The 41,028-nt window shown below is 71.5% G+C and carries 47 protein-coding genes and 1 pseudogene (1 of these 48 only partly in view); 18 read left to right on the top strand and 30 right to left on the bottom strand.

What is annotated here, in order from left to right; all coding sequences use genetic code 11:
* Positions 1-996 carry the 5' portion of a hypothetical protein gene (locus tag MJ604_RS13830; protein ID WP_243059040.1) on the bottom strand. The gene continues 819 nt to the left of window position 1, outside the view, so the window shows 996 of its 1,815 coding nt (coding positions 1-996); its start codon is at positions 994-996; its stop codon lies beyond the left edge, outside the window.
* 59 nt (positions 997-1,055) lie between these two features.
* Here MJ604_RS13830 and typA point away from each other — a divergent pair, with 59 nt between their 5' ends.
* The 3 genes from typA (at position 1,056) to MJ604_RS13845 (ending at position 4,374) form a co-directional block, all read left to right on the top strand.
* Positions 1,056-2,948, top strand: a complete 1,893-nt coding sequence (gene typA / locus MJ604_RS13835) for a translational GTPase TypA (RefSeq protein ID WP_243059041.1) — start codon at positions 1,056-1,058, stop codon at positions 2,946-2,948.
* Positions 2,949-3,040: 92 nt separating this feature from the next.
* Positions 3,041-3,433, top strand: coding sequence for a hypothetical protein (locus tag MJ604_RS13840; RefSeq protein ID WP_243059042.1), 393 nt, complete (start codon positions 3,041-3,043; stop codon positions 3,431-3,433).
* Positions 3,370-4,374, top strand: a complete 1,005-nt coding sequence (locus tag MJ604_RS13845) for a TIGR03617 family F420-dependent LLM class oxidoreductase (protein ID WP_243059043.1) — start codon at positions 3,370-3,372, stop codon at positions 4,372-4,374. Before MJ604_RS13840 ends, MJ604_RS13845 begins: the two co-directional genes overlap by 64 nt.
* Here MJ604_RS13845 and MJ604_RS13850 read toward each other — a convergent pair.
* From MJ604_RS13850 to MJ604_RS13885, 8 genes are all read right to left on the bottom strand, one after another.
* A complete protein-coding gene (locus MJ604_RS13850; RefSeq protein ID WP_243059044.1) occupies positions 4,367-4,996 on the bottom strand; it encodes a hypothetical protein in 630 nt (209 codons plus the stop codon). The genes MJ604_RS13845 and MJ604_RS13850 overlap by 8 nt on opposite strands.
* 16 nt (positions 4,997-5,012) lie before the next feature.
* Positions 5,013-5,897, bottom strand: coding sequence for an LLM class flavin-dependent oxidoreductase (locus MJ604_RS13855; protein ID WP_243059045.1), 885 nt, complete (start codon positions 5,895-5,897; stop codon positions 5,013-5,015).
* A 5-nt stretch (positions 5,898-5,902) separates the two neighbouring features.
* The gene (locus MJ604_RS13860; RefSeq protein WP_243059046.1) at positions 5,903-6,763 is read right to left on the bottom strand and encodes a M23 family metallopeptidase; all 861 of its coding nucleotides are present in this window, start codon (positions 6,761-6,763) and stop codon (positions 5,903-5,905) included.
* 98 nt (positions 6,764-6,861) lie between these two features.
* Positions 6,862-9,405, bottom strand: a complete 2,544-nt coding sequence (locus MJ604_RS13865) for a M12 family metallo-peptidase (protein WP_243059047.1) — start codon at positions 9,403-9,405, stop codon at positions 6,862-6,864.
* 9 nt (positions 9,406-9,414) lie between these two features.
* Positions 9,415-10,026, bottom strand: coding sequence for a dihydrofolate reductase family protein (locus MJ604_RS13870; RefSeq protein ID WP_243059048.1), 612 nt, complete (start codon positions 10,024-10,026; stop codon positions 9,415-9,417).
* The gene (locus tag MJ604_RS13875; RefSeq protein ID WP_243059049.1) at positions 10,023-10,502 is read right to left on the bottom strand and encodes a hypothetical protein; all 480 of its coding nucleotides are present in this window, start codon (positions 10,500-10,502) and stop codon (positions 10,023-10,025) included. The genes MJ604_RS13870 and MJ604_RS13875 overlap by 4 nt, the downstream gene beginning before the upstream one ends.
* Complete coding sequence (gene folP / locus MJ604_RS13880) at positions 10,499-11,362, bottom strand: dihydropteroate synthase (RefSeq protein ID WP_243059050.1); 864 nt, start codon at positions 11,360-11,362, stop codon at positions 10,499-10,501. Before folP ends, MJ604_RS13875 begins: the two co-directional genes overlap by 4 nt.
* Positions 11,359-12,201, bottom strand: coding sequence for a glucosyl-3-phosphoglycerate synthase (locus MJ604_RS13885; RefSeq protein WP_243059051.1), 843 nt, complete (start codon positions 12,199-12,201; stop codon positions 11,359-11,361). The genes folP and MJ604_RS13885 overlap by 4 nt, the downstream gene beginning before the upstream one ends.
* A gap of 79 nt (positions 12,202-12,280) precedes the next feature.
* Between MJ604_RS13885 and MJ604_RS13890 the strand changes: the two genes are divergently transcribed.
* Positions 12,281-12,898: a TetR/AcrR family transcriptional regulator gene (locus tag MJ604_RS13890; RefSeq protein WP_243059052.1), complete on the top strand. Its 618-nt coding sequence runs from the start codon at positions 12,281-12,283 to the stop codon at positions 12,896-12,898.
* Here the strand turns inward: MJ604_RS13890 and MJ604_RS13895 are convergent.
* Both MJ604_RS13895 and galE (MJ604_RS13900) read right to left on the bottom strand, forming a co-directional pair.
* The gene (locus MJ604_RS13895) at positions 12,895-13,653 is read right to left on the bottom strand and encodes an N-acetylmuramoyl-L-alanine amidase (protein WP_243059053.1); all 759 of its coding nucleotides are present in this window, start codon (positions 13,651-13,653) and stop codon (positions 12,895-12,897) included. The two genes, MJ604_RS13890 and MJ604_RS13895, sit on opposite strands and share 4 nt — an antisense overlap.
* The gene (galE, locus tag MJ604_RS13900) at positions 13,653-14,657 is read right to left on the bottom strand and encodes a UDP-glucose 4-epimerase GalE (protein ID WP_243059054.1); all 1,005 of its coding nucleotides are present in this window, start codon (positions 14,655-14,657) and stop codon (positions 13,653-13,655) included. Before galE (MJ604_RS13900) ends, MJ604_RS13895 begins: the two co-directional genes overlap by 1 nt.
* A 21-nt stretch (positions 14,658-14,678) precedes the next feature.
* Here galE (MJ604_RS13900) and galE (MJ604_RS13905) point away from each other — a divergent pair, with 21 nt between their 5' ends.
* The gene (galE, locus tag MJ604_RS13905; RefSeq protein WP_243059055.1) at positions 14,679-15,638 is read left to right on the top strand and encodes a UDP-glucose 4-epimerase GalE; all 960 of its coding nucleotides are present in this window, start codon (positions 14,679-14,681) and stop codon (positions 15,636-15,638) included.
* Here the strand turns inward: galE (MJ604_RS13905) and MJ604_RS13910 are convergent.
* Genes MJ604_RS13910 through MJ604_RS13920 form a run of 3 tightly spaced genes read right to left on the bottom strand, consistent with a single transcriptional unit; the run spans position 15,635 to position 17,036 of the window.
* Positions 15,635-16,192, bottom strand: coding sequence for a maleylpyruvate isomerase N-terminal domain-containing protein (locus MJ604_RS13910; protein ID WP_243059056.1), 558 nt, complete (start codon positions 16,190-16,192; stop codon positions 15,635-15,637). The genes galE (MJ604_RS13905) and MJ604_RS13910 overlap by 4 nt on opposite strands.
* Positions 16,189-16,680 (bottom strand): SRPBCC family protein, encoded by a 492-nt coding sequence (locus MJ604_RS13915; RefSeq protein WP_243059057.1) that lies wholly within the window; start codon positions 16,678-16,680, stop codon positions 16,189-16,191. The genes MJ604_RS13910 and MJ604_RS13915 overlap by 4 nt, the downstream gene beginning before the upstream one ends.
* On the bottom strand, positions 16,677-17,036 hold the full coding sequence (locus tag MJ604_RS13920) for a helix-turn-helix transcriptional regulator (protein WP_243059058.1): 360 nt from the start codon (positions 17,034-17,036) through the stop codon (positions 16,677-16,679). Before MJ604_RS13920 ends, MJ604_RS13915 begins: the two co-directional genes overlap by 4 nt.
* A gap of 188 nt (positions 17,037-17,224) precedes the next feature.
* On the opposite strand from MJ604_RS13920, the gene MJ604_RS13925 reads away from it, so the two are divergent.
* From MJ604_RS13925 to manA, 4 genes are all read left to right on the top strand, one after another.
* Positions 17,225-18,025 (top strand): siderophore-interacting protein, encoded by an 801-nt coding sequence (locus MJ604_RS13925; RefSeq protein WP_243059059.1) that lies wholly within the window; start codon positions 17,225-17,227, stop codon positions 18,023-18,025.
* A gap of 24 nt (positions 18,026-18,049) precedes the next feature.
* The gene (gene gmd, locus MJ604_RS13930) at positions 18,050-19,030 is read left to right on the top strand and encodes a GDP-mannose 4,6-dehydratase (protein WP_243059060.1); all 981 of its coding nucleotides are present in this window, start codon (positions 18,050-18,052) and stop codon (positions 19,028-19,030) included.
* Between the two features lies 1 nt (position 19,031).
* On the top strand, positions 19,032-20,000 hold the full coding sequence (locus tag MJ604_RS13935; protein WP_243059061.1) for a GDP-mannose 4,6-dehydratase: 969 nt from the start codon (positions 19,032-19,034) through the stop codon (positions 19,998-20,000).
* 102 nt (positions 20,001-20,102) lie between these two features.
* Positions 20,103-21,338 carry a mannose-6-phosphate isomerase, class I gene (gene manA, locus MJ604_RS13940; protein WP_243059062.1) on the top strand — a complete coding sequence of 412 codons (1,236 nt, stop codon included), beginning with the start codon at positions 20,103-20,105 and terminating at the stop codon, positions 21,336-21,338.
* Positions 21,339-21,350: 12 nt separating this feature from the next.
* Here the strand turns inward: manA and gmd (MJ604_RS13945) are convergent, their stop codons facing one another.
* The 5 genes from gmd (MJ604_RS13945) to MJ604_RS13965 all read right to left on the bottom strand — a co-directional run bounded on the left by gmd (MJ604_RS13945) (position 21,351) and on the right by MJ604_RS13965 (position 24,953).
* Entirely contained in the window at positions 21,351-22,376 is a 1,026-nt protein-coding gene (gene gmd, locus MJ604_RS13945) for a GDP-mannose 4,6-dehydratase (RefSeq protein WP_243059063.1), read from the bottom strand.
* A gap of 57 nt (positions 22,377-22,433) precedes the next feature.
* Complete coding sequence (locus MJ604_RS13950) at positions 22,434-22,721, bottom strand: DUF2516 family protein (protein ID WP_243059064.1); 288 nt, start codon at positions 22,719-22,721, stop codon at positions 22,434-22,436.
* A 116-nt stretch (positions 22,722-22,837) separates the two neighbouring features.
* Complete coding sequence (locus MJ604_RS13955) at positions 22,838-23,464, bottom strand: hypothetical protein (protein ID WP_243059065.1); 627 nt, start codon at positions 23,462-23,464, stop codon at positions 22,838-22,840.
* Between the two features lie 49 nt (positions 23,465-23,513).
* Entirely contained in the window at positions 23,514-23,876 is a 363-nt protein-coding gene (locus tag MJ604_RS13960) for a helix-turn-helix domain-containing protein (protein WP_243059066.1), read from the bottom strand.
* Between the two features lie 120 nt (positions 23,877-23,996).
* Positions 23,997-24,953, bottom strand: coding sequence for an asparaginase (locus tag MJ604_RS13965; protein WP_243059067.1), 957 nt, complete (start codon positions 24,951-24,953; stop codon positions 23,997-23,999).
* 46 nt (positions 24,954-24,999) lie between these two features.
* On the opposite strand from MJ604_RS13965, the gene cysC reads away from it, so the two are divergent.
* The 4 genes from cysC to cysN all read left to right on the top strand — a co-directional run bounded on the left by cysC (position 25,000) and on the right by cysN (position 29,524).
* Positions 25,000-26,223: an adenylyl-sulfate kinase gene (gene cysC, locus MJ604_RS13970; RefSeq protein ID WP_243059094.1), complete on the top strand. Its 1,224-nt coding sequence runs from the start codon at positions 25,000-25,002 to the stop codon at positions 26,221-26,223.
* A complete protein-coding gene (locus MJ604_RS13975) occupies positions 26,220-27,206 on the top strand; it encodes a sulfite exporter TauE/SafE family protein (protein WP_243059068.1) in 987 nt (328 codons plus the stop codon). The genes cysC and MJ604_RS13975 overlap by 4 nt, the downstream gene beginning before the upstream one ends.
* Positions 27,207-27,299: 93 nt before the next feature.
* Positions 27,300-28,214, top strand: coding sequence for a sulfate adenylyltransferase subunit CysD (cysD, locus tag MJ604_RS13980; protein ID WP_243059069.1), 915 nt, complete (start codon positions 27,300-27,302; stop codon positions 28,212-28,214).
* Positions 28,214-29,524 (top strand): sulfate adenylyltransferase subunit CysN, encoded by a 1,311-nt coding sequence (cysN, locus tag MJ604_RS13985; protein ID WP_243059070.1) that lies wholly within the window; start codon positions 28,214-28,216, stop codon positions 29,522-29,524. The genes cysD and cysN overlap by 1 nt, the downstream gene beginning before the upstream one ends.
* 61 nt (positions 29,525-29,585) lie before the next feature.
* Here cysN and MJ604_RS13990 read toward each other — a convergent pair whose 3' ends face one another.
* From MJ604_RS13990 to MJ604_RS14020, 7 genes are all read right to left on the bottom strand, one after another.
* The gene (locus tag MJ604_RS13990) at positions 29,586-30,359 is read right to left on the bottom strand and encodes a collagen-like protein (protein ID WP_243059071.1); all 774 of its coding nucleotides are present in this window, start codon (positions 30,357-30,359) and stop codon (positions 29,586-29,588) included.
* Between the two features lie 378 nt (positions 30,360-30,737).
* On the bottom strand, positions 30,738-31,706 hold the full coding sequence (locus tag MJ604_RS13995; protein WP_243059072.1) for a hypothetical protein: 969 nt from the start codon (positions 31,704-31,706) through the stop codon (positions 30,738-30,740).
* 461 nt (positions 31,707-32,167) lie between these two features.
* The gene (locus tag MJ604_RS14000) at positions 32,168-32,464 is read right to left on the bottom strand and encodes a DUF1416 domain-containing protein (RefSeq protein ID WP_243059073.1); all 297 of its coding nucleotides are present in this window, start codon (positions 32,462-32,464) and stop codon (positions 32,168-32,170) included.
* Complete coding sequence (locus MJ604_RS14005; RefSeq protein ID WP_243059074.1) at positions 32,464-33,312, bottom strand: sulfurtransferase; 849 nt, start codon at positions 33,310-33,312, stop codon at positions 32,464-32,466. Before MJ604_RS14005 ends, MJ604_RS14000 begins: the two co-directional genes overlap by 1 nt.
* Positions 33,313-33,347: 35 nt before the next feature.
* Entirely contained in the window at positions 33,348-33,800 is a 453-nt protein-coding gene (locus MJ604_RS14010) for a DUF4395 domain-containing protein (protein WP_243059075.1), read from the bottom strand.
* 242 nt (positions 33,801-34,042) lie between these two features.
* Positions 34,043-34,504, bottom strand: a complete 462-nt coding sequence (locus MJ604_RS14015; RefSeq protein WP_243059076.1) for a thioredoxin family protein — start codon at positions 34,502-34,504, stop codon at positions 34,043-34,045.
* A gap of 36 nt (positions 34,505-34,540) precedes the next feature.
* Positions 34,541-34,813: a MoaD/ThiS family protein gene (locus MJ604_RS14020; protein ID WP_243059077.1), complete on the bottom strand. Its 273-nt coding sequence runs from the start codon at positions 34,811-34,813 to the stop codon at positions 34,541-34,543.
* Between the two features lie 85 nt (positions 34,814-34,898).
* On the opposite strand from MJ604_RS14020, the gene MJ604_RS14025 reads away from it, so the two are divergent.
* On the top strand, positions 34,899-35,648 hold the full coding sequence (locus MJ604_RS14025) for a response regulator transcription factor (protein ID WP_243059078.1): 750 nt from the start codon (positions 34,899-34,901) through the stop codon (positions 35,646-35,648).
* On the opposite strand, the gene MJ604_RS14030 is transcribed toward MJ604_RS14025, so the two are convergent.
* Entirely contained in the window at positions 35,619-36,455 is an 837-nt protein-coding gene (locus MJ604_RS14030; protein WP_243059079.1) for a 3-keto-5-aminohexanoate cleavage protein, read from the bottom strand. The genes MJ604_RS14025 and MJ604_RS14030 overlap by 30 nt on opposite strands.
* Positions 36,456-36,484: 29 nt before the next feature.
* On the opposite strand from MJ604_RS14030, the gene dtd reads away from it, so the two are divergent.
* Both dtd and mshD read left to right on the top strand, forming a co-directional pair.
* On the top strand, positions 36,485-36,925 hold the full coding sequence (gene dtd, locus MJ604_RS14035; protein ID WP_243059080.1) for a D-aminoacyl-tRNA deacylase: 441 nt from the start codon (positions 36,485-36,487) through the stop codon (positions 36,923-36,925).
* A gap of 9 nt (positions 36,926-36,934) precedes the next feature.
* A complete protein-coding gene (mshD, locus tag MJ604_RS14040; RefSeq protein WP_243059081.1) occupies positions 36,935-37,729 on the top strand; it encodes a mycothiol synthase in 795 nt (264 codons plus the stop codon).
* Between the two features lie 100 nt (positions 37,730-37,829).
* On the opposite strand, the gene MJ604_RS14045 is transcribed toward mshD, so the two are convergent.
* Genes MJ604_RS14045 through MJ604_RS14055 form a run of 3 tightly spaced genes read right to left on the bottom strand, consistent with a single transcriptional unit; the run spans position 37,830 to position 39,659 of the window.
* Complete coding sequence (locus MJ604_RS14045) at positions 37,830-38,756, bottom strand: folate-binding protein YgfZ (RefSeq protein ID WP_243059082.1); 927 nt, start codon at positions 38,754-38,756, stop codon at positions 37,830-37,832.
* Positions 38,749-39,168: a Fur family transcriptional regulator gene (locus MJ604_RS14050; RefSeq protein WP_243059083.1), complete on the bottom strand. Its 420-nt coding sequence runs from the start codon at positions 39,166-39,168 to the stop codon at positions 38,749-38,751. Before MJ604_RS14050 ends, MJ604_RS14045 begins: the two co-directional genes overlap by 8 nt.
* Positions 39,165-39,659 carry an FABP family protein gene (locus MJ604_RS14055; protein WP_243059084.1) on the bottom strand — a complete coding sequence of 165 codons (495 nt, stop codon included), beginning with the start codon at positions 39,657-39,659 and terminating at the stop codon, positions 39,165-39,167. Before MJ604_RS14055 ends, MJ604_RS14050 begins: the two co-directional genes overlap by 4 nt.
* A 24-nt stretch (positions 39,660-39,683) precedes the next feature.
* Here MJ604_RS14055 and MJ604_RS14060 point away from each other — a divergent pair, with 24 nt between their 5' ends.
* Entirely contained in the window at positions 39,684-40,043 is a 360-nt protein-coding gene (locus MJ604_RS14060) for a DsrE family protein (RefSeq protein WP_243059085.1), read from the top strand.
* A 43-nt stretch (positions 40,044-40,086) separates the two neighbouring features.
* Positions 40,087-41,028 (top strand): annotated as a pseudogene (locus tag MJ604_RS14065) (hypothetical protein); the annotation flags it as partial.

A 41,028-nucleotide genomic window follows, 5' to 3' on the forward strand; every position in this document is an offset into this window, starting at 1 on the left:
GCCGTTGACCGGGGCGCCCGGGTCGCCGGGCGGCAGGGCGTCGGTCATCCAGTCGGTGGTGCCGATGTGGTCCCAGTGCTGGATCCGGCCGTTGCCGGAGTCGGCGATCCAGAGTCCCTGCTTGAAGCTCCCGTCGGCGTTGTCGACCGCGGTGACCCGGTCGACGAAACCGCGGTCGGACGCCGGATCCGGCCCGTGGCCGAGGGTCCGGTAGTACCAGTAGTTCTCGGGGCCGTTGTAGAAGTGCAGCGCGTTGTTCTCGATGTCCATGACACCGAGCTGGCCCTTCTCGTCGGCGGTCAGCGCGCCGGGCTCGGGGTCGCGGAAGCCCGGGAACCGCTTGATCACCAGCGTCTTGGCCGGCTGCGGGTCGGAGAGCAGCGACGCGGCGTTGTAGGCGTAGACCTTGCCGGCGTCCGGCATCGACACGTACATCCGCGCCGACAGGCCCTTGACGGCCGGAGCCAGGGCGACGTCACGCGGGAGCGACGTGCCCGGCAGGTCGATGCTGGCCCGGTGCTCGCCGTCGAGGCTGTAGATGCCGACGGTGGCGACGCAGCGGCCGGCGACGTAGACCGCATCCCGGGTGACCTCGATGCCGCCGTAGCGCGTCGGGTCGTGCGCCTCGTTGACCGGGCAGGTGCCACCGCGGAGCGGGAACTGGGCGAGCACCGTGCCGTCGGGCTTCAGGCGGGACACGCTGGCGCCGTAGTCCACCCAGATGCTGCCGTCGGTGCCCACGTCGAGGGCGGTGACCGGCTGGTCGTCACGGTCGAGCGGCACCGATCCCGTGACCGCGCCGTCGCGGTCGAGCCGGAGCAGGCGACCGCCGGACGCGTAGCCGACGTACGACGCCCCGTTGTCGGTCGCGGCGACCGCGATCGGGCGGCCGGTGGTGACCGCGGTGGCGGGTCCGGAGGGCAGCGCGACGAGGCCTCCGACGACCAAGGTCGTCGCGAAGCCCCCCATCAGCGCAGCACGCAGCGCTCCCCCCACGTTTCGAGGGTAAACGGCGATGCGGGTCGCAGGGGCTGAAACAACTAGACTCGATCCTCGTGCCTACCACTGCCCGCAGCGATCTGCGTAACGTCGCCATCGTCGCCCACGTCGACCACGGCAAGACCACCCTCGTCGACGCGATGCTCCGGCAGGCCGGCGCTTTCACCGAGCACCAGGCCGAGAGCGTGGCCGAGCGGGTCATGGACTCCGGTGACCTCGAGCGCGAGAAGGGCATCACGATCCTCGCGAAGAACACCGCGGTGCACTACGCCGGTCCGGCCGGCGGCGGCCAGCCGATGGTCATCAACATCATCGACACCCCGGGCCACGCCGACTTCGGCGGCGAGGTCGAGCGCGGCCTGTCGATGGTCGACGGCATCGTGCTGCTGGTCGACGCGTCCGAGGGCCCGCTCCCGCAGACCCGCTTCGTGCTGCGCAAGGCGCTGAACGCCGACATGCCGGTCATCCTGGTCGTCAACAAGACCGACCGCAGCGACGCCCGGATCGCCGAGGTCGTCGACGAGACCTACGAGCTGTTCATGGACCTGCTCGACGAGCACCACAGCCAGGACGCGCTCGACTTCCCGGTCGTCTACGCCTCCGGTCGCGCGGGCGTGGCCGCCCTCGAGGCGCCGGAGAACGGCGAGCTGCCGGACTCCGCCGACCTCGAGCCGCTGTTCAAGACGATCCTCGAGACGATCCCGGCGCCGACGTACGAGGAGGGCGCGCCGCTGCAGGCGCACGTCACGAACCTCGACTCCTCGCCGTTCCTCGGCCGCCTGGCGCTGCTGCGCATCAAGCAGGGCAACCTGAAGAAGGGCCAGACCGTCGCGTGGATCCGCCGCGACGGCGAGGTCAAGAACGTCCGCATCACCGAGCTCCTCATCACCGAGGGCCTCGAGCGCAAGCCCGGCGAGTCCGCCGGTCCCGGTGACATCGTCGCGGTGGCCGGCATCCCCGACATCACGATCGGCGAGACCCTCGCCGACTCCGAGAACCCGATCGCGCTGCCGCTCATCCACGTCGACGAGCCGGCGATCTCGATGACGATCGGCACCAACACCTCGCCGCTGGTAGGCAAGGTCAAGGGCGGCAAGGTCACCGCTCGCCTGGTGAAGGACCGCCTCGACAGCGAGCTGGTCGGCAACGTGTCGCTGCGCATCCTCCCGACCGAGCGCCCCGACGCCTGGGAGGTCCAGGGCCGCGGCGAGCTCGCGCTCGCGATCCTCGTCGAGCAGATGCGTCGCGAGGGCTTCGAGCTCACCGTCGGCAAGCCGCAGGTGGTCACCAAGGAGGTCGACGGCAAGGTCCACGAGCCCGTCGAGCGCCTGACCATCGACGCGCCGGAGGAGTACCTCGGCACGATCACGGAGCTGCTCGCCACGCGCAAGGGCCGCATGGAGCAGATGACCAACCACGGCACCGGTTGGGTCCGCATGGAGTTCCTGGTCCCGGCGCGCGGCCTGATCGGCTTCCGCACCGAGTTCCTCACCGACACCCGCGGCACCGGCATCGCCCACCACATCTCCGAGGGCTACGAGCCGTGGGCCGGCGAGATCCGCTCGCGCGCCTCGGGCTCCCTGGTCGCCGACCGCAAGGGCGCGGCCACGGCGTACGCCATGACCTCGCTGCAGGAGCGCGGCGTGATGTTCGTCGAGCCGACCACCGAGGTCTACGAGGGCATGATCGTCGGCGAGAACTCCCGCGCCGACGACATGGACGTCAACATCACCAAGGAGAAGCAGCAGACCAACATCCGGTCCGCGACCTCCGACAACTTCGAGAAGCTGGTCCCGCCGCGCAGGCTGTCGCTGGAGCAGTGCCTGGAGTTCTGCCGCGACGACGAGTGCGTCGAGGTCACCCCTGACGCCGTCCGCATCCGCAAGGTCATCCTGGACGCCAACGAGCGCGCGAAGATCGCGAGCCGGGCGCGCAAGGCCGCCAAGTAGCACCTGAGCCTCGGAACCACCGGTGTAGTCGAGGTGGTTTCGAGGCTCGCTCCGCTCGCACCTCAACCGCCGGAGGCCGTACGGTCGAGGGCATGGGGGAGCTGACGGCGGACCAGGCGTTCGTGCTCGCACGCGAGACGGCGTTCGTGCTGCTGTGGGCGACCGTGGCGCTCGCGGCGACCAGGCGGCTGCACGACGGCCCGGGCTGGGCGCCTCTGGCAGTGCTCGGGTCGATCCTGCTGCTCATGGCCGCCGGCGTGAACCTCGTGCAGGCGAAGTTCCTCTTCGTCGACCAGGACGCGTCGCTGACCATGACACTCGCCGACTGGCACCTGCTCAAGCTGCCGACGGTCGTCATGTTCCTCGGCGCGGCGTTGCTCGCGAAGGCCGTGCTGGCCGACCGTTCCGCCACAATCAGCCCGTGCTCCTCGACGTGCAGCTCGACGCCCGCCCTGACCTCGCCGCCGACCGCGCCCGGGAGCTGACGGCCACCGGCGTGGCCGGGCTGTTCACGTTCGAGGGTCCTCACGACGTGTTCCTGCCGCTCGCGGCGGCGGCCGGCGCGGTCGAGACCGACCTGATGACCAACGTGGCGATCGCGATGCCGCGCAGCCCGATGCACCTGGCGCACACGGCGTACGACCTGCAGCTGATGTCCGGCGGACGGTTCCGGCTGGGCCTGGGGTCGCAGATCCGGCCGCACATCGAGAACCGGTACGGCGCGACGTGGTCGCCGCCGGCCGCGCGGATGCGCGAGATCGTCTCGGCGGTGAAGGCGATCCTGACGTCGTGGCAGGACGGCACCCGCCTGGACTTCCGCGGGGAGTTCACCCGGCACACGCTGATGCCGCCGACGTTCATCCCCGGGCCGAACCCGTACGGCGTCCCGCCGGTGCTGCTGGGCGCGCTCGGCCCGCTGATGACGCGAGCCGCGGCCGAGGTGGCGGACGGGCTGCTGGTGATGCCGTTCCACAGCCACCGGCACTTCCGCGAGCGCACGCTGCCTGCGCTCGACGACGGGCTGGAGCGCGCGGGCCGGACCCGGGACGGGTTCGCGATCCTCCCCCAGGCGATCCTCGCGATGGGGCGCACCGACGAGGAGATGGCGCGGGCCGAGGCCGGCGTCCGCGGGCTGCTCGCGTTCTACGGCTCGACCCCGGCGTACCGCCCGGTGCTCGAGGTCGAGGGCTGGGGCGAGGTGCAGCCCGAGCTGAACCGGCTCTCCAAGGTCGGCGACTACGGCGCGATGTTCGAGCTCGTGACCGACGAGATGCTCGAGACGCTCGCCGTGCGCGGCACACCGGAGCAGTGCGCCGCCGAGATCCACCGCCGCTTCGGGGACGTGGCGGAGCGGGTGTGCGGCTACTTCCCCGGGTACGACGCCGCCCCGGAGCAGGTGCGCGACCTGGCGGCCGCGCTCAGCTGAGCCGGCGCCGGGCCTGCGGCGAGGTGGCCTGCACGGCGATGCCGGCGAAGCCCAGGACGAGCAACAGGATCGACGCCTTCGACACCGAGTCCGGCAGCACGCCGGAGAGCGGCAGCGTCAGGACGTGCAGCAACAGCGCGAACGGCACCCAGCGTGGGACGGTGCGGGCGCGGAGCAACGCGAGGGCGAGCAGCAGCTCGCCGAGGTAGAGGCCGGCGATCCAGACAGCCAGGAACACCGCGAACCCGGCCTCGCTCGACGCCGCCTCGAGGCCCGACTCCCGCAGCGCGTCGGCCCGCACGAGCGACCGGACGAACGCCATCAGCATCGCGAAGCCGGCGGTGCCGATGAAGCCGACCTCGAGCACGATCGCGCTGATCATCGCGAGGTTCCAGCCGCGACCCTGGAAGAGCGTGAGGATCGCGGGCACACCGAGCGACAGGCACACCGAGGACAGGAAGAAGACCGCAGCAGCGGCCAGCCACCGTCCCCCCTGCTCCTCGACGATCCGCAGCGTCTCGCCGGCGCCGTCGGCTGAGGGCAGGAGGAACGACCCGAGGCACAGCGCGAGGGCGCCGGTCAGCAACAGGGCCGCCGAGACCGGTACCCAGTCCATCCGCACGAAGGACACCGTAGGGTCAGTCGAGCAGGTCCGCGACCCTCTTGACCTGATCGATGTCGGAGCCGGTCGGGATCAGCTGCACCTCGTCGGCGCCGAGGTCCTCGATCCGCTTCAGCTGGTCGACCAGCTCGGCCTCGGTCCCGGCGAAGCCGGCCGAGGCGGCGAGCGCGTCGACGAACTCGACCGGGATCCAGTTCATGTAGTGCCGCAGGTGCCGGTGGACCTGCTCCCGCGCGCCGTCGCCGAGTGCGAACCAGAACGACGTGGTGACGCGTGGCGCCGGCCGCCCGGCCTCGCGCCACGACTCGCGGGTGAGGTCGAAGACCGCGGCCATCTCGGCGAGGTCCACGTCGAGCGACATCCCGGCCAGCCCGTCGGCCCAGGCCGACGCGGCCCGGATCGTACGGCGGCCGAGCGTGCCCACGAGGATGGGCGGTCCACCCGCCTGCACCGGCGCCGGGCCGACCGGTCGTACGGCGTCCACGACCCGCTCCCCCGCCCAGACGCGTCGCATCGTCGCGACCCGTTCGGTCATGCCGGCGATGGTCTTGGTGCTCGGGTCCGCGTCGGCCGCGCGGTAGTCCTCGTCGCGACCGCCCACGCCGACGCCGACGGTGAGCCGCCCGCCGCTGAGCCGGTCGCCGGTCGCCAGCGCCTTGGCCAGCGGCACCGGCGCGTGCAGCTGCGGGACGACCACGGTCGTCACCAACCGGACCCGCGACGTCCACGCCGCGACCGCGCCGAGCAGGGTGGGGGCGTCGGGGTTGTCGAACGCGAGCCGCTCACCGAAGCACAGCGAGGAGAACGGGCCCTCGTCGATCGCCCGCGACCATGCCTCGAGCGTCCCGTCCTCGGCCCACAGGTCCGGCTCCATGACCGGCAGCGTCATCCCCACGTCCACGGCGGTCACTCTCGCACGGCGCCGGCCAGGAACACCTGACCGTTGGGCGGCACGCCGTCGATCGCGCTCGGCTTCGGGTCGCCCGTCGTGCGGGCCGGGTCGGTCTCGTCGAGCGGGTCGACGCCGCGCCATCGCCACGGGAGCCCGGCTGCGCCGGTCGCCGCCGGGGCGTCCATGAGCTGGAAGTGCAGGTGCGGCTCGCTGGTGTTGCCGCTGTTGCCGACCTGGGCCAGGACCTGGCCGGCGCGGACCCGCGTCCCGGGCTGCACGGTGACCGATCCGCGACGCAGGTGGGCGCAGGCCGACCAGACGCCGTCACCGTGGTCGACGACCACGTGGTTGCCGAGGATCCAGCGCTGCCCGCCGAGCTCGCGGAAGAACGCCTCCACGACCAGCATCCACACGAGCGCCGGCCAGGTGTCCCGGCCGCGGTGGTCGCGCTGGGTGTCCGCCACCGCCACCACCACGCCGTCGGCGACGGCGCGGACCGGCTCGCCGTATGTCGGGTACGCCCCGGCGGGCCTGGGCCGCAGCCCCCAGCCCAGCCGCGTCGAGGCCCCGCGGGCGGTCGGGTGCAGGACGTCCACGGCGTACGCCTGGCCGTAGGAGCGCACGCCGTGGCTCGGGACCCGGGTGCCGGGACTGTTGACCGCGACCCACCGGCCACGGACCGGCGCGTCGACGTCGACCGGCTCCCGGTCGGCGCGCGGCGGGCCGACGAAGGCGAGCGCACACAGGGAGAACGACACCGCCAGGTCCGCGACGAGCGGCAGCGGGGACACGGTCAGCCCGAGGGCCACGCTGAGCACGAAGAGCAGCAGCAGGACCGTGCGCAGCCGCGCGATCCGGCGCCGGAGGGCACTCATCGGTGCGCCACCATCACGACGGCGAGCAGCGGGACCACGCGCGCGGCCGGGACCTCGTAGCGCCCACCCCCGATGGTGCACAGCGCGCCACCGTCGCGCTAGCCGATGCGGAAGCGCGAGTCGTTGACGTCGAAGAAGTAGTTGTCGACCGCGGAGATCCGCAGCCACGCCTTCCGGCTGCGGACGTCGGGGAACGTCACCTTCGCCTCGCCGTCGTTCGCGGTGTGGTCGACCAGCACGTGCTCCCAGGTGCGCCCGTTGTCGGTCGACAGCGTGATCTGGACCTGGCGGGCGAGCTTGCGGGTGCCGTTGACCTGCCAGCGGATGATCCGCGCGGAGCCCGCGTCGACGCGCGGCCTGTCGCCCGCGAGCGAGCTCACGAGGAACGGGCCGGCGCGGCGGTCGAGCCGCAGCGTCACGTCGTCGTGGCCGACGCCGCCGCCGAGCGGCGCACCGTCGCGAGCCGTCAGCCGGAAGTGCATCGCGGGGCGCTTCGAGCCCGCGGTGCCGACGTACCCCGGGATCGGGAGGAACTCCGAGTAGCAGTTCAGCACCCGCAGCTTCACGGGCTTGTACTTGTTCGGGTTCGGCGACGCGGGCGGAACCTCCGGGCACCGGCCGGTGGCGGCGTTAGTGGTCCCGGCCAGGATCTGGAACATGTCCGGGAACGTCCGCGAGCCGTTCGGGCCGGCGTGGTTCTGGCCGGGCGACGGGATCTGGCCGGCCGCCTCGTCGCTGACGTCGGCGTACCGTCCGAACACGCGGAAGAGCGGGCCGGAGAAGCGCTTGTTCGTGACCAGCGTCGTGCCGTTGCGGTCACCGGTGTCGGTCTGCTCCCAGAGGTAGCTGACGGCGTCGCCGTCCTCGTCGGTCGCAGACCCGGTCAGCGTGAACGGCGTGCGCATCGGCAACGTCCGCGCGGGCGGCGCGGTGACGACCGGCGCGTGGTTGTCGGTCGGGTTGACCAGTGAGCCGCCGTTGCCGGCGGGCCCGCCCTGCGACGCCTCGCCGACCGCGGCGCTGACGCCCGGCGACGAGCTCGTGACCACGAGCGGGGCCACGTCGATCTTGTCGCCGGCGAAGACGACCGAGAAGCCGGTGTTGTCCGGGGTCATCGCCGGCTGGGGGAAGGTGTCCTTCGGGTCGAAGCCCCAGCCGCGGATCCGCACGTCCTGGCCGGTGACCTGCTCCACGGCGGCCTCGAGCCCGGCCGCGTCGTAGTCCACCCCCCTGGTCACGGTGACCGGCTCGGCGCCGTCGTACCCGATCAGGACCGACTCGCCGTCGGCGTCGAAGCCGCTCAGCGACACCGTCTGCACCTCGACCTGCGCCACCGGCACGCCGCTGGCGTACGCCGAGACCTCGGCGATGGTGTGCCCCGAGAAGTACGGGTCGGTGTGCGGCTGCAGGTCGTCGTGCGCGCAGATGCCGGCGTACGCCATCACCGACGAGCCGGAGCCCGGCTCGACCGACGAGGAGCGGTTGCGGTTGCCGCCGAAGCAGCTGCCCTGGTTGCCGTCGAACGTGTGGTTGCCGCCGAACTGGTGGCCGAGCTCGTGGGCGACGTAGTCGACCGCGAAGAAGTCGCCCTGCGGCTCCGGCAGGCCGGTGCACCCCATCGCCTTGGAGCGGCCGCCGACGACGCCGAGGCCGGCGATGCCGCCACCGTTGTCACCGAGGACGACGTGGCCGACGTCGTACGCCGACGCCCCGACGAGCTGCCCGAGCACGGTGCCGGCGCGGACCAGGGTGCCGGGCCAGCACACGTCGAGATCGCCCGGGAACCGCTTGGTGGCGAGGTCGAAGCAGGCGTGCGCTCCGCAGGGGCCGTTCTTGCCGGTCGCCTTCGCGTCGGTGTCGAGGTTGAGCAGGTCGGTGCCCTCGATGAGCTGGAGGTTGATCGCCAGGTCGTCGTTGTAGATCTGGTTGACCCGGTTGATCAGCGTCACCTTCTCGGCGGTCACGTTGGAGGTGCCGAAGTACTCGGCGTACTGCGGGTCCGAGAGGAGCGCCAGCCGGTAGACGCGCTGCTCGACGCTCTCGCCGGCGGCGGCGCGGGCACGCGGAGCCGTGCGCGCGGACGCGGCCTTCATCGCGGCCGGCAGCTCACGCTCGGCAAGCTCCTCCTCGGGCCGCGGCAGGCTGCTGCCGGCGTAGCTGAGGTGGACGCTGGTGCCGCGCACGTCGTACGCCGGGTCGACGTACCAGGCCGTCCCGGCGCCGGCGTCGCGCACGGACGCGTGGAAGCCCATCGGCGTCAGGTCGAGCGCGATCGTGCTGCCCGGGTTGTCGAGCGAGCGACCGGAGAACGTGCGGATCTCGGGGTGCGCCGCGGCCAGGCCCGGCGCCATCACCTGCGTCTGCTCGACGGCGAACCGCTCGGTGCCACCGTCCGGCGTCGGCACCTCGAGGACGGTCGAGTCGTCCGCGAGCTCGGCGCGCAGCTCGGCGACGTCGACCCGTACGGCGGTGTAGGACTCCGGGTCGACGCGCACCTGGGCGCCGGACACCCGGAAGTCGGAGAGCGCGCGGTAGAGCTGGTCGTCGTCGGACGCACCGGCCGACGAGAACGCGAGCGGCAGCGACGCGACCGCGAAGGTGACGACCGCACAGGCGGCCAGGATCCGTGGGGAACGCGGCATGCCCGAACTCTAGGACGAAGCGGCTGACTCCGAGCCGGGACTCACCAACCACCGGGCGAGGAGAGTTCCCTCGGCCTCGATCAGCGTGTGCAGGTCCAGGGGGACATCGATTGGAGGACCGCTGGTGATCCGGAGGTGGTCGCCGCCGATCAGCCGCGGGACCGTCGTCGAGCACAGCTCGTCGACCACCCCGGCGGCGAGCAGGTCGCGCAGCAGCGACGGACCGCCCTCGCAGAGGATGTTCGTCCATCCGCGCTCGACCAGGGAGGCCTTGAACGCGACGGGGTCGCCCAGCGGCTCGACCGACACGGAGCCCGGCGGCGCGTCCCGCAGCCCCTCGGGCGCGGTGTCCTGGCGACTCACCACGACGAGCGGCCGGACGGCCGGCCCGTACCCCTCGATCCGTGCCGTGCCGGCTCCGACGACGATCACGTCGCACTGCGCCCGGAGCAGGTGGAACACCTGCTTGTCGACCGCGTTGTTGATCGAGCCGCTCTTGCCGGAGTCGCCGGTGGCGGCGCCGTCGACCGTGCTGATCATGTTGACGCGCAGCCACGGCCGACGCGGTACGGCGTACAGCTCGTCGAGGTCGTCGGTGCGCGGTCCGACGAGGACCCTCACCACTCCCACCTCATCACCCAGTACTGCACGCCGAACGGGTCGGCGTCGTAGTCGACCTGCGCCGGGCCCAGGTCGCCGAGCTCGCGCATCCTCGTGATGCCCTCGACGCTCGCCCACAGCTCGTGCGCCAGCGCGGCGTCCACGTCGGGGCGGCCCGCGCGCAGGGAGGCGCCGAGCGTCGCGTCGAAGGCGTGCGCGCGCTCGTCGAGGTGCCCGGGCGCCTTCTCGGAGCGCTTGGCCGAGCCGTTGCCGACCACGAGGTACGCCGAACCGGGGGTCGAGCCTGTCGAGACCCCGGTAGCCGACAGGAGCGCACTCCCCACCCGCTGGCCCTGCGCATCGGCGACGACCACGACGTCGTGACCCAGCCACGCGACCGCGTCGAGGCAGGACGCGCGCAGCTCCGCGACCGGGTCCTCGAGGCCGGCGTACTCGGGCAGCAGCGCGAAGACGCCCGGGACCAGCACCGCCTTCACTGGATCCCCCGGATGGCGCGGTGGGGCGGGCGCCGCCCGGCGATGGCGTTCACCATGTCCACGGTCTGACGGGTCTCGACCACCTCGTGCACGCGGTAGATCCGCGCGCCGGCCAGCGCGCAGACCGAGGTCGCCGCGAGCGTGCCGGTGAGCCGCTCGCCGACCGGGAGGTCCAGGGTCTCGCCGACGAAGTCCTTGTTGGAGAGCGACACGAGCACGGGGTACCCGGTCGCGACCATCTCACCCAGCCGGCGGGTGACCTCCAGCGAGTGGAAGGTGTTCTTGCCGAAGTCGTGCGCCGGGTCGATCACCACCGACTCGGGCGAGACACCGGCAGCGACCGCGCGCTCGGCGTACGCGACGGTGTCGCGGACGGCGGCGGCGACCACGTCGTCGTAGTCGATGCGGTACGGCCGGGTCCGCGGCGTCACCCCGCCGGTGTGCGTGCAGATGATCGCGGCACCGCCCTCGGCGGCGGCGTCGACGAGCTCGGGGTCGGCGCCACCCCAGGCGTCGTTGAGGACGTCGGCGCCTGCCGCACACACGGCGCGGCCGACCTCGGCGCGCCAGGTGTCGACGGAGATGACCAGGCCCGGGAAGGCCTCGCGCACGCGGGCGACGAAGTCGACGACGCGCGACTTCTCCTCGGCGGCGTCGATCTCGACGCCGGGTGCGGCCTTGATGCCGCCGATGTCGACGATCTCCGCACCCTGCTCGACGACCAGCGCCACCCGCTCGAACGCGCGGTCCTCCGCCCAGGTCGCGCCCCGGTCGTAGAAGGAGTCCGGCGTGCGGTTGACGATCGCCATCATCAGCGTCGCGTCGTCGGCGAACGCGTGCCGGCCCAGTCGCAGCGTCATCGCAGTCCCACCGCCGGCGGTCGCTCGGCGACCTCGGGGCCGGCGCCGACCCGGGCCAGGGCCGCGGCCATGATCTGGGTGGCCATGCCGCTCAGGTCGCGCAGCGACTGGTGCCGGTGGGCGCGGGTGCCCAGGTCCACCTGGGCGATCGCGTCGATACCGCGCGTGCGCTCCGTGTCGACCAGCGCGGCCAGCTCGACGGCGTACCCGTGCGGCACGCTGAGCCGCTCGAACAGCGAACGGCGTACCGCCCACTCGCCCGCCAGCGGCTGGTAGAGCCCACCGAGCTCCGGGAACAGCAGCGCGATCAGCGGTCGCGCTACCAGCTCGGTGACCCGGCCGCCCTCGAACGGCACGGCGCCGGCGCCGCTGCCCATCGGCCGCTCGTAGAAGCCCTTCACCAGGTCGACCTCCGGCCGGGTGAGGAGCGGGCCGAGCAGGCCGGGCACGAAGTGCGTGTCCCAGTCGAGCAGGTCGGCGTCCATGAACACGAGCACGTCGCCGCGGGTGACGAACTGCGACTTCCACATCGCCTCGCCCTTGCCCGGCTCGGTGCCGAGGTCGGGACGGATCTCCGCGGAGCGGTGCACGACCGCACCGGCGTCGGTGGCCACGTCGTACGTGTCGTCGGTGGAGTCTGAGTCGATCACGACGATCTCGTCGAGCAGCGCGACCGTGTCGACCAGCGCCTCACGCACCCGGGAGACGACGTCTCCGACGGTCGCGGCCTCGTTGCGGGCCGGCACCACGAGGCTGACGGTGCGGTCCGCCTTGGCGGCCAGGAGGTCCGTCAGCGTCCACTCGTCCCAGTGATGGGTGTTGCACTCGGACCAGCCCACGTCGGCGAGGGTAGCGATAAATGGGTGATTTCCCGTCGGATGGGTCACCCATCCGGCCCCTTGTGAGGTTCAATCAGCCATGTCCACATCGCAGGGGGAGCCACGGCGGGGACGCGGGAGGCCGCGCACCCCCGGGGCGGAGGAGCGCATCATCGATGCCGCGCTCGAGGAGTACGGCGAGCACGGCTGGGCCGGATTCACGATGGACGGGGTGGCCCGCCGCGCGGGAGTCGGCAAGTCCACGGTCTACCTGCGCTGGCAGGACAAGGACTCGCTGCTGACCGAGGCGGTCAGCACGCGGAGCGGCACGCTCGGGGCGGTCGACACCGGTTCGCTGCGCGGCGACCTGACCCGGCTCGCCGAGAACCTGTTCCGCCAGTTCCGCGACGCGGCCGGCTGGGCGTCGCTGCGGATCACGTTCGACGCCGCCGGCGCGCACGAGCGGCTGGGCCGGTTCACGGAGGCGGTCGCCGACGTCCAGGTCGACGCTGTCGGCCGCATGGTGCAGCGGGCCGTCGACCGGGGCGAGGTCCCCGAGAACACCCGTCCCGACTGGATCACGGCGTGCGTCTACGGCGCGGCCACCATGGAGACGCTCGGCTCCCGGCTCGAGGGCCGCGAGCTCAGCGACGAGGACATCGCGGAGCGCTCGGCGGCGATCGTCGAGCTCGTGCTCGACGGCGCGCTGGGGCGCTAGTCGAGGAACCGGCGTACGGCGCGGGTGAGCGCGGTCGCGTAGGCGCGCTGCCCCGACGCGCGGGTCATCCGTCGCGCGTCGCCGGCGTTGCGCATGTTGCCCGCCTCGAGCATCACCGTCGGGATGTTCGAGAGGTTGAGCGTGCCGAGGTCGGACCGGAAGTCCAGGCCGTCACCGCCGGCGATGTAGTTGGCGACCGAGAAGCCCCGCGCTCGCAGCTCCCGCCGGGTGTCGAGCGCGAGCCGCTTCGAGGAGCGGTAGATGTCGTGCGTCCACGGCCGCCGGTCCGTCGGCGCGATCACGTGGAACCCGTGCGCGCCCGCGGTGTACGACCCGTCGCCGTGCACGCTGATCTTCGCGTCGGCGCGCTGCTTGTTGCCACGCCGGCCGCGCTCGTCGATGCACGGGCCCCAGCGGTCCTGGCGGTTGGTGGTCCGCGTCATCACGACGCGCGCGCCGAGCCGCTCGAGACGGGTCCGCAGCCGCTCGGCCACCTTCCAGGCGAACGTCGCCTCGGGGTAGCCGCCGTTGGTCGCGGTGCCCGTCGTGTTGCAGGGCTTGTCGAACCCGCCGGCCGGGACCGGCCGGTTGATCTGGCGCGGGTAGTGGTGGTTCCCCAGCTGGTGACCGGGGTCGATCACGACGACGCGGCCCGCCAGCGGCCTCGCGGTGGTCGAGGAAGGCGCGCTGGCGCCCGTCTCGAGACCACCGACGCTCAGCAGGAGGGACAGGACCATGCCGACCAGGCCGGACATCACTCGTAGCCCAGGATCTCCTGGCGCTTCGCGCCCCAGGCGAGGGCCGAGGCGATCGCGTCCTCGAGCGACAGCTCGGTGCGCCAGTCGAGGAGCTCGGCCGAGCGGTCGACGTTCGCGAACGCGCCGACGGCGTCGCCCGGGCGCGGCGGCGCCTCGCGCAGCGGCACCTCCTGGCCGAAGACGTTCTCGAACGCCTTGACCAGCTCGCGCACCGTCACGCCGTCGCCGGTGCCGACGTTGATCACCGCGCTGGGCGTACCGGCTGCCGCGATCACGTCGTCGAAGCGCTCGACCGCGCGCACGTGGGCCCGCGCCAGGTCCCACACGTGGATGTAGTCGCGGATGCCCGTGCCGTCACGGGTCGGGTGCTCGGTGCCGGTGATCGTGAACGCATCCTTCTGCCCACGCGCGGCCATCACCAGCTGGCCGAGGACGTGCGACGGCTCCTTGGCGTAGATGCCCGACTCGAGGTCCGGGTCGGAGCCGATCGGGTTGAAGTAGCGCAGGATGATCGCGCGCAGGTCCGTCGCCACGGCGATGTCCTGGAGGATCTCCTCCATCATCCGCTTGGTGCGGGCGTACGGCGAGGTCGGCGCCAGGGCGTCACCCTCCGACACCTCGAACTGCTCCTTGAGCGCGTAGATCGAGGCCGACGACGAGAACAGCACGCGGTTCTTGCCGAGGCCGTTGAGCTCGTCGAAGAGCTCCAGCGACTTCGCGACGTTGTCGCGGTAGTACTCGTACGGCTTCTCGACCGACTCCGGCACCACGATCCGCGCGGCCATGTGGATGGTGGCGTCGAGGTCGGGGTGCTCGTCGACGATCCGGCGCACCAGCGCCCGGTCGGCGATGTCGCCCTCGTAGAAGATCCGGTCCTTCACGAACGCGAGCGGTCCGGTCAGCAGGGAGTCGAGGACGACCGGGGTGTGCCCCGCCTCCTCGAGCGCCTTGGCCGTGGTCGAGCCGATGTAGCCGGCACCGCCGGTCACGAGGATCTTCATGTCGCCAGTATCCTCCGGAGCATGAGCTGGCTGGTCACGGGTGGTGCGGGCTACATCGGTTCCCACGTCGTGCACGCACTCCTCGACGCCGGGATGGAGCCGGTCGTCCTCGACAACCTCGCCGCGGGTGTCGCCGGCTTCGTGCCGCCGGACGTGCCCCTGGTCCGGGCGTCCTTGCTCGACGAGGAAGCCGTCAGCGAGACCCTCAGCACCCACGGCGTGGTCGGCGTCATCCACCTGGCCGGGTTCAAGTACGCCGGCGTCTCGGTGTCACGGCCGCTGGAGACCTACGACCAGAACGTCAACGGCACCATCCGGCTGCTCCGGGCGATGGACGCAGCGGACGTCCGCCCGATCGTGTTCTCCTCCAGCGCGGCGACGTACGGAACCCCGGACGTCGACCTGGTCACCGAGCAGACGCCGACGACACCCGAGTCGCCGTACGGCGAGAGCAAGCTGATCGGCGAGTGGCTGCTGGCGGACGCCGGTCGTGCCCACGGCTTCCGGCACACGTCGCTGCGGTACTTCAACGTCGTGGGCTCCGGTCGCCCCGAGCTCCGCGACCGCAGCCCCCACAACCTGTTCCCGCTGGTGTTCGACGCGCTTGTCGAGGGCCGGACGCCGGTCATCTTCGGAGACGACTACGCCACCCCGGACGGCACCTGCGTGCGTGACTACGTGCACGTCGCGGACCTGGCCCGCACGCACGTGGTCGCCGCCCGGAGGCTGCTGGCCGGCGAGACCCTGGAGCCCGTCTACAACCTCGGCAGCGGCGTCGGCGCGTCGGTCCGGCAGATCATGGACACGATCCGGGACGTCACCGGGATCGACTTCGAGCCCGAGGTCCGCGACCGCCGGCCGGGGGACCCGGCCCGGATCGTCGCGAGCGGCGCGCTCGCGGCCCGCGACCTGGAGTGGGAGATGCGGCACGACCTCCGGTCGATGGTCGCGAGCGCCTGGGAGGCGCGCTCCTCGGCCTAGGGCCGCCAGCCCGGGTCGCGCCCGATGAACCCGAGGAGCCGGGTCTGCGCGTCCGCGTCCGCGGGCACGTCCACCCGTGCGCCGTACTGACCGCTGCCACGGATCAGGTCCTCCATCGGCTCCATCCCGGCCAGCATCGCCGCACACGTCTCCGCGTCGAGCGTGTCGTCCTGCCCGGTCGCGCGGGCGAGGTCCCAGGTGTGCATGAAGATGTCGGCGGTGTAGATCCGGTTGACCAGGTCGCCCACGGCCCAGGTCCCCATGCGGGGGTCGTCGACCTGCTGGGCGGCGCCCGGGCCGTCGAGCAGCGCCTGGACGCTCGCGGCATGCGCCTGCCAGGCCGCGACCGGGTCGTCGACCGCGGAGAGCTCGCCGGGGCCGACGCCGGTCACGCCGTTGCCCTCGAGGTACGCCGGCAGCCAGGTGACGAGGTGGTCGACCACGTCGCGGGCGGCCCAGCCGTCGACCGGCGCGGGCGCGTCCCAGTCCGTCGTGCCGAGCACGCGGTCGGTGAACGTCGCCGCCACCCGGCGGTGGTCGTCGGCGGCGCTCATGCGCTGCCGGCCTCGAAGAGGGCGTCGAGCTTGGCGTACCCGTGGTTGACGCCGACCTCCATGCCACTGGCCAGCCACTGGTCGCGCACCTCGATCGTCTCGACGACCGACGTGGCGACGATCCGGCAGCGTCCGCCGTCCAGCGCCTCGAACGTCATCGTCTCCAGGCTGACGCCGTCCGGGTCCCCGGCCCAGGTGAAGGTCTGCACGATCCGCTCGTGCGGACGCACCTCGTGGAACGAGCCGTAGAAGCTGTGCTCGCCGGCGGAGCTGGTCCCGCGGAAGGCCCACGAGCCCCCGGTGCGAGCGTCCCAGGTCTGGATCTCGGTCTCCGTGCCGTTCGGGCCGACCCACTGGGCGTACAGGTCGGGGTCCACGTGCGCCCGGAACACGCGCTCCGGCGTCGCGTCGAACTCCCGCGTGGTCTTGATGACCGGCAGGTCCGGGACCGCCTCGATGGTCGCCTCGGCCTTGGTGGTCGTGCTCATGATGCTGCTCCTTCTTCTCGGTCGTCTCGGGTGTCCTCGGCGGTCGCGGCGAGGACGGCGTCCAGTCGGCGGTAGCGCTCCTCGACCTGCTGCCGGTAGCGCTCGATCCACTTCGTCATCAGGTCGAACACCTCCGCCTCGAGGTGCACCGGGCGCCGCTGGGCGTCCCGGCTGCGACTGACCAGCCCGGCGTCCTCGAGCACCTTCACGTGCTTGGACACCGCCTGGACGCTCACGTCGTACGGCGCCGCGAGCTCGCCCACGGAGGCGTCCCCGTCGGCGGCCAACCGGGCGACCATGTCGCGCCGGGTCGGGTCGGCGAGGGCCTGGAAGACCCTCGAGAGCTGGTCGGTCACCGGGCACCTCTTCAACTTGTTGGTTGAATAACCGTAGATCCGCCCGCTCGGCGTTGTCAACCATCTGGTTGCAAAGAATGGGTGGCCCGGCTCCTGGCAGCCGAGGCGCGAGTGCAGCGAGCCTCGATACCTCCGCCCCAGGCATCCCGAGTTAGGCTTGCCTAACTTCGACGTGATGGGATGTGGGCATGCACGGGCATGTGGTGAGGACCGAGCGGCTGACGCCGACGTTGGTGCGAGTGGTGCTGGGCGGACCGGGGCTCGACGGCTTCGCCATGCCGGAGTCGACCGACGCCTACGTGAACCTGGCGATCCCGCCCGCGGGTGCGCCGTACGGCGGCGTCTTCGACCCGAAGGCGGTGCGCGAGGAGCAGGCGCAGGAGCACTGGCCGGCCCGGCGCCGCTACACCGTGCGCTTCTGGGACGAGGCCGCGCGTGAGCTCACCCTCGACTTCGTCGTGCACGGCGACTCCGGCGTGGCCGGCCCGTGGGCGGCCTCGGCCGCGCCCGGCGACGTCCTGGTGTTCGAGGGGCCCGGCAGCGGCTACCGCCCCGACGCCGACGCCGACTGGCACCTGATGGTCGGCGACGAGTCCGCGCTGCCCGCGATCGCCGCCTCCCTCGAGGCGCTGCCGGCGGACGCCGTCGCCGTGGTCCGGCTGGTGTGCGACGGCGCCGAGCACGAGGTCGCCCTCGACTGCCCGGGCCGGCTCGACCTGGCGTGGCTGCACCGCACCGGCGCCGAGGACGACGTCGACCTGCTGGCCGACGCGGTGGCCGACCTGGAGTTCCCCGCGGGCCGCGTGCACGCGTTCATCCACGGCGAGGCCGAGGAGATCCGCGCCATCCGCCGGCACCTGCTCTCCGACCGCCGTCTCCCCCGCGCCGACATGTCCTGCTCGCCGTACTGGCGGCGCACGATGGACGACGAGGCCTGGCGCAGGGTCAAGCGCGACTTCGTGGCAGCGATGGACGCCGACGTCGCCTGACGTGGCCTAGGGCACAATCCGTCCATGCCCACCGCGCTCATCACCGGCATCACCGGCCAGGACGGCCTCTACCTCGCCGAGCTGCTGCTCTCGAAGGGGTACGACGTCCACGGCGTGATCCGCGGTCAGAACAACCCCAAGCTCGACCTGGTGCGCGAGCTGCTGCCGGACGTGCGGCTGCACAACGGCGACCTCACCGACATGTCGAGCCTGATCCGCGCGCTGCGCGACTCCGACCCGGACGAGGTCTACAACCTGGGCGCGGTGTCGTTCGTGGCGTACTCGTGGGAGAACGCCCCGCTCACGACGGACGTCACGGCCAAGGGCGTGCTCAACATCCTCGAGGCCGTGCGGCTGCACACCGGTGACCGGCCGGACTCGATCCGCTTCTACCAGGCCTCCAGCTCCGAGATGTTCGGCAAGGTGCAGGAGGTCCCGCAGCACGAGCGGACGCTGCTGTGGCCGCGTTCGCCGTACGGCGTGAGCAAGGTGTTCGGCCACTACATGACCATCAACTACCGCGAGTCGTACGGCATGCACGCCTCGTCGGGGATCCTCTTCAACCACGAGTCGCCGCGGCGCGGGCCGGAGTTCGTGACCCGCAAGATCAGCGAGGCCGTCGCGCGGATCAAGCTCGGCCTGCAGAACGAGCTGGTGCTGGGCAACCTGGACGCGGAGCGCGACTGGGGGTTCGCCGGCGACTACGTCGAGGCGATGTGGATGATGCTGCAGCAGCCGCACGGTGACGACTACGTGATCGCGACCGGCGAGACCCACTCGATCCGCGACTTCCTCGACGAGGCGTTCAGCCACATCGGCATCGACGACTGGGCGCCGTACGTACGCCAGGACCCGCGCTTCATGCGTCCGGCCGAGGTCGACCACCTCATCGGCGACGCGAGCAAGGCCCGCGAGGTGCTCGGCTGGAAGCCGAAGGTCTCGTTCCGCGAGCTGGTGGCGATGATGGTCGACGCCGACCTCGCCGCGACCCAGCAGGGCTGGTGAGATGACCCGCGCGTTCATCACGGGGATCAGCGGCCAGGACGGCAGCTACCTCGCCGAGCGGCTGCTCGCCGAGGGCGTCGAGGTGCACGCGCTCGCGCACGACCTCGAGCCGCTGCCCGACCTGCCCGGCGTCGAGCTGCACCGCGGCGACCTGAGCGCCGTGCCCGACGTACGCGCCCTGCTGCTCGACCTGGCGCCCGACGAGGTCTACAACTTCGCAGCACTGAGCTCGGTGGCACGGTCGTGGGAGGAGCCGGACCTCACCGCGCGCGTGAACGGCATGGCCGCGGCGGCCCTCCTGGAGTCCGCGCTGCTGGTCCAGGAGAAGCACGGTCGGGCCGTGCGCTTCGTCCAGGCCTCCAGCGCGGAGATCTTCGGCGAGCCGGACCGGCACCCCCAGGACGAGTCCACGACGCTGCGGCCGGTGAACCCGTACGGCGCGGCGAAGGCCTACGCCCACCTGATGGTCGACGTGTACCGGCGACGCGACCTGCACGCGGTCAGCGCGATCCTCTACAACCACGAGTCGCCGCGTCGCCCGGAGCAGTTCGTGACCCGCAAGATCACCGCGACCGTGGCCGCCATCGCGCAGGGTCGCGCGGACTCGCTGGCGCTCGGCAACCTCGACGCCCGCCGCGACTGGGGCTGGGCGCCGGACTACGTCGACGCGATGGTGCGCGCCGCCCGGGCCGACACCGCGAACGACTACGTGATCGCCACGGGGGTGGCGCACTCGGTGCGCGACTTCGTCGCGGCCGCGTTCACCCGCGCCGGGATCGACGACTGGCAGGACCTCGTGGTCGTCGACCCCGAGTTCGTGCGACCGGCCGACCCGACGGAGCTCGCCGGAGACGCCACCCGCGCGCGGACCCTGCTCGGGTGGGAGCCGACCGTGGACTTCGCCGAGCTGGTCGGGCGGATGGTCGACGCCGACCTGGGACAGGGGTCCGCGAGCGAACCTCGCGGGTAGCGCCTCTGGCCGGGACGCGTCGCCCGAGGCCCTGGGACAGACATCCTCAAGGAACGCGCAAGCCGCAGATGGCGTCACACCATCGCGAATACCCTGGTGCTGATGCATCTCCTGACCTGCGCGACCCGAGACTATGCCTGGGGCTCGACCTCGCTGATCCCCCGCTTTCTCGGCACGCCCGCTGACGGGCAGCCGCAGGCCGAGCTGTGGGTCGGCGCGCATCCCGGCAGTCCGGCGCTGCTCCCGGACGGCGGACGACTCGACGAGCACATCCGCGACCACCCGGCCACGGCGCTCGGCCAGGACACGCTCGACACGTTCGGGCCCCGGTTGCCGTACCTGATGAAGGCACTGGCGGCCGCCGAGCCGCTGTCCCTCCAGGTCCACCCCACCAGCCAGCGGGCCCGGCTCGGGTACGAGCACGAGAACCAAGCGGGGATTCCACTCGGTGCGACTCAGCGCTGCTACCAGGACCGCTTCCACAAGCCCGAGCTGATCGTCGCGATCACGCGGTTCGAGGGGATGGCGGGCTTCCGCGACGTGGAGAAGTCAGCACGCATCCTTCGGCTGCTCGAGCACCCCTGGGCCGACCGGGTGGCGAAGGATCTCGAGTCCGCGCCACCCTTCCAGGCACTGCACGCAGCGGTGAGCGAGATCCTCAGCCAGGACGGCTCGGAGCTGCGCGGTCTCATCGCCGACATCGCGGCCGCCGCACACGCGGCGGAGGCCAGGGGACACCGCTCCAACCGGACCTCGGGGCGGATGTACCTCGACCGCGCCAGCGTCGAGCGGGAGAGCACTCGCGTGTTCGCCCAGACCGTGTCGCTGGCGCAGCGCTATCCGACCGACCCTGGCGTGCTGGTGACGCTGCTGCTCAATCACGTCGTGCTCTCGCCCGGCGAGGCGATGTTCCTCGATGCGGGCGTCGTGCACGCCTACACCTCCGGGTTCGGGGTCGAGATCATGGCGGCGTCGGACAACGTCGTGCGGGCAGGCCTGACGCCCAAGCATGTCGACGTCCCCGAGCTGCTCCACATCGCGAACTTCACCCCGATGCCGGCTCCGATCTGGGAGGCGACGCCGGTCAGCGCCAACACGTTGGCGTACCGACCTCCCGTCGCCGAGTTCGCGCTCACGATCGCGCGAGAGCCCGGTGACCAGCTCCCGACCGAGGGGCCGCGCACGCTCCTGTGCCTCGACGGCAGCGTGACCGTCAGCAGCGCCGACGCGAGCCGGGAGCTGCAGCGGGGTCAGTCCCTGTTCGTGCCCCACGCGGACGGCGCCATCACGCTCGACGGCGAGGGCACGGTCGCGATCGCCAGTGTCCCGTCGGCCTGACGGCCTGACGGATCAGCTCGAGGGCCAGCCCCGCGGCTGGTCGATCCAGGGCTCGCCCTCGTGCTGCACGGCTTCGACGTCGGCGTCGACCATGATCCGGACGAGCTCCTCCGTGTGCACCCGAGCAGTCCAACCGAGATCACGCTCGGCTCGGCTCGAGTCACCGATCAGCGCGGACGGTTCGGTGGGACGCAGGTACCGCTCGTCGAGCCGGACGTGCTTCTCCCAGTCCAGCCCGGCGTGCTCGAACGCCGCGACCACGAAGTCGCGAACGGTGAACGGCCGGCCCGTCGCGAGCACGTAGTCGCGCGGCTCGTCGGCCTGCAGCATCCGCCACATGCCCTCGACGTACTCCGGGGCGTAGCCCCAGTCACGCACCCCGTCGAGGTTGCCCATGTACAGGTAGTCGGCCAGCCCCGCCTGGATGCGGGCCACGGCGCGGCTGATCTTGCGCGTCACGAACGTCTCCCCGCGCCGCGGTGACTCGTGGTTGAAGAGGATGCCGCTCACGGCGAACATCCCGTAGCCCTCGCGATACGTCGCGGTGGTCCAGTGTGCGTACAGCTTCGCGGTGCCGTACGGCGACACCGGTCGACACACGGTGTCCTCGTTCTGCGGTTCGGGGGCATTGCCGTACATGGCCGAGCTGGATGCCTGGTAGAAGCGGCAGTCGAGCTCGGCGGTGCGAATCGCCTCCAGCAGACGGACCACGCCGAGGCCGACGGTGTCGCCGGTGTACTCCGGCTCGTCGAAGCTCACCCCGACATGGGATTGACCCGCGAGGTTGTAGACCTCGTTCGGCTGGATCCGGCGCAACAGGCGGACCAGCCTCGACTCGTCGGTGAGGTCGGCGTAGTGCAGGAAGAGCCGGGCGTCAGGGTCGCGGGGGTCCTGGTAGAGGTGCTCGATCCGCGTGTTGTTGAAGGTGGAGGACCGACGCCGCAGTCCGTGCACCTCGTAGCCCTTGGCGAGCAGCAGCTCGGCCAGGTAGGAGCCGTCCTGGCCGGTGATGCCGGTGATCAACGCGCGTCGGGTCACCCCGGAAGCGTGGCACACATCGCTCGACCGGAAGGCCGCGACGGGAGATCCTGACGGTCAGCGTCGCGTCAACGACGCCAGCGCGGGACGCACGTCGGCGAGGTAGACCAGCGCCGCGACGGTGAACGCCAGACTGATGAGTCCGATCACGCCACCGAGCACGATCTGAGCCGCGAGGCCGACGCCGAGGATGATGGCCCAGGCCGCCTTGGACAGCTTGTTGGCCGCGCTGTAGGACTCGGCGGAGTACATCAGGCAGTTCACCAGGGCGAAGATCTTGACGCCGAGGATGACGAGCTCGACGAACAGCATGAGGTTCAGCTCGGCCTCGAGTACGTGCAGCACCCGCACAGCCTACGGTGCCAGCAGACCCGGTCGTCGAGCAGCGAGCGTGTCGAGACCCCCACGCCCGAGCGCATGCGCCAGGTGCAGGGGTCTCGCCAGCTCGACCGACGGGTGGGTCAGTCGCCGACCTTCGCGGCGCCGTCGGCGACGGCTGCGGTCGTGCTGGCCGCGGTCTTCTTCGCTGCCGTCGCGGTGGCCTTGGCGCTGCTCTTCGGCGCCGCCGACGACTTCTTCGCGGTCGAGGACGCCTTCTTGGCGGTCTTCTTGGCGGTGGTCTTGGTGGCCTTGGTCGCCTGCGTCTTCGTGGTCTTGGCCTTGACCTGGGTGGTCCCCGCAGAGGCCTTGGCCTGCTGCGTCGACTCCTGCTTGCGGATCCGCACGACGAGCGTCTCGCCACGCTTGGCCAGGTCGGCGTACGTCTCGTTGACCCGGTTCGGGAGCTTCAGCGCGTCGGCCTGGAGCTCGGCGACGCGCGCCTCGATCGCCGCACGACGGGCCTTGGCCTCCTGGCTGAGGGCGTCGACGCGGGCGCTGACGACGGTGACCGCCTGGTCACGCAGCGCCTTGGGCTGGAGGTCGAGACCGGTCACGCGCGTCTGCACGTCCTGCTGCACGCCGGCGAACCGCTTCTGCACGTCGGCGACGTACTCCCGGACCAGCGCCACAGCGACGTCGGTGGCGCCGACGCCCGCGTACAGGGGGCGGGTCGCCTCGGTCTTGATGTCGAACTTGGCCTGGGCCATGTCCTGCTCCTTCGGTTGGCAGCCCGGCACGGTTGCCGGGCCTCGTGGTTCAGCTGGTGGAGTCGTTCAGGGCGATGAACGACGCGTAGACGTCCAGCAGGGACTGCTTCTGGCGCTCGGTGAGCCGGCTGTCGCCGAGGACGGCGAGCTCGACCGATCCGCCCGCGCCCTCCGGGCTGACGATGCCGGCGCGCAGGTAGAGCTGCTCGGCGGAGATGCGCAGCGCCTTGGCGATCTGCTGCAGCACCTCGGCGGACGGACGCCGCAGCCCCCGCTCGATCTGGCTGAGGTACGGGTTGGACACACCCGCCTGCTCGGCGAGCTGGCGGAGCGTCAGGTGGGCCGCGATCCGCTGTTCCCTGAGGTAGTCGCCCAGGGTCTCGACGGTCTTGCCGACCTTGCCCATCGCCATGCCTCCACCATCGCGAGGTCTGCTAGCAATAGCAAGCACGGGCGGCGTGAACCTGTTCACATCGGATGGTTTCGCCTTCAAATATTGGGCAAATCGCCGCTAGCAGCAGCAATCAAGGGGTCAGAAGACGGCGCGGATCTCGCCCACGGGTCGACCACCGCCGAGCAGCACCGAGGTGCCGGTACGACGTACCGCCTCGGCGTCCACGCCTTCCTCCCGGTCGACCCCGGACCGGCGCAGCGCCGCCGCCATCAGCACCGGTCGCACCCGCGGCGCCCCGTCGTCGGTCTTGAGCGCGAACGCCCGGCCGTCGGCGAGCGCGACGGCGTAGCAGGACTCGGCGCCCGCCTTGCCGATCGCTCCCGGGATCGCGGTCAGCAGCTTCCGCTCGTCGCGACGGGTGCCGGACACGAACTCCGGGTGCTGCCGGATCGCCGCCGCCACGCGCGCGGCGCTGGGGTCGCCGCCGAGCGCGATCGTGCGGAACGCGGTCGCCAGTCCCACGAGCGACGTCCCCAGCAACGGCGCTCCGCAACCGTCGACCGCGTCCACCGTCACCGGCTCGCCGACGAGCTCCTCGAACGTCGCGCGGATCGCCACCTGCAGCGGGTGGTCGGCCGCCAGGTACGTCGCCGTGTCCCACCCGTTCACGACGCAGGTCGCGAGCATCGCGGCGTGCTTGCCCGAGCAGTTCATCTGCAGCCGGGTGCGGTGACCTCCGGCCCGCACCACCCGGTCACGCTCCTCGTCGTCCAGCGGGTAGTCCTCCGGCGTCTGCAGCGCGCGCTCGTCGAGCCCGACCGTGGCCAGGATGCGCAGGGCGCCCTCGAGGTGGAGGGGCTCGCCCGAGTGTGACGCGCACGCCAGCGCCAGCAGCTCCGGCGGCAGGTCCAGGCCGAGGCGAACCATCGCGAGTGCCTGCACCGGCTTGTTGCAGGAGCGCGGCATGACCGGCACGTCGATCGCACCGACGGACCACTCGACGCGGCCGGACGCGTCCAGCGCGACCACCGAGCCGTAGTGGTGGCCTTCCACGAACCCGGACCGGACCAGCTCTGCGACGACGGGGAGCGACATGAGTGGGAGACTAACTTCAGCGAGATGGCACGATTACCCCGTGCCGATGCCCCCCGTCCCGCAGTACTGCCCCACGCCGCGCGAGCTCGACGACCTCGAGCTCCTGCTCAGCGGGGCCCTGGTGCCGACCGTGATGTTCAACGAGCCGGGCAGCCCGATCACGCTCGACCTGCCGGACGACGTCGCCACGCTCGGCGCGGCGGCGGGCGCCGTGGAGCTGGTCGACCCGGAGGGCCTGCCGCTCGCCGAGGTCGCCCTGCCGGCCGGCACGATCGACCCGCTCAGCCACGCGCAGTACGGCCCCTTCCGCCGGCTGTACCTCAGCCCGACCGAGACCCGCGCCCGGTACGCCGGCCGCACGTTCGTCCCGCTCGTGGACGCGCTGACCCAGGCCCAGCTCACCGTGCTCGCGACGGTGGGACCGGTCGTGCTGCTCCCGCTGGTCGGGCACGGTACGCCCGACCTCTCCCCCGTCGGCCTGGTCCGAGCGACCCTCGCCGCCGCGGAGCAGCTCCCGGATGCCGAGGTGGTGGCGATCCCGCTCGCCTCCCACGGTGACGCCGACGTCGACCACGAGCTCGGCGTCCAGGTGGTCGCCAACTATGCGGGCAGCGACCCGGTCGTCGGCGTGACCGACGACCCCGACGGCGCCTTCCCGGACGCGGTCGAGGCGATCGTCACCGCGGACCGCCCGGCCCGTGCCGACCAGGGCCTGGTGCTGTTCTTCACCGGGCTGTCGGGCAGCGGCAAGTCCACGCTGGCGCGCGCGCTGATGGACCGGCTCCTCGAGCAGGGCACCCGCACGGTCACCAGCCTCGACGGCGACGTCGTACGCCGGAACCTGTCCGCGGGCCTGACGTTCTCGAAGGCCGACCGCGAGACCAACATCCGCCGGATCGGCTGGGTCGCCGCCGAGATCTCACGGCACGGCGGCGTGGCCGTGGTCAGCCCGATCGCCCCGTTCGACGAGACCCGGCAGCAGGTCCGGGCCATGGTCGACGCGGCCGGTGGCGCGTTCTTCCTCGTCCACGTGGCGACGCCGCTGGAGGAGTGCGAGCGCCGCGACCGCAAGGGCCTGTACGCCAAGGCTCGCCGCGGCGAGATCCCCGAGTTCACGGGGATCTCCTCGCCGTACGAGGAGCCTGAGGACGCCGACGTCCGCGTCGACACCACCGGACGCACCATCGAGGACGCGCTCGACGACGTGATCGCCGGCCTCGGCGAGGCGGGATACCTCGACCTCACCACGTCCGGGAGGATCCCCGCATGAGCGACGTCATCACCACCACCTTCTTCGCGATCATCGCCGCCGGCTTCCTCGTCGGCATCGTGGTCGGGCTGACCGGGATGGGCGGCGGCGCGCTGATGACGCCGGCGCTGATCTTCCTCGGCGTCGGCGAGGCCTCCGCCGTGGTGACCGCGGACCTGACCGCGGCCGCGATCTACAAGACCGGCGGCGCGATCGTGCACTCGAAGGAGGGGTCACCCGACTTCAAGCTCGCGAAATGGTTGATCCTCGGATCGGTGCCCATGGCCCTGCTCGGGCCCTGGATCATCCACAAGATCGCCGGGGAGGAACCGGAGTCCGTCGACGAGCTGCTGCTCATCTGCATCGGGTTCGCCCTGCTCTTCGCGGCGTCGACGTACGCCCTGCGCCTCTACATCAACCTGCGCCGGATCCGCAGCGGCACGGGCAACGCCGACCCGAACCCGCCGATCCGCCCGATCCCGACGCTGCTGGTCGGCGCGCTCGGCGGCCTGCTGGTCGGCATCACCAGCGTCGGCTCCGGCTCGGTGATCATGGTGGCGCTGCTGATGCTCTACCCCGGCCTGTCCGCCGTCCGGCTGGTCGGCACCGACCTGGTGCAGGCCGTCCCGCTCGTGATGGCCGCCGCGATCTCGAACATCGCGATCAACGGGCTCGACTGGTCGCTGCTGATCCCGCTGGTGATCGGCTCGGTCCCGGGCACGCTGATCGGCAGCACGATCGCGCCGCGCGTCCCGCAGTCGATCATCCGGCGCGGCATCGTCGTCGTCCTGACCATGTCCGGCGTCGCGCTGCTCGACAAGTCCGGCTGGGCGCCCCTGAGCGTGGACGAGACCCACCCGATGCTGATCGCAGGCGTCGGACTCGCGATGCTCGTCCTGGTGCCCCTCGTCTGGGGCCTGATCCGCAAGACGCAGGGACTTCCGATGTTCGGATCACCGACGGTCGCGGAGCTCGAGAAGCAGCCGTTCTCCGCCCGAGAGTGACCTGAGGCACTCAGATTTGTCCGGTTTCGGGGCGCAAGCCCACTCACGGCTACGATGTGGGCTGCTGTCCCGACGAGAGGTCCCCAGTCAGTCATGACCCAAACCCACGCCGACTACCGGCTGAGTCAGCTCGACCAGCTGGAGGCGGAGTCGATCCACATCTTCCGTGAGGTCGCCGCCGAGTTCGAGAAGCCCGTCCTGATGTTCTCGGGGGGCAAGGACTCGATCGTGATGATGCGCCTCGCCGAGAAGGCGTTCTACCCCGCGAAGATCCCGTTCCCCGTGCTGCAGGTCGACACCGGGTACGACTTCCCCGAGGTCCTCGCCTGCCGCGACAACTGGGTGAACCGACTCGGTGCCCGCCTGATCGTGGCCAGCGTCGAGGAGGCGATCGCGGACGGCGTCGTCGTCGACGACGGCAAGACCAGCCGCAACCGGCTGCAGATCGGCACCCTGCTGAACGCCCTCGAGGAGGGCGGCTTCACCGCCGCCTTCGGCGGCGGCCGGCGCGACGAGGAGAAGGCCCGCGCCAAGGAGCGCGTCTACTCCCACCGCGACGAGTTCGGCCAGTGGGACCCGAAGATGCAGCGCCCCGAGCTGTGGAGCCTGTACAACGGGCGCATCCACGAGGGCGAGCACATGCGCATCTTCCCGATCTCCAACTGGACCGAGCTGGACATCTGGCACTACATCGGCCGGGAGGGCATCGAGATCCCCTCGATCTACTTCTCCCACCAGCGTCGGGTCTTCGAGCGCGACGGGATGCTGCTCTCGGAGTCGGAGCACAACCCGGTCCGCTCGGGCGAGACCGTCGCCGAGCGCACGGTCCGCTTCCGCACGGTCGGCGACCTGACGCTGACCGGCTGTGTCGAGTCCGAGGCCGACACCATCGACAAGATCATCGACGAGATCGCCATCGCCCGCGTCACCGAGCGCGGCGCCACCCGGGGCGACGACCGGTTCTCCGAGGCTGCCATGGAGGACCGGAAGAAGGAAGGCTACTTCTGATGAGCGACCCCACTCCCGAGAATCTGACTCAGGCGCAGAAGGCCGAGCAGGTCCGCGACATGGACCTGCTGCGGTTCGCGACCGCCGGCTCCGTGGACGACGGCAAGTCGACCCTGATCGGCCGGCTGCTGCTCGACTCGAAGTCGATCTTCGAGGACCAGCTCGAGGCCGTCGAGGCCACCAGCCAGTCCAAGGGCTACGACTACACCGACCTCGCGCTGCTGACCGACGGTCTCCGCTCGGAGCGCGAGCAGGGCATCACCATCGACGTGGCGTACCGCTACTTCGCGACCCCGAGCCGCAAGTTCATCATCGCCGACACCCCGGGCCACGTGCAGTACACCCGGAACATGGTCACCGGCGCCTCGACGGCCGACCTCGGCCTGGTGCTCGTCGACGCCCGCCAGGGCCTCACCGAGCAGTCCCGCCGGCACGCGGTGATCCTCTCGCTGCTCCGCGTCCCGCACCTCGTGCTCGCGGTGAACAAGATGGACCTCGTCGACTTCTCCGAGGAGGTCTACGAGAAGATCCACGCCGAGTTCACGCAGTTCGCGACGAAGCTGAACATCCCGGACCTCGAGGTCATCCCGATCTCGGCGCTCCAGGGCGACAACGTGGTCAACCGCTCCGAGAACATGCCGTGGTACTCCGGTCCCACGCTGATGCACCACCTCGAGCACGTCCACGTGGCCTCCGACCGCGACCTGGTCGACGTCCGCTTCCCGGTGCAGTACGTCGTGCGCCCGAAGTCCGACGAGCACCACGACTACCGCGGCTACGGCGGCATGGTCGCCGGTGGCGTCCTGAAGCCGGGCGACGAGGTCGTCGTCCTGCCCTCGGGCATGACGTCGAAGATCGCCGGCATCGACCTGTTCGACCAGGAGGTCACCGAGGCGTTCCCGCCGATGAGCGTCACGGTCCGTCTCGAGGACGACGTCGACGTCTCCCGTGGCGACATGATCGCCCGCCCCGCGAACGCCCCGAAGCCGTCGCAGGACATCGACGCGATGGTGTGCTGGATGACCAACGAGCCGCTGCGCCCGCGCCAGAAGCTCGCGATCAAGCACACCACCCGCTCGGCGCGCACGCTGGTGAAGGACATCCAGTACCGCCTCGACGTGAACACGCTGCACCGCGACCAGGAGACCAAGGAGCTCGGTCTCAACGAGATCGGCCGCGTCCAGCTGCGCACCACGGTGCCGCTGCTGTGCGACCCGTACTCCAAGAACCGCACCACGGGCTCGTTCATCCTGATCGACGAGGCGACCGGCGTCACCGTCGGCGCAGGGATGATCAACAGCGGAAGCTGACCCGGACCACATCACGCAACGAGGGGCCTGCCGAACGGCAGGCCCCTCGTCGCGTCCGCGATCAGTAGTTCCGCACCTCGACCGGGATCGACGCGTTCGGCACGCACAGCGCCCAGACCTGCAGGACGTCGCCCTCCTGCGACGTCGGCGCGACGCCGTTCCCGAACTTCACGATCCAGCCGTCGAGGCGACCCGCCTGCGGCGTGTTGTTGTCCTGGGAGTCAGACCCGAAGGACCAGTTCATCCGGCCCGGGAAGGACGACGTCATCGGCTCGGTGTGGCTGGAGACGACAGTCCCGGTACCGTCCACGACCTGCACGAACGCACCACCACTGATCGCGGTGTAGTTCGCCGACTCCGCGAGGGTGTCGGCACAGGCCACGGTGGCGATGCCTCCCCCGCCGTTGGTGTAGTTCGCGACGCGGTACACAGCACCGAGGAGGCCGTTGGGTCCCTGGGGACCCTCTGGACCCTGGTCGCCGGTGAAGCCTCTCGGACCCTGCGATCCGGGCAGCCCGGCAGGACCCGGCGCTCCTGCCGGACCCTGCTCGCCCTGCGGGCCGGCGGGACCCTGCTCGCCCTGCGCACCGGCGGGGCCCGCTTGGCCCTCGACGCCCTCCAGGACGCCCTCCTTCAGCTGGTTCTGCCCGACGCTGCCCGGCGCGAGCTCACGAGTGCCGACCGCGTTCTTCTCGAGCTTCGCGCCCGACACCGACGCGTCCTTGAGGCGACTGCCGTCGATCATCTTGGCGGCGACCGCGCCGGTCGTGCCGCCTACGGCGAACAGTCCGGCTGCGGCGACGACCGCGATCCCCGACTTCGTGCTGGCCTTCATGAGCGAACCCCCAGTTGTCTGTGATGGATAGTGGGGGACGTTAGGCTCGCCGGCTGCCCTGAGCGAGGGTTCACCGATATTGGCGATGCGGCTTGACATCCCGGTCGGCGGCGAGGTCGGTGTGAGCGGGGTCACACGTTCTGCGGAAAATCCTCCCGACTTTCTCTCAAGTGAGGCTGCCTGGGTGCCGATGTCTCCCAGGACATGTCGCTCAGGCGGTCCTGGGAGGAGCCTGTTCGGAGGTACCGCCACCGCAAAATCGCGTGGCGGCGGTCTAGACCGTGACGGCCCGTCTCCGAGCGGGGCTCGAGCTCGACTCCCGCAGACGCGACGATGCCCCCGGCGTGGAGCCGGGGGCATCGTGCGGTGGTGCTGTGATCAGGAGACGGTCGTCTTCTTGACGCCGAAGGGCTCGAAGTCGAACTGCTCGTTGTTGATCCGCAGCTTGTCGACCGCACCGGAGAACGCGTAGTCGCGACCCTTGGTCACCTGAACCGTGAGCAGGGTGGCGGCGTCTCCGCCGTCGTCGAGCGCGTCCATGATCTCCGCGAACGTGCAGTACGCGCCGGCCGTCGAGCAACCGGTCGCGGTGCCCGCAGCGCCGGTCAGCGCCCAGTGGTCAGCGGTGTCGGCGTCGGCGTCGATCTCGGTCCACGCGTTGGCGGTGCCGTTGGCAGGAACGTAGATGAGCGACGAGTAGTTCGACCCCGACGTCTCCAGGTTCGGGTCGATCTCGAACTGGATCGAGGGCATGTTGCCCCAGTTGCCGCCCGGGTACTTGGAGTTGTTCTCGCCGGTCGTGAAGACCGAGAAACCGATCTGCGTCGGCAGCGGCTGCCCGACGAAGTCGACCTCGTTGCCGAACGCCGCCTTGTCGGTCCCGGAGGCGGTGCGGATCATCAGCGCACCGTCGCCGAGGGAGCCGGCCCCACGCGGACCCGCCGCGAGGGCGGCGTCACCGGCGCCGATGACGTTGCGGTGCACGATCGACCAGTTGGGCCCGACGTACGTCACGGTGCCCGCCGGTCCGGTCGGACCCATCGGGCCGATCGGTCCCTGGGGGCCCTGCGAGCCGGACGAACCGGGCGCACCAGCCGGCCCTGCCGGGCCGGCGGGGCCCTGCTCGCCGGCGGGGCCCTGCGCACCGGCCGGACCCGGCGCACCGGCCGGACCCTGCTCACCCTGCGCGCCGGCCGGACCGGCCTGTCCCTCCATGCCCTCCAGGACGCCGTCCTTCAGCTGGCCCTTGCCGACGCTGGCGGGCGCGAGCTCGCGCGAGCCGACCGCATTGGCAGTGAGCTTCTCGCCCGAGACAGACCCGTCCTTGAGACGGCTGCCATCGATCATCTTCGCGGCAACCGCGCCGGTCGTTCCCCCAACGACGAGCAACCCTGCTGCAGCGACTACTGCGATCCCCGACTTCGTGCTGGCCTTCATGAGTGGTACCCCCACCTGCTCAAGTATTGGATGTTTCAAGTAGTGCGGGGGGACCCTAGGCTCACCCGCACCTCGCCGTGGATGTTCATCCGTATTGGCGATGCGACTTGACAACCCGTTCAGGTAGGCCCGGCCGGGCGACCCGGTGCGGAACTCGACGAAAAAGTTCTCGAATCCCCTCAAGTGCGCTCAGGTGAGCGCCGATGAAGTCCAGGACGTGCGTCCTTCACCCCCGACCGGACGTCTCCTTCGGCGCGCCCTCCGCACGAAAACGACACTCCGCGGTCTAGACCGTTCGGCGCGCCAGCAGGTGTTCCCCGAGACGTGGAAACGGCCCGGACCGTCAGGTCCGGGCCGTTTCGACTGGCTGATCAGAGGGCGACGACGACCTCGGCGACCGAGCCCACCGACGCGACGACGCGCTTGTCGACCGGGTCGGACTTCGGAGCCAGGGTGCGCAGCGTCCACTCGCCGTCGCCGGCGAAGAACCGGAAGTGCCCGGTCGCCGAGGTCGGGACCTCGGCGGTGAACTCACCGGTGCGGTCGAGCAGGCGCACGTAGGCGTTGCCCACCGGCGAGCCGTCGCGGACGACCTGGCCCTGCACGATGGCCTCCTTCTTGACGTCGATGCCGTCGAGCGACAGGCCGCCCTCGGTCGCGCCGCACATCAGGCTTCACCCGGCTCGTCGCCGATCGCGACCGGGACGCCCACGAGCGAGCCGTACTCGGTCCACGAACCGTCGTAGTTCTTCACGCTCTGGTGGCCCAGGAGCTCCTTGAGCACGAACCAGGTGTGCGACGAGCGCTCACCGATCCGGCACAGGGCGATGGTCTCCTTGGAGTCGTCCAGGCCGGCCTCGGCGTACAGCGCCTTGAGCTCGTCGTCGGACTTGAAGGTGCCGTCGTCGTTGGCCGCCTTGCTCCACGGGACGTTGATCGAGGTCGGCACGTGGCCGGCGCGCTGCGCCTGCTCCTGCGGCAGGTGGGCCGGGGCGAGCAGCCGGCCGGCGTACTCGTCGGGGCTGCGCACGTCGACCAGGTTCTTCACGCCGATCGCGGCGACCGCGTCGTCACGGAACGCGCGGATCGAGAGGTCCTGCTCGGTCGCGGTGTACGACGTGCCCGCGCGGGACGGCAGCTCGTCGGTCAGCTCGCGAGAGTCCAGCTCCCACTTCTTGCGGCCGCCGTCGAGCAGCTTGACGTCCTGGTGGCCGTAGAGCTTGAAGTACCAGTACGCGTAGGCGGCGAACCAGTTGTTGTTGCCGCCGTAGAGCACGACGGTGTCGTCGTTCGCGACGCCGCGCTCGGAGAGCAGCGCCTCGAACTGGGACTTGCTGACGAAGTCGCGGCGGACCTGGTCCTGGAGGTCGGTCGTCCAGTCGAGCTTGATGGCGCCCTTGATGTGGCCCTTGTCGTAGGCCGTCGTGTCCTCGTCGACCTCGATCAGCACCACCTTCGGGTCCTCGAGGTGGTCCTCCACCCACTGGGCGGTGACGAGGGAGTTCTCGCGGGTCATGTTCTCTACCTTTCTTGTGCGCACGGGGCGCGGGGTCAGTGGGTGATGCGCGTGAGGAGCAGGTACATCTCGCAGCCGAGGCAGAACCGGAAGACCGCGTTGAGCAGGGCGGCGGCCAGCGCGAAGCCGACCGCCACGAAGCCGAGGACGTCGGCGCCCACGACGAAGCCGAGCAGCCCGACGAGGGCGAAACCGAGGCCGACCGCCTGGGCGAACCGCGGCGGGCGTTCGTCCTCCAGCTCGGTCGGCGGGGACAATCGGGGACGGACGAGCGTCCGGAACACCCAGGAGTACGGCGCGTGCTGGACCCCGCGGGTCGCGCCGAGGGCGAACACGACGGCCTGCGCCGCGAGCAGGGCGATGCCGATCGGGCCCGGCGCGAGCAGCAGCACGGCCACGAGGACGACCGACGTCAGCGCGGCGGCGACCTGCGGACCCCGCGGGTCGATGCCGGTGGTGACGTGCGACGACTGCACGGTGGCGGACATGTCTCTCCTGTGGACGGATGCGAGCGGACCGGGACGGTCACGCGGCACTCGTGAAGGAGGCAGGCAGGCGCGACCGGATCAGCGCATTCGACACAGCGCCGAGCGCACGCGGCAGTGATCCACTGCGCGGCGCTTGGTGAGCATGGTCGAGGACATGTGGACCAGAGTAGGCATCGCGGTGCCGGGTCGGACAATCGACGTCTCATTCCGCGAGACGCCCTTCCATGATGTGGACACCGCGCTCACTCGGCCCGCCCGAGCGCGGCCAGCACCTGCTCCTTGCGCGGGGCGCCCGCGGCCCGGGTGACCTCGCGTCCCGCGCGGTCGAGCACCACCGTGGTCGGCGTACGCAGGATGCCGAGACGACGGACCAGCTCGAGGTGGTGCTCGGCGTCGACCTCCACGTGCTCCACCCCCGGGACCAGCTCGGCGACCTCCGAGAGGGTGCGCCGGGTCGCGCGGCAGGGCGCACAGAACGCCGAGGAGAACTGGAGCAGCGTCGCCTTCTCGCCCAGGGTGGCGCCGGGCAGCGCCGCGGCCACGTGTGACCACGGGGCCTCGACGGGCTCGACGGGCTCGACCACCGGAGCGACGTCGCGCACCCGATGGGTGCCGCGGAAGCGGCCGTCGGTCAGCGCGCGGAAGCAGCCCAGGCCCAGGGCGAGCGCCACGGCGGCGACGACGACCCAGGCTCCGGTGCTCACGCGGGACCCAACCCGCGGTGCGGCCCGGTCATTCCGTCAGCCGCCGGCGAACGGCGGAAGGAACTCCACCGACGACCCGGGCTCGACGACGACGGATCCCGGGTCCTCGGTGTTCACCGGCCGCTCGCCGACCAGCGTCGAGCAGATCCTCAGCACGTCCGGGAGCCGGGTGCCGGGGTGCAGGGCCAGGGCTCGCTCGACGACCTCCTCGAGCGTGATCGGCCCGTCGACCTCGAGCGAGTCCCCCGCGACCCCTGCAGCGGCGCGCGCGGAGGCCCAGTAGTGGACTTCGATCGGAGAAGTGCCCATGTTTCGGTATTGTTCACGACGAGAGAAACCGGCCGAAGCCCAGCGTTGCGTTTCGGTCCCCGTCCCGAAAGGGAGGAGACCAGTCATGAGCACGCTCCTGCTTCTCACCAGCGCCCTCCAGCCGTCGGCCGAGGTGCTGCCTGGACTCGCCCTGCTCGGCCACCAGGTGCGCATCCTGCCCGCCGAGGGCAGCGCCCTCCTCGAGGCGCCCGACGCCGACCTGCTGCTCGTCGACGGCCGGCAGGACCTCGCCCACGCCCGCGACCTGTGCCGGCTGATCCGCGCGACCGGCACCGACATGCCGGTGCTGCTGGTCTGCACCGAGGGCGGCCTCGCCGTCGTCGCCCACGACTGGGGCATGGACGACGTCGTGCTCCACACCTGTGGCCCGGCCGAGCTCGAGGCGCGCATCAAGCTCGCGATCGGCCGGCTCAACGCCCGCCGCGACGCCGACGACCCCGAGTCCCACGTCATCCGCTCCGGCGAGGTGCTGGTCGACGACGCGACGTACACCGCCAAGGTCGGTGGTCGCCCGCTCGACCTGACCTTCAAGGAGTTCGAGCTCCTGAAGTTCCTCGCCCAGCACCCGGGCCGGGTGTTCAGCCGCCAGCAGCTGCTGCAGGAGGTCTGGGGCTACGACTACTTCGGTGGCACCCGCACCGTCGACGTCCACGTACGTCGCCTGCGCGCCAAGCTCGGTCCCGAGAACGAGACCCTGATCGGCACCGTGCGCAACGTCGGCTACCGGTTCGTGCTGCCGAGCAAGGAGCAGCAGGCGTCCGCCGACGCCCGCGAGATCGAGGAGTCAGAGACCGAGCAGGACTCGCGCGTCTGACGGCGACATCGGCGTGCGCTGCGCGAGCGCGGCGAGGTCGACGGCCCGCTCGACGAGCTGGGCGTTGCGCTCCACCGGCACGCCGCGAGACAGCGTGAGCGTGTCCTCCATGCCCACCCGCAGGTGCGCGCCCATCGACAACGCGGCGAGCGCGACGGGCAGGGTGCTGCGACCGATGCCGGTGGCCGACCAGCTGGTGACCTCGTCGGGCAGCATCGCGACGCCTGCGACCAGGGCCGCCGCGGTGCCCGGCATGCCGCCGGGGACGCCCATCACGAAGTCGCAGTGCACCTTGCCGCTGTACGGCAGGCCGTAGGTGTCGATCAGCCGGCGCATCGCGTGCACCTGGCCGAGGTCGAACAGCTCGAACTCGGGGACGACCTTCCGCTCCTGGCTGAGCTGGTAGAGCTCGGCGACGAACGGCCACGGGTTCGAGAACACGTCGTCGCCGAAGTTCGTCGTGCCCATGGTCAGGCTGCACGAGTCGGGCTGCGCGTCGAGCACCTTGAGCCGGTCCTCGAGCGGGTCGTGGACCGAGCCGCCGGTCGACAGCTGGACGACCAGCCCGGTGCTCTCGTGCAGCGCCTGGACGGTGTCGCGCAGCCGCGTCTGGTCGAGCGTCGGGCGGTGCTCGCCGTCGCGGATGTGGACGTGGATCATCCCGGCGCCGGCGGCCTCGCACTCCTGCGCGGTGGCGACCAGCTCGTCGAGGGTCGTGGGCAGCTGAGGGCAGTCGGCCTTGGTGGTCTCCGCGCCGGTGGGCGCGACGGTGATCAGGATCTGGTCGGACGGCTTCGTGGGCACCATCGCATCGTGCCAGAGGCCACACTGGGCGGGTGCGAGCGGTGGTGCAGCGGGTGCTGCGAGCGAGGGTCACGGTCGGCGGCGAGCAGGTCGGTGGGTTCGACGAGCCCGGCCTGCTGGTCTACCTCGGCGTCACCCACGGCGACGGTCCGGACGAGATCGCCTGGCTGGCCCGCAAGATCTGGGAGGTGCGCCTGCTCCGCGACGAGCAGTCGGCCTCCGACGTGGGGGCACCGGTCCTCGTGGTCAGCCAGTTCACGCTGTACGGCGACGCCCGCAAGGGCCGGCGCCCCACGTGGCAGGCCGCCGCACCGGGTCCCGTGAGCGAGCCGGCGTACGACGCGGTCTGCGCGGAGCTGGTGCGCCTCGGTGCGCGCGTCGAGCGCGGCGTCTTCGGCGCCGACATGCAGGTCGAGTCGGTCAACGACGGGCCGATCACCCTCGTGCTCGAGAAGGAGCCGTCCGCCTCCTAGGGTGACGCCATGGACCCGATCGCCGAGATCGCAGCAGCCGCCGAGGCCGCCGACGGCGCCGCGCCGCTCGACGAGGCGACCCTGCTGACGTTGCGGAACCGGCCGGAGTCGGTGCGCTCGTGGGTGCGCGACGAGGGGTTCGCGCTGCTGGTCGGCGACGAGCTCAGCGTGGTCGTGCACCCGGACGCCCGCGGCCGCGGGATCGGCCGGGCTCTGCTCGAGGAGGCGCTCCCGGGCGCCGGCGAGGTGAGCGCCTGGTCGCACGGCGACCACCCGGCGGCGGCCGCACTGGCGCGCACGCACGGCTTCGAGCGGGTCCGTGAGCTGTGGGTGATGCGACGCCCGATGAGCCGGCCGTTGCCGGCGTACGACGACGCCCGGGTGCGCAGCTACCGACCGACGGACGCCGACGAGGTCGTCCGGGTGAACGCGGCGGCGTTCGCCCACCACCCGGAGCAGGGCGCGATGGACGCGGCCAACCTCGCCGAGCGGATGGCGCAGCCGTGGTTCGACCCCGCCGGCCTGCTGGTCGCCGACGCGGGCGACCACCTGCTCGGGTTCCACTGGACCAAGCAGCACTCACCCGAGCTCGGCGAGGTCTACGTCGTCGGCATCGACCCGGCCGCGCAGGGCCAGGGACTCGGCAAGGTGCTCACGCTGGCCGGCCTGCACCACCTGGCGAGCACGGGCGTCTCCGAGGTGCTGCTGTACGTCGAGTCCGACAACCGTCCGGCGATTGCGGTCTACTCGGGCCTGGGCTTCGGGCATGCTGGTGCCGACACCCATGTGATGTACCGCCGCTGAGGAGAGCCCGATGTTCGGCATCGACCTGATCGCGATCCTGATCTTCCTGGGCCTGTGCGCGCTGGCCGCTTGGGCCGGCATCGCCTTCCTGCGCAGGTAGTCAGCGCAACGGGCGCACGTGCAGGCCGACCTCGGGGTCGACCACGACCTCCTGCGCGGCCGGCATCCCGTCCACGGTGAGCGTGACGTCGAGCGGGACGTTCCGCTTCACCATCGCGAGCGCGATCGGGCCGAGCTCGTGGTGGCGCGCCGACGTGCCGACGAAGCCGACGACCTTGTCGCCGAGCAGCAGGTCGGAGCCGACGGCGGGCAGGCGGTTCTCGGAGCCGTCGAGGTGCAGCAGCGTCAGCCGACGCGGCGGACGACCCAGCGTGTGCACGCGCGCGACGGTCTCCTGACCGCGGTAACAGCCCTTGTCGAGGTGTACGGCGGGTCCGATCCAGCCGGCCTCGTTGGGGATCGTGCGGTGGTCGGTGTCGAGGGCGAGGCGCGGCTCGCCACGCGCGATCCGCAGCGCCTCGTAGGCCCACAGCCCGCAGGCCGGGCCGGCTGCCTCGGCGTACGCCAGCAGGCGGTCGCGCGGGATGAACTCGTGCCCGGAGGCGGGCCGCCAGGTCGTCGCGAGGTCGGTGACGAGCGCGACCTCGACGCGCATCATGAACCGCATCCGGTCGAGGAACTCGACCAGCGCGGCACCGGCGCCGGGCTCGGTGTGCGCGGTGAACGCCTCCCCGTCGTCGTGCCCGAAGAACGCGTGCTCCACGTGGCCCTGCGGGCTGAGGATCAGCGCGCCCGTCCAGACCTTGGGCGCCAGCGACTCGAGGTGCTGGGTGGTCAGCGAGTGCAGCCAGGTGAGCCGGTCGGGGCCGGAGATCCGCACGACGTCGCGGTGCGACAGGTCGACGAAGCCGTCGCCGCTCTCGAGGGTGCGCTGCTCGCCGTTGAACGAGCCGTAGTGCGCCGCGACCTCGCGGTCGATCCCGTCGCCGGCGACGGCTCCGGGCAGGTCCAACAAGGGGCTACGCATCCGACTCACACTCCACACAGGTTCCGAAGATCGCCAGGTGGCCGACGTCGATCACGAAGTCCCGCTGCTCGCGCAGCTGCTCGGCGAACGGCGCCACCACTTCAGGGTCAACCGACTGGACCCGGTGGCAATTCCGGCAGACCAGGTGGAAGTGCTCGTGGTCCGTCACCGAGTGGTACGTCGGCGCCCGGTCCGACAGGTGTGCGTGCCGGACCAGGCCGAGCTCCTCGAGGACCTCGAGGTTGCGGTAGACCGTCGACACGTTGACCGCGCTGGACTGGGCGTGGACCTCGGCCAGCACCTCGTCGGGCGTGGCGTGGCCGAGCTTCTCGACCGCCCGCAGCACCAGCTGACGTTGCGGGGTGAGCCGGTAGCCCTGTCCGCGCAGCCGCTCCGCGAGCTCGTCGCTCACTGCCGCTCCAACCTCGCCCACAGGTGCGGCTGGAGCTCCTGGCCCGCCGCCTGCATGTCGTAGGCGTAGAGCAGGTCGCTCTCGACGTTGCCGTACAGCCGCTTGCCGGCGGTGACCTCCTTGGCCGACTCCGTGAAGCTCACGCCGGCCGTGTGCAGCTCGAGCTTGCCGGCCTCGGCCTTGCCGTACCAGATCTCGGAGATGCCGGAGGAGTGCGAGAGCAGCAGCTCCATGTCGCCGCCGGGACGGCAGCGCAGGAAGCCGGCCTCCTGGGCGGCGTCACGGACCTTGTCACCGTTCGCGTCGACGATCCAGGAGCGGGCGAAGTAGTGGAAGAACGGCCGGCCGTCGTGGGTGAACACCAGCTCCTGGCCGTACTCGAACGCGTCGATCGTCGGGTAGTCCCCGTGCCCACGACCGCCCCAGCGGCCGAGCAGCCAGGCGACGGGCCCGCAGTCGGGGTGGAGGTTCTCGGGCAGTTCGAACGGCATGCGGACCACTCTAGGGTGGACCTCATGCCTCGCCCACTCGTCGTCAAGGTCACCTGCGGCGCGGACGACCCCGAGCGCGCCAACCAGGGCCTCACCGTCGCGGCGACCGCGCTCACGGCCGGCGCCGAGGTCAGCCTGTGGCTCACCGGCGACGCGGCCTGGCTGGGCGTCGCCGGCCGCGAGTCGTTCACGCTGCCCCACGCCGCCGCCCCGGACGGCCTGGTCGGCGCGGTGCTGGCCGGCGGCCGGGTCACGGTGTGCACGCAGTGCGCGGCGCGACGCGAGATCACCGAGGCCGACGTGCTCCCGGGCGTGCGGATCGCGGGCGCCGCGGCGTACGTCGAAGAGGTGCTCGCGCCGGACGTCCAAGCGCTGGTGTACTGACTTCCGCACCACAACCGTCCCACCAACCTCTAGGCTCCCGCTGATGAGCACGAACGACCCGAGCGCCACGCGCTGGTGGCAGCGCAAGTCGGAGCAGTCCGAGCAGGAGGCTCCGGAGCCGGTCGCGCCCGCATCCAGCCCTGGCAGCGTGCCGCCGCCGTCGGTGCGCACCCCCTCCGACCTCCAGGCCGCGATCGAGCGGGCCGCCGAGCTGCGCCGTCGCGCCGAGCAGGCCGCCGCCGAGCAGGCCGCCGAGCGCCTCGTCGCCGAGGAGGCCGCCCGCGAGTCCGCGCTGGCCCGGCTCGAGGCCGACCGCGTCGCCGCCGAGCACGCCGCCGCCGCGCAGGAGGCGTACGACGCCCGCAAGGCCGTCGAGCAGGACGGCATCGCGCACGCCGAGGAGCGGACCCGTCTCGAGCAGCTGGCGACCGAGGCCGCAGCGGCTCGTCTCGAGGCCGAGGAGGCCGCTCGCAAGCTGGTCGACGCCGCCAAGGTCGCGACCGCGCTCCGGCTGGCCGCCGAGCAGACCGCCGCGCAGCAGACCGTCGACCGCACCGCCGCCGAGGACGCCGCCAAGGTCGCCGAGGAGCGGGCCGAGGCCGCCGCGAACGCGCGCGCCGAGGCCGAGCAGGCGGCCCAGGCCCAGGCCGAGCGGCTGATCGCCGACGCCGAGGCCCGCGAGCTGGCCGAGCAGTCCGCCCGCGAGGCGGCCGAGGCCGCGGCCCAGGCGCACCGGGACCGCGCCGCAGCCGAGGCCCGCACCCAGGAGCCCACCGACCAGCTGGCCGCCGCCACCGAGCAGCACGCCGCCGCGGTGGCCGCCGCCACCGCCCAGGTCGAGGCGCGCACCGCGGCCGAGAACGACGCCGCCGCCGCGGCCGAGGCCCGCACCGCCGCCGACGAGTCCGCCGCCGAGCACGCCCGGATCGCCGAGGAGGCGCACGCCGCGCGCACCGCCGCGGAGGAGGCCGCCCGCACGCAGGCC

Source organism: Nocardioides sp. SR21, from assembly GCF_022761125.1.
GTDB lineage: Bacteria > Actinomycetota > Actinomycetes > Propionibacteriales > Nocardioidaceae > Nocardioides.

What these genes read in the sequence shown, in the direction of transcription:
- MJ604_RS13915 (WP_243059057.1), bottom strand. Translation starts at nt 16,680, where the DNA reads ATGAGCACGACCACCAAGGCCGAGGCGACCATCGAGGCGGTCCCGGAC.
- MJ604_RS14060 (WP_243059085.1), top strand. Translation starts at nt 39,684, where the DNA reads ATGCCTCGCCCACTCGTCGTCAAGGTCACCTGCGGCGCGGACGACCCC.
- cysN (WP_243059070.1), top strand. Translation starts at nt 28,214, where the DNA reads ATGAGCGACCCCACTCCCGAGAATCTGACTCAGGCGCAGAAGGCCGAG.
- MJ604_RS14025 (WP_243059078.1), top strand. Translation starts at nt 34,899, where the DNA reads ATGAGCACGCTCCTGCTTCTCACCAGCGCCCTCCAGCCGTCGGCCGAG.
- MJ604_RS13995 (WP_243059072.1), bottom strand. Translation starts at nt 31,706, where the DNA reads ATGATCGATGGCAGCCGTCTCAAGGACGGGTCTGTCTCGGGCGAGAAG.
- MJ604_RS13895 (WP_243059053.1), bottom strand. Translation starts at nt 13,653, where the DNA reads ATGTCCGGCCTGGTCGGCATGGTCCTGTCCCTCCTGCTGAGCGTCGGT.
- cysC (WP_243059094.1), top strand. Translation starts at nt 25,000, where the DNA reads ATGCCCCCCGTCCCGCAGTACTGCCCCACGCCGCGCGAGCTCGACGAC.
- cysD (WP_243059069.1), top strand. Translation starts at nt 27,300, where the DNA reads ATGACCCAAACCCACGCCGACTACCGGCTGAGTCAGCTCGACCAGCTG.
- MJ604_RS14010 (WP_243059075.1), bottom strand. Translation starts at nt 33,800, where the DNA reads ATGTCCGCCACCGTGCAGTCGTCGCACGTCACCACCGGCATCGACCCG.
- galE (WP_243059055.1), top strand. Translation starts at nt 14,679, where the DNA reads ATGAGCTGGCTGGTCACGGGTGGTGCGGGCTACATCGGTTCCCACGTC.
- MJ604_RS13975 (WP_243059068.1), top strand. Translation starts at nt 26,220, where the DNA reads ATGAGCGACGTCATCACCACCACCTTCTTCGCGATCATCGCCGCCGGC.
- MJ604_RS13935 (WP_243059061.1), top strand. Translation starts at nt 19,032, where the DNA reads ATGACCCGCGCGTTCATCACGGGGATCAGCGGCCAGGACGGCAGCTAC.
- MJ604_RS13840 (WP_243059042.1), top strand. Translation starts at nt 3,041, where the DNA reads ATGGGGGAGCTGACGGCGGACCAGGCGTTCGTGCTCGCACGCGAGACG.
- MJ604_RS13990 (WP_243059071.1), bottom strand. Translation starts at nt 30,359, where the DNA reads ATGAAGGCCAGCACGAAGTCGGGGATCGCGGTCGTCGCCGCAGCCGGA.
- MJ604_RS13910 (WP_243059056.1), bottom strand. Translation starts at nt 16,192, where the DNA reads ATGAGCGCCGCCGACGACCACCGCCGGGTGGCGGCGACGTTCACCGAC.
- MJ604_RS14055 (WP_243059084.1), bottom strand. Translation starts at nt 39,659, where the DNA reads ATGCCGTTCGAACTGCCCGAGAACCTCCACCCCGACTGCGGGCCCGTC.
- MJ604_RS13865 (WP_243059047.1), bottom strand. Translation starts at nt 9,405, where the DNA reads ATGCCGCGTTCCCCACGGATCCTGGCCGCCTGTGCGGTCGTCACCTTC.
- MJ604_RS14030 (WP_243059079.1), bottom strand. Translation starts at nt 36,455, where the DNA reads ATGGTGCCCACGAAGCCGTCCGACCAGATCCTGATCACCGTCGCGCCC.
- MJ604_RS13925 (WP_243059059.1), top strand. Translation starts at nt 17,225, where the DNA reads ATGCACGGGCATGTGGTGAGGACCGAGCGGCTGACGCCGACGTTGGTG.
- MJ604_RS13860 (WP_243059046.1), bottom strand. Translation starts at nt 6,763, where the DNA reads ATGAGTGCCCTCCGGCGCCGGATCGCGCGGCTGCGCACGGTCCTGCTG.
- MJ604_RS13955 (WP_243059065.1), bottom strand. Translation starts at nt 23,464, where the DNA reads ATGGCCCAGGCCAAGTTCGACATCAAGACCGAGGCGACCCGCCCCCTG.
- MJ604_RS13960 (WP_243059066.1), bottom strand. Translation starts at nt 23,876, where the DNA reads ATGGCGATGGGCAAGGTCGGCAAGACCGTCGAGACCCTGGGCGACTAC.
- MJ604_RS14020 (WP_243059077.1), bottom strand. Translation starts at nt 34,813, where the DNA reads ATGGGCACTTCTCCGATCGAAGTCCACTACTGGGCCTCCGCGCGCGCC.
- MJ604_RS14005 (WP_243059074.1), bottom strand. Translation starts at nt 33,312, where the DNA reads ATGACCCGCGAGAACTCCCTCGTCACCGCCCAGTGGGTGGAGGACCAC.
- MJ604_RS14045 (WP_243059082.1), bottom strand. Translation starts at nt 38,756, where the DNA reads ATGCGTAGCCCCTTGTTGGACCTGCCCGGAGCCGTCGCCGGCGACGGG.
- mshD (WP_243059081.1), top strand. Translation starts at nt 36,935, where the DNA reads ATGGACCCGATCGCCGAGATCGCAGCAGCCGCCGAGGCCGCCGACGGC.
- MJ604_RS13965 (WP_243059067.1), bottom strand. Translation starts at nt 24,953, where the DNA reads ATGTCGCTCCCCGTCGTCGCAGAGCTGGTCCGGTCCGGGTTCGTGGAA.
- galE (WP_243059054.1), bottom strand. Translation starts at nt 14,657, where the DNA reads ATGAAGATCCTCGTGACCGGCGGTGCCGGCTACATCGGCTCGACCACG.
- manA (WP_243059062.1), top strand. Translation starts at nt 20,103, where the DNA reads ATGCATCTCCTGACCTGCGCGACCCGAGACTATGCCTGGGGCTCGACC.
- folP (WP_243059050.1), bottom strand. Translation starts at nt 11,362, where the DNA reads ATGACGCTGCGACTGGGCCGGCACGCGTTCGCCGACGACGCGACGCTG.
- gmd (WP_243059060.1), top strand. Translation starts at nt 18,050, where the DNA reads ATGCCCACCGCGCTCATCACCGGCATCACCGGCCAGGACGGCCTCTAC.
- MJ604_RS13890 (WP_243059052.1), top strand. Translation starts at nt 12,281, where the DNA reads ATGTCCACATCGCAGGGGGAGCCACGGCGGGGACGCGGGAGGCCGCGC.
- MJ604_RS14000 (WP_243059073.1), bottom strand. Translation starts at nt 32,464, where the DNA reads ATGTGCGGCGCGACCGAGGGCGGCCTGTCGCTCGACGGCATCGACGTC.